The organism is Cupriavidus neocaledonicus, from assembly GCF_000372525.1.
In the GTDB taxonomy this organism is placed as follows: Bacteria; Pseudomonadota; Gammaproteobacteria; order Burkholderiales; family Burkholderiaceae; genus Cupriavidus; species Cupriavidus neocaledonicus.
The window spans coordinates 110902-152342 of the sequence record NZ_AQUR01000095.1 but is presented as its reverse complement, the minus strand read 5'-3'; the positions used below and the strand labels follow the sequence as shown (position 1 = coordinate 152342).

Genomic DNA, 41441 nt, shown 5'->3' with positions numbered 1-41441 from the left:
TCACCGGCGGCGAGGACGGGCTGCAGGGCATTCCGCGCGGCAAGCTGTTCGGCGTGCTGTCGTTGTCGGATGACCTGACGCTGTACTACGTGGCGCTGGTGATCATCGTCGCGGCGTTCGCGCTGATCGTGCGCACGGTGCATTCGCCGTTCGGCCAGATCCTGAAGGCGATCAAGGAGAACGAGCCGCGCGCGGTGTCGCTGGGCTATGACGTCGACCGCTTCAAGCTGACCGCGTTCGTGCTGTCGGCGGCGCTGTCGGGGCTGGCCGGCTCGATCAAGGCGCTGGTGCTCGGCTTCGAGACCCTGACCGACGTGCACTGGTCGATGTCGGGCTCGGTGATCCTGATGACGCTGGTCGGTGGCCTGGGCACGCTGTCGGGCCCGATCGTCGGCGCCTTCGTGATCGTCGCGCTCGAGAACAAGCTGGGCGACATCGGCAACTTCCTGGCGTCGGTGACCGGCATCTCGTGGTTCGGCACGCTGGGCGAGTCGGTGACGATGGTGACCGGCGTGATCTTCGTGATCTGCGTGCTGACCTTCCGCCGTGGCATCATGGGCGAATTGCTGGCGCGCTTCGGCGGCCACGCGGCGCGCAAGGAGTGACCGCGGGTCGACATGCCCGATTCTGGGGCTAGGGTTTTTTCTAGCTTGTCCTCCATGCACCGCTTCGTTACATTCCATATACGGTTTTCGCAGGTTAAATGGAGGCGGAAGCGAGGAGACGACAGGCGCGCACCCGGTGTCGGGTAGCAGCGTTATAAATAAAGGGCGTTGCCGGGTGATCCTCGGCAACGCTTTTTTCATTGGGCGTCCCGCGCGCATAGTGACGCTTTCGCACCATTCTGGGGCGTTCATGCCGCATCGGCATCACCTCGCCGCCCCACCCATGCGACAATGCGGGTGCTCCTTGCTGCCCGCCCATGTCTGCCACGGTCCCTCCTGATCCATCCCCCACTGTCCCGCAAGCGGGCGGCCATGTCGCGCCGCAGGTCCTGGTTCGCCTGGGGCAGGGCGCCGACGCGGCACCGGTGACGGACTGGCTGGACCGGATCCGGCCCTTGCCCGTGCCCGCCGCACGCGCGCGGCAACTGATGCTGGGCGAACTGCTGGCCCAGTCTGGGCGCGGCGTCTGCCTGCTGGCCAGCGACGCGCCGGACAGCGGTGGCCTGCTGGCCTGCCTGCCGGTGGCCTTGCTGCCCAGCCTCGAGCTGGCCGGCCTCGCCGCCTGCGCCAGCGAGTGGTGGGTAAGGCCAGAGCTGGACGCCGCCACCCGCCGCGCGTGCCTGGAAGCCTGCTGCGCCACGCTGGCCGACTGGGGCCGCGCGCACGGCATCCGCCACGCGCTGCTGGCGCCGGGGCTGGTTGCCGGCCACGGCGGCGCGCCGCCCGGCTTCCGCCTGCACGGCAACGGCATGTGGCACGCCAGCCTGGTGCCGGCGGCCAAGGTACTGGGCTGATCCGCTTTGCGCCGGCTGTACGCCGGCGCCGCTGTCGCGGCCATTGCTGGCCTTCCCTCCTTTCCTTTTCCCTTTTCGCTTTCCTGCAATGACGGAATTCGCATTCCTGGCGGTTGCCGCCTTTCTTGCCGGCCTGATCGACGCGGTCGCCGGCGGCGGCGGGCTGGTCCAGATCCCGGCGCTGTTCTCGGCCTATCCCAACCTGGCGCCGGCGACGCTGCTCGGCACCAACAAGGTCGGCTCGATCGCCGGCACCGCGAGCGCGGCGCTGCGCTACGGCCGCAGCGTGCGCATCTACTGGGGCGCGACCGCGCCGGCGGTGGTGGCGGCCTTTGCGTGCTCGATGGCCGGTGCCTGGGCGCTGACCATGATCCCGGCCGAGCCGCTGCGCAAGGCGCTGCCGTTCGTGCTGGTGGCGCTGCTGGTCTACACCGTCGCCAAGAAGGACCTGGGCGCCGAGCACGCGCCCACCCTGAGCCGCTGGGGCGAACGCGGTGCGGCGCTGCTGGCCGGCGCCGTGCTGGGCTTCTATGACGGCGTGTTCGGGCCGGGCACCGGCAGCTTCCTGATGATCGTGTTCGTGCGGGTGTTCGGCTATGACTTCCTGCACGCGGCGGCGTCGACCAAGCTGGTCAACCTGGCCACCAACCTGGCGGCGCTGCTGCTGCTCGCCAGCAAGGGCCATATCTGGTGGCAGCTGGGCCTGTTGATGGCGGTGGCCAACGTCGCCGGCAGCCAGGTCGGCAGCAAGCTGGCGCTGCGCCACGGCAGCGCCTTCGTGCGCAAGGTGTTTATCGTGGTGGTCAGCGCGTTGATCCTGAAGACCGCCTGGGACGCCTTCGTGCGCTGACCGCAAAGCCAGGCGGGGCGGGCGATGCGGGTTAATCCTCGCTGTTCGCGCCAGGGCCCTGTGATAGACTCGATCCGCATTCCCGACCGCACGGTCGGTGAATCACCGAAGCGCCTTTCCGGGGGAGTGGCGTGGACGGGAAATGGGGAGCGGCCTGGTGCCGTTCCTGGTTGTAGCGCAGGTGCCGGCGCTGTGCCTGCGTTGACCCGAGGGGTCGTCCAAAAAAATGGGGCATCCGCCGGCGGACGCCGGACGGATGCCTTTCCGTTTCAGGAACCGAAGGAGACAAGATGGATTTCAAGCGCGCCAGCCTGCTCGCAATCGCTGCGGCCAGCCTGGCTGCCGGGGCCGCCCAGGCGCAGGTCAAGGTCGGGGTGACGGTGTCGGCCACCGGTCCGGCGGCCTCGCTGGGCATTCCGGAAAAGAACACCTTCACGCTGATGCCCAAGGAGATCGCGGGCAAGAAGATCGAGTACATCGTGCTGGACGATGCCTCGGACACGACCACGGCGGTCAAGAACACGCGCAAGCTGATCAGCGAGGACAAGGTTGACGTGATGGTCGGCTCGACCGTGACGCCCAACTCGCTGGCGATGGTCGACGTGGTGGCCGAGAACGAGACGCCGATGATCACCATGGCCGCCTCGGCCCGCATCATCGAGCCGATGGACGCCAAGCGCGCCTGGGTCTTCAAGACCCCGCAGAACGACTCGCACATGGCCACCGCCATTGCCGAGCACATGAGCAACAACAACGTGAAGACGGTGGCGTTCATCGGCTTCGCGGATGCCTACGGCGACAGCTGGGCGCAGGAATTCGCCAAGGTGGCCGAGCTGCGCAAGATCAAGGTGGTCGCCAACGAGCGTTTCGCCCGTACCGATACCTCGGTCACCGGGCAAGTGCTGAAGATGATGGGCGCCAACGCCGACGCGGTGCTGATCGCCGGCTCGGGCACGCCGGCCGCGCTGCCGGCCAAGACGCTCAAGGAGCGCGGCTACAAGGGCAAGGTCTACCAGACCCATGGCGTAGCCAATGCCGACTTCCTGCGCGTGTGCGGCAAGGACTGCGAAGGCACCTTGCTGCCCGCCGGTCCGCTGCTGGTGGCCGAGCAGCTGCCCGACACCAATCCGGTGAAGAAGCCGGCGCTGACCTACAAGACCGCCTATGAGAAGGCCTTCGGCGGACAGGTCTCGACCTTCGGCGGCCACGCCTGGGACGCGGGCCTGATCCTGCAGCACGCCATCCCGGAAGCGCTGAAGAAGGGCCAGCCGGGCACCAAGGAGTTCCGCAAGGCACTGCGTGACGCCCTGGAGCAGACCAGGAACCTGCCGGTGTCGCACGGCATCATGAACATGAGCGCCACCGACCACCTCGGCTTCGACCAGCGCGCGCGCGTAATGGTGCAGATCGTCGACGGCAAGTGGAAGCTGCTGAAATAAGCGGCTGACCCCGGCGTCTGGCGCCGGCTGGCCAGGGCCAGCCGGAGTCGCAGTGAAGCAGGGCGCATGGCTGACCATGCGCCCTTTTTTCTGGCGCCGGCCCGGCGCCTGCGCGCCAACCTAGGGTTGCTCTGTATTTCCGCAATGCGCAACCCGTTTACTATTTCGTAACCCGAAGCGCACCACCCTGTCGGCCCGTCGGCGCCCCGCTGACCCCGTTCGATGCAGGCAGGTTTTCCAACAAGACGGGGAGACAATGGATCTATCTATCGCCGCCATCCTGGCGCAGGACGGCATCACCTCGGGCGCGATCTACGCGTTGCTGGCACTGGCGCTGGTGCTGGTGTTCTCGGTGACTCGCGTCATCTTCATTCCGCAGGGCGAATTCGTTGCCTATGGCGCGCTGACGCTGGCGGCGATGCAGGCCGGGCACGCGCCGCAAACCAGCTGGCTGCTGCTGGCGATGGGCGTGCTGACCTTTTTCTACGAGACCGTCACCGTGCTGCGCAGCGCCGAGCTGCGGCGCACGCTGGGCCAGCGCCTGGCGGTGCTGGCCGGCAAGTACCTGGTGTTCCCGCTGGCGGTGCACTGGGTGGTGCAGCAATATGGCGCGCAGCCGCTGCCGATGCTGGCGCAGGTCGCGCTGACGCTGCTGATCATCATCCCGCTGGGGCCGATGCTGTACCGGCTCGCCTACCAGCCGCTGGCCGAGGCCAGCACGCTGGTGCTGCTGATCGTCTCGGTGGGCGTGCACTTCGCGCTGGTGGGGCTGGGGCTGGTGATGTTCGGCGCCGAGGGCTCGCGCACCAGTCCGTTCTCGGATGCGCGCTTCGAGGTGGGCGCGCTCAGCATCTCGGGGCAGAGCCTGTGGGTGGTGGCGGTGTCGGCGCTGCTGATCGGCGCGCTGTACTTTTATTTCGAACGCACGCTGCAGGGCAAGGCGCTGCGCGCGACCGCGGTGAACCGGCTGGGCGCGCGCCTGGTCGGCATCGGCACCACGCAGGCAGGGCGCCTGTCGTTCACGCTGGCGGCGGCGATGGGCGCGCTGTGCGGCATCCTGATCGCGCCGCTGACCACGGTGTACTACGAGTCGGGTTTCCTGGTGGGCCTGAAGGGCTTTGTCGGCGCCATCGTCGGCGGGCTGGTGAGCTATCCGGTGGCGGCGCTGGGCGCGCTGCTGGTGGGGCTGCTGGAATCGTATTCGTCCTTCTGGGCCAGCGCGTTCAAGGAGGTCATCGTCTTCACACTGATCATTCCGGTGCTGCTGTGGCGCTCGCTGACGAGCAAGCATGTCGAGGAGGAGGAATAAGCCATGACCATGCTGACCGACAAGCACGCCGGCGTGGCCGGCGCCGAGGCCGGCAGCCGCGCGCGGCTGAACCGCAACCGGTTGCTGGTGCTGGCGCTGATCGTGGTGCTGGCGCTGTTGCCGGTGCTGCCGACGCCGGAGTTCTGGATCACGCTGGGCAACTACATCGGGCTCTACAGCATCGTCGCGATCGGGCTGGTGCTGCTCACCGGCGTGGGCGGCATGACCTCGTTCGGGCAGGCGGCGTTCGTGGGCCTGGGCGCGTACAGCACCGCGTACCTGACCACGCAGTTCGGGCTGTCGCCGTGGTTCGGCCTGCTGGTGGGGCTGGTGATCACGATGGCGTCGGCCTATGTGATCGGGCTGATCACGATGCGCATGTCCGGGCACTACCTGCCGCTGGCCACCATCGCCTGGGGCCTGTCGCTGTTCTTCCTGTTCGGCAACCTGGAGTTCCTGGGCAAGTATGACGGCCTCAACGGCATCCCGGTGCTGTCGTTCTTCGGCATCGAGCTGCAGTCCGGGCGTTCGATGTTCTACCTGATCTGGGCGGTGGTGCTGCTGGCGGTGCTGGCGATGCAGAACCTGCTGAACTCGCGCCCCGGGCGCGCCATCCGCGCGCTCAAGGGCGGCGGCGTGATGGCCGAGGCCATGGGCGTGAACACCGCGTGGATGAAGGTGGTGATCTTCGTGGTCGCGGCGATCCTCGCGTGCGTGTCGGGCTTCCTGTACGCACACCTGCAGCGCGCGGTGAACCCGACGCCGTTCGGGCTCAACTACGGCATCGAATACCTGTTCATGGCCGTGGTCGGCGGTGTCGGCCACGTGTGGGGCGCAGTATTGGGCGCGGGCATCCTGACCATCCTGAAGGATGTGCTGCAGGGCGTGCTGCCCAAGCTGCTCGGCGCCAACGGCAACTTCGAGATCATCGTCTTCGGCGTGCTGCTGGTGCTGCTGCTGCAGTACGCGCGCGATGGCATCTGGCCGTTCCTGCGGCGCCTGGTGCCGTCCGGCCCGCCGGTGCTGGCGCCGGGCCAGGCCGCGGGGCTGGCGGTGCGGCAGAAGCCCGAGGCGGGCGAGCTGATCCTGGACGTGCGTGCGGCACGCAAGCAGTTCGGCGGGCTGGTCGCGGTCAACGATGTCAGTTTCCAGGTGCGCGCCGGCGAAATCATCGGCCTGATCGGCCCCAATGGCGCGGGCAAGTCCACCACCTTCAATCTGGTGACCGGCGTGCTGCCGGTCTCGGGCGGCGAGGTGCGCTACCGCGGCGAGGTGATCTCGGGCCTGCCGTCGCGCGAGATCGTCAAGCGCGGCATCGGCCGCACCTTCCAGCACGTGCACCTGCTGCCGACCATGACGGTGCTCGAGAACGTCGCCATCGGCGCCCACCTGCGCGGCGACTTCCGCGCGCAGGGCGGCGTCTGCGCGGCGATCCTGCGCATGAACAAGGCCGAGGAAGAAAAGCTGCTGTTCGAGGCGAAGCGCCAGCTGGAGCGCGTCGGCCTGGCCGACTGCATGTACATGGAAGCCGGCAGCCTGGCGCTGGGGCAGCAGCGCATCCTGGAGATCGCGCGCGCGCTGTGCTGCGACCCGGCGCTGCTGCTGCTCGACGAGCCTGCCGCGGGCCTGCGCTACAAGGAAAAGCAGGCGCTGGCCGAACTGCTGCGCAAGCTGCGCGGCGAAGGCATGAGCGTGCTGCTGGTCGAGCACGACATGGACTTCGTGATGAACCTCACTGACCGGCTGGTGGTGATGGAGTTCGGCTCGCGCATCGCCGAGGGCGTGCCCGAGGAGGTGCAGAAGAACCCGGCGGTGCTGGAAGCCTACCTGGGCGGCGTGGAATGAATGTGGAGCAGGAACCCGACATGAGCCTGATTCTGGAAGTGAAGGACCTGCATGTGCGCTATGGCAAGGTCGAGGCGGTGCACGGTGCCAACCTGAAGGTCGAGGCCGGCCGCATCGTCACCGTGATCGGCCCGAATGGTGCCGGCAAGTCGACCATGCTCAATGCCATCATGGGCGCGCTGCCGGTGACGGGGTCGTCCAGCGGCACGGTCAGCTACCTGGGCCATGACCTGGCCGGCATCCCGGTGGAAGGGCGGGTTGCGCGCGGCATGTGCCTGGTGCCGGAAAAGCGCGAGCTATTCGCGTCGATGACGGTGGAGGACAACCTGCAGCTGGGTGCCTTTCGCCGCAAGCGCGCCGGCGACAAGCGTTACCTGGACCAGATGGAGGTGGTCTACGACCTGTTCCCGCGCCTGCGCGAGCGCGCACGCCAGGACGCCGGCACGCTCTCCGGCGGCGAGCGCCAGATGCTGGCGGTGGGCCGCGCGCTGATGGCCAAGCCGCAGTTGCTGATGCTGGACGAACCCAGCCTTGGCCTGGCCCCGCTGATCGTCAAGGAGATCTTCCATATCATCAGCAACCTGCGCCAGACCGGCGTGGCCACGTTGCTGATCGAGCAGAACGCGCGCGCGGCGCTGCAGGTGGCGGACTACGGTTACGTCATCGAGACCGGCGACATGGCGATGGAGGGGCCGGCCGATGAGCTGGCGGCCAACCCGAAGGTGATCGAAACCTACCTTGGGCTGGCTAAGAAAGCGGCTTGAAAAGCATTCTGTTCGCCGCAGGAATGAGGGCCCGCATTCGCGGGCCCTTTGTTATTGGTGCTGTGAATAACTTTGGGGATAACCGGATTTCACAAGGCTTTTTAACCCTGCCGCTGGATAGCCAGCATCAACGACGATTTTTATTCGTCGTATGGATGAAGTCGCAGATAGATGTGGCTTAAACATCCATTGTTCTGATACTGAGGTGTCACAGATTCATATGATGGATGGAGACTTTCATCTTCAGCATACAAATAGTCATGCAGCGAATAATTTGGCATTCTCCCTGGCGGTATCCGCGCTCGCGGTTTCCAGCAGCCATGCGCGAAAGCAATGCAACGCTGCATGATCGCGCCGTTCCCTTGGCACGCACAGGAAATAGCCGCGTTGCAGCGTAATCGGCAGGTCAAACGGTGCCGCCACGCGTCCCGCCGCAATTTCCTCGCGCACCAGGCAGCGCTGCAACACGGCCACGCCCATGTCGGCGCGCACTGCCTGGATCAGGATCGAGACCTGGTCGAACGCTGTGGATAACCGGGGCGCAGCGTTGGGTACGCCAGCCGCCTGGAGCCAGTTTTGCCAGTTCGCCGGCGCGGTGGTGTGGTAGAGCAGAGGCTCGTCGAGCAGCTCCGCGGGAGACTGCCAGCGGCCGGCCTCGCGCCGGGCGCGCGCGCGGTCCGGGTGGCAGACCGGCACCATTTCCCGACCGACCACGTAGTCGGCCTGCAGGCCGGGCCATTTGCCGGCTTCACCGGCCAGGATGGCGGCGTCGGGGGAGGGGCCGGACAAGTCTTCGTCACGCTGGTAGGGAACGAAGTCCAGCCGGATCTCCGGGTGGCGGCGGTGGAAATCCGGCAGCCGCGGCACCAGCCAGACACTGGCGAGGGTGGGCACCACCGACAGGGTGAGGTGGTGGCGGCGATCGCCGGCGCGCAAGGCGGCGCTGGCGTGCTCGATCGCGGCGAGGGGTTCGGCCACGGCATCGAGCAGTTGCCGCCCGGCGTCGGTCAGTCCCAGCCGGTGGGCATTTCGTTGCAGCAGCGGCTGGCCGAAATGCGCTTCCAGCCGGGCGATGGCGCGGCTGATCGCCCCCTGCGTCACGCACAGTTCCTCCGCAGCACGCGTGAAGCTGCCCAGCCGCGCCGCGGTGGCAAAGGCGTGTAACTCGGACATCGACGGGGAATGCAGCCGCATGGCGGAGGAGAGGGCGCGCAGAGCGGGCAGGGCGGTTTACCGCCCCCGGCGCAAGGATGATCTTTGGTAATGCAAAGGTGCAATATAGTCGTTTGCGCGCGGCCGGTAAACGGCTGACACTCGCCCGGTTCATGCACAAAACACCAACAGGAGAACCCCATGATCCGAGCCCGGATGTCCCGCCGCCAGCTGCTGCTGACCGGCACCGCCGCCACCGCCACGCTGGTCTTTGCCGGCAGCGCGCTGGCGCAGGCCAACTACCCGACTCGCCCGATCCGTCTGATCGTGCCGTTTGCCGCCGGCGGCTCCACCGACCTCTCGGCGCGCCTGGTGGCCGAGTTTGCCGGCCGTGAGCTGGGCCAGTCGATCGTCGTGGAGAACAAGGGCGGCGCCGGTGGTTCGCTGGGCATGGAGCAGGTCGCCAATGCCACGCCGGATGGCTACACCATCGGCATGGCCACGGTCAGCACGCATGGCTCCAACCCGGCCGTCTACCCCAAGCTCAAGTACGACCCGATCAAGGACTTTGCCCCGGTCACTAACGTGGTCGCGATCCCCAGCGTGTTCGCGGTGCACCCGAGCGTGCCGGCCAAGACCATGCAAGAGTTCATCGCCCTCGCCAAGGCCAACCCCGGCAAGTACAGCTTCGCCTCGCCTGGCGCCGGCTCGCTGGGCCACGTCAACATCGAGAACTTCATGATGCTGGCCAAGATCGACCTGCTGCATGTGCCGTACAAGGGCGCAGGGCTGGCGCTGAACGACGCCGTGGCCGGGCAGGTGAATGCCATCACCGACAACCTGTCGTCGACGCTGCCGCACGTGAAGGCGGGCCGGCTGCGCGCGCTGGCGGTGCTGGGTGCTGCCCGCTCCCCGCAGCTGCCCAACGTACCGACCTACGCCGAGCTGGGCTTCAAGGACATGGGTGAGGGCGGCTGGTTCGGCATTGTCGCGCCCGCCAATACGCCGCCTGCCATCGTCGCCAGGCTGAACCAGGCGATCCACAAGGCCATGCAGAACCCCGAGTTCAAGCGCAAGGTGGAAGAGTCCGGCGGCACCCTGGTGCCGACCACGCCGGAGCAGTTCAAGGCACAGATCCAGCAGGCCATGGCGCGCTACGCTCGCGTCGCCAAGGCCGCCGAGATCAAGCTGGACTAAGGCATGACGGAAGCAAGCAACCAGGCGGCCGCGCTGCCGCCGGTGATCGTGTGCCCGCCGCAAGGGCAGGCTCTGCCGCTGGTGTGCGATTCGCCGCACAGCGGGACCGTTTACCCGGCGGACTTCGGCGCCGCGGTGTCCGCCGCGCGCCTGCGCGGTGGCGAGGATACGCATGTGGACGCACTGTGGCAGGCCGTGCCCGCGGCGGGCGGCACGCTGATCGCGGCGACCTTTCCGCGCGTCTATATCGACCCCAACCGTATGGTCGATGACATCGATCCGGCGCAGGTCGACGGGACCTGGCCGACACCGCTGGCTCCGGGGCCGAAGACGCAGCTGGGCTACGGGCTGATCTGGAGCCGGATCGACGCGGCCACGCCGATCTACGATCGCCGGCTGTCCGTCGCGGAAGTGCAGGCCCGTATCGCGCGCTACTATCGGCCGTACCATGCGGCGCTGGCCGAGGCCGTAGAGGGCGCCTATGCCCGCTTTGGCGCACTCTGGCACCTGAACCTGCACTCCATGCCCAACAACGCGTATGAGCGCCTGAAGATCGCCAGCCCGCATCCTCTGGCGGACTTTGTGCTGGGCGATCGCGACGGCACGACGTGTGAGCCGGGAGTGGTGGATCTGGTCGAGCGCGAACTGCGCGGCATGGGCTACACCGTGGCGCGCAATGATCCGTATAAAGGCGTGCAGTTGATCGCGCAGATCGGGCGCCCGGCGGAGCGGCGCAACAGCCTGCAGATCGAGATCCGGCGACCGCTGTATATGGATGAGGTGACTCGAGAGCGCAATGCCGGCTTCGCCGTGCTGCAACGTGACCTGGGCAAGCTGACCGAGCAAGTGGCGGCCTATATCCGGTCCCAGCTCTGAGGCGCTTGTTCCACGTGAAACATACGGCCGGGCCTTGCGCCCGGCCTTTTCGTTTCACGTGAAACACAACGTCGTTTCCAGGCGACTGGCGACGTACCGAAAGCGCCATGTTTCACGTGAAACATGGTGTCCGCCGGAAAGTGATAACTCGAATGCCGCTATAATTTCGCATTCCCGTATTTTCCCGCCAGCCTCCCGGAGGAGGTGTCCCATGCTTTACCCGAAAGAATTCGATGTCATCGTCGTCGGCGGTGGCCATGCCGGCACTGAAGCCGCCCTTGCCGCGGCCCGCATGGGCTGCCAGACGCTGCTGCTGACCCATAACATCGAGACGCTTGGGCAGATGAGTTGCAACCCGTCGATCGGGGGCATTGGCAAGGGGCACCTGGTCAAGGAAGTCGACGCCATGGGCGGCGCCATGGCGGCGGCCACGGACGAGGCCGGCATCCAGTTCCGCATCCTGAATTCCAGCAAGGGACCGGCCGTGCGCGCCACGCGCGCGCAGGCGGACCGGGTGTTGTATCGCAAGGCGATCCGCACCCGGCTGGAAAACCAGCCGAACCTGATGCTGTTCCAGCAAGCCGTCGATGACCTGATGGTGGAGGGTGATCGTGTCGTGGGCGCCATGACGCAGGTCGGCATCGCCTTCCGCGCGCGTGCGGTCGTGCTGACCGCGGGTACCTTCCTCGACGGCAAGATCCATGTGGGGCTGGACAACTACACCGGCGGCCGCGCCGGCGACCCGGCCGCGGTGTCGCTGTCGGCACGCCTGAAGGACCTGAAGCTGCCGCAGGGCCGCCTGAAGACGGGTACGCCGCCGCGCATCGACGGTCGCACCATCGATTTTTCTGTGATGGAAGAGCAGCCTGGTGACCTGAATCCCGTGCCGGTGTTCTCCTTCCTGGGCCGGCCCGAACAGCACCCGCAGCAACTGCCGTGCTGGATCACCCATACCAATAGCCGTACCCACGACATTATCCGCGGCGGGCTGGACCGCTCGCCGATGTACACCGGCGTGATCGAGGGGGTAGGGCCGCGTTACTGCCCCAGCATCGAGGACAAGATCCATCGCTTTGCCAGCAAGGAAAGCCATCAGATCTTCCTGGAGCCGGAAGGCCTGACCACCAACGAGTTCTATCCCAACGGGATCTCGACCAGCCTGCCGTTCGATGTCCAGCTGGAGCTGGTGCACTCGATCCGTGGCCTGGAGAACGCCCATATCCTGCGTCCCGGCTATGCGATCGAATACGACTACTTCGATCCCCGCGGCCTGAAGGCATCGCTGGAGAGCAAGGCGATCCGGGGCCTGTTTTTCGCCGGCCAGATCAATGGCACGACCGGCTATGAAGAAGCCGCGGCGCAGGGCCTGCTGGCCGGTATCAATGCCGGTTGCTATGTGCGCGAGCGCGATCCGTGGACGCCGCGCCGCGACCAGGCTTACCTGGGTGTGCTGGTCGACGATCTGATCACGCGTGGTGTGACCGAGCCGTATCGGATGTTCACCAGCCGGGCGGAGTTCCGCCTGAGCCTGCGGGAAGACAACGCCGACATGCGGCTGACCGAGGCCGGCCGGGAACTGGGCGTGGTCGACGATGCGCGCTGGGACGCGTTCAACCGCAAGCGCGACGCTGTTTCACGTGAAACAGAACGCCTGAAGAGCACCTGGGTGAACCCGGCGATGCTGTCTGCCGAAGAGGCGGTGCCGTTGCTGGGCAAGCCGATCGAACGCGAGTACAGCCTGGCCGACCTGCTGCGTCGCCCGGAAGTCAGCTATGAGGCTCTGATGGCGCTGCAGGGCGGCCGCCATGCGCCGGAGGCCCCGCTGGATGCGGAGCCGATGCTGGCGGAGCAGATCCGCGAACAGATCGAAATCGGCATCAAGTACCACGGCTATATCGCCCGCCAGGCGGCCGAAGTCGACAAGCTGGAAGCCAACGAATCGACGCGCCTGCCGGAAGGGCTGGACTACACCGAAGTGCGCGGGCTGGGTTTTGAGGTCAGCCAGAAGCTGAACCAGCATCGACCGGAAACGCTGGGCCAGGCTTCGCGCATCTCGGGTGTGACGCCGGCGGCGGTCTCGCTGCTGTTGGTACACCTGAAGAAGAAGGGGCTCGGCCGCGGCCGTGCAGACGCCGGTGCTCCGTCCGGCAACGGTGAAGAGGCTGCCTGAGTGCCCGCTCCGCGACACACCATGACCGACGACGCCACGCAGCGTCGTCGCCTTGAAGCGGGTCTGGCCGAGATCGGGCTGGCCTTGGCGCCGGCCCGGATCGACACGCTGTTCGCGTACCTGGCCCTGCTGCGCAAATGGAATGGCGTCTACAACCTGACCGCCATCCGCCATCCCGATGAGATGCTTACGCATCACCTGCTGGATTCCCTTGCCGCGGTGCCCGCGCTAGCCGAAGCCGCCCGTGCTGACCAGGTGCAGGCGCCGGCGCGGGGCAGGGTGCTCGATGTGGGCTCGGGCGGCGGCATGCCCGGACTGCCCCTGGCCATCGCCTGTCCGGATGTGTCGGTGCTGATGGTCGACATCGTGCAGAAGAAGACCGCTTTCCTGACGCAGTGCCGCGCCCAACTCCGGCTGTCCAATGCCGCCGCGCATTGGGGCCCGGTGGAGAAGCTGGCCGATGCCGACGGCTTTGCCGTGATCACCTCGCGCGCGTTTGCCGAGCTGACGGATTTCGTCAGCCTGTCGGGCCAGTTGCTCGCGCCGCGCGGCAGGCTGATCGCGATGAAGGGGGTGTATCCGCAGGCCGAGCTGGACCGCATGGAAGCCGCCGGACTGATGGCGCAATGGCAGGTCGACGCCGTGCCGCGGCTGACCGTGCCCGGACTGGAGGCGGAGCGCCACCTGGTGGTGCTGTCGCGCCGCACGGTCACCCCCGCATGACCTATGCCGCGGCGCGCATGTGCGCCGCGAACTGCCAGCCGCGTGCTGGCCGGATGATTTGAAGCAGGAGCCGCAGGAGCTTATGGCCAAGGTATTCGTGATCGCAAACCAGAAGGGCGGGGTAGGCAAGACCACCACCACGGTGAACCTTGCCGCTGGCCTGGCGGCGCAGGGCCAGCGCGTGCTGCTGGTCGACCTGGACCCGCAGGGCAATGCCTCGATGGGCTCCGGCATCGACAAGCAGGCGCTGGAAACCAGCGTGTACCAGGTGCTGGTCGGACTGGCGGGCATCCCGCAGGCGCGCCAGCGCTCCGAAACGGGCAAGTATGACGTGCTGCCGGCCAACCGCGAGCTGGCCGGCGCGGAAGTGGAACTGGTCGAACTGGACCAGCGCGAGCGACGGCTGCGCCAGGCCATCGCGGAGGTCGACGGCGACTATGACTTCGTGCTGATCGATTGCCCGCCCTCGCTGTCGCTGCTGACGCTGAATGGCCTGTGCGCGGCGCACGGCGTGATCGTGCCGATGCAGTGTGAGTACTTTGCGCTGGAAGGGCTGTCGGACCTGGTCAATACCATCAAGCAGGTGCACGCCAACCTGAATCGCGACCTTCAGGTGATCGGCCTGCTGCGCGTGATGTTCGATCCGCGTGTGACGCTGCAGCAGCAGGTGTCGGCGCAACTGGAATCGCATTTCGGTGAGAAGGTCTTCAAGACCCTGATTCCACGCAATGTGCGGCTGGCCGAGGCACCGTCCTATGGCATGCCGGGCGTGGCGTTCGATCCGTCATCGAAGGGTGCCAAGGCGTACCTGGACTTCGGCGCCGAGATGATCGCGCGGGTCCGGCAGCTGGGCTGAACGAGAGGGCAAGAGCATGAGCACTGCAAAGAAGAAGGGCCTGGGCCGCGGCCTGGAAGCGCTGTTGGGCGGGCCCGCCGAAATCGTCGAGTCGGTCAAGCAGGAGGGTGCGCCCACCGTGCTGAACCTGAACCAGCTGCAGCCGGGCAAGTACCAGCCGCGAACGCGCATGGACGAGGGTGCGCTGCAGGAGCTAGCCGCGAGCATCCGCGCCCAGGGACTGATGCAGCCGATCCTGGTGCGGCGCGTGGCCGAGCCCGACCGCTACGAGATCATTGCCGGCGAGCGGCGCTTCCGCGCCTCTAAACTGGCCGGGCTGGACAAGGTGCCGGTGCTGGTCAAGGACGTGGCCGACGAAGCCGCGGCGGCGATGGCGCTGATCGAGAACATCCAGCGAGAGGACCTGAATCCGCTGGAAGAAGCGCAGGGCATCATGCGCCTGATCCGCGAGTTCAGTTTCACGCACGAGCAGGCGGCCGAGTCGGTGGGCCGCTCGCGCAGCGCGGTGTCGAACCTGCTGCGCCTGCTGAACCTGGCCGCGCCGGTGCAGACCATGCTGATGGCCGGCGACCTCGACATGGGCCACGCGCGCGCGCTGCTGGCGGTGGACGGTGCCAACCAGATCACGCTGGCCAACCAGATCGTCAACAAGCGGCTGTCGGTGCGCGAAACCGAGAAGCTGGTGGCCTCGACGCTCAAGCCGTTCGATCTGAAGTCGCTCAAGCAGAAGGGCACCAATAATGTGCGCGACGTCGCGCGGCTGGAAGAGGAGTTGTCGGATGCGCTCGGGCTGGCGGTGCAGATCAAGCTGTCGCCACGCGGCAAGGGCCAGCTGACGATCCACTTCAGCAACAACGATGCGCTCGAAGGGGTGCTGACGCGCTTGCGCGAATCGCGCGAAGGGCAGCAGGCTGCCTGATTTACTGCGCGATTAACGGCCATTGCTGCGGCGACTGTTGCGCGCACGCAGCACTGGTCGGGACGATCCGCGGTATACCTTGTGCCGGACCGGTAATCCCCCATCATGCGCAGGGTTCACTGCGCAATCCAATTACGTCAAACATCATTGCCACGCAATTTTCGCGCAGCCATCATGCCATCGTGATGGCAACCGTTGTGCGCAACGCACTGCAAGGTAAATGTAAGCAGATTGACGCGAATCAGTAGTTCCCCTTAAAATCGTGCGGTTTGAATTCTGGTCGGGCCGAAAAGTTCCGGCCCGGATAAGGCAGGCAGGTGGTGGTGCGAGACCGTCAGCAACGAGGCGCCGGGTCCCGTCAGGAAGATGACTGGGACGACTGGAAAGAAGGCGCGGACCGTGAGGAAGAGGCTGTCGATCCGCTGTCGCATGCCGAAGCGGTGACGCTGTTTGGCGAGCGCGCGCTGCGTCCTTCGCGCATGACCCCGGGCAAGGTTGTCCTGGCGCAGGTGGCGGTTTCCCTGCTGTCGGCACTGTGCTGGGCGCTGTTTGCGAAGGAGCCGGGGCCATATGGATGGTCGGCGCTGTTCGGCGGCATGGTGTGCTTCGTGCCGAGCGGGTTCTTCGCCTTCCGCCTGTGGCTGGCGCGCGATCGCGCTTCGGTAGGCGGACTGGTGTTGGGCGAGGCGATCAAGGTCTTTGCCACGGTGGCGCTGCTGGTGCTGGTCGTGGTGCTGTACCGCGATCTGCGCTGGGTGCCGATGCTGGTCACGTTCCTGCTGGCGCTGAAGACATACTGGGTGGTGGCCCTGGCCTTGCGCTAGGACCGCTGCTTGAAAACGGTGCTTCCTTTGCAAGTGGTGGCACCAAGACGGAATATCAAGAGTTTCCGTGACGGCTGCGGCGGGTTTCATGGCGCTGACACCGGGCACGGCCAAGGTTGGAAACCCGCTTGCATCGCGGTGACCGGCGAATCCGCCGAAGGCAATGCAAGACGCGTACCGGGCGCTGCACAAAACAGCGGCGCGCGGCCCGAAGATTTCGCAATATACCGTTCGATTCGACAATGGCAGAAGCTACCCAAAGCGCGGAACACGTGCTGACACCCTCCGGCTATATCGCCGAACACTTGCAGAACTTGAACTCGGTCGGCGGCAAGCAGGCGTCGGTGGTCGATTTCTCCGTGATCAACTATGACACGGTGTTCTGGTCGGTGCTGTGCGGCGCCATCGCCGTGCTGTTCCTGTATGCCGCCGCCCGCCGGGTCACCGCGGGCGTGCCGGGCCGCTTCCAGGCCTTCGTCGAGATGATCGTCGAGATGGTCGACGACCAGGCCAAGGGCATCATCCATGGCGACCGTTCGTGGATTGCCCCGCTGGCGCTGATGGTGTTCTGCTGGATCACCATGATGAACGCGATCGACCTGATCCCGGTGGACTGGGTCACCGGCCTGAACAAGGTCCTCGAGATTTTCCACATCCATATCCCCCACCACCGCGCGGTGGCCACGGCCGACCTGAACGGCACGCTGGGCATGTCGTGCGCCGTGCTGGTGCTGATGATCTACTACAGCTTCAAGATCAAGGGCGCGGGCGGCTTCATGCACGAGCTGTTCTCGGCCCCGTTCGGCGCCAAGTGGTACCTGGCCCCGTTCAACCTGGTCCTGAACATCATCGAATTCCTGGCCAAGGCCGTGTCGCTGGGCATGCGGTTGTTCGGCAACATGTACGCCGGCGAACTGGTGTTCCTGCTGATCGCTCTGCTGGGTTCGATCTGGACGTTCGGCGCGGACCTGTCGGCGCTGGGCTTTGTCGGCCATGTCGTGGCCGGTGCGGTCTGGGCGATCTTCCACATCCTGATCGTCCTGCTCCAGGCCTTCATTTTCATGATGCTGACGCTGGTGTACATCGGCCAGGCTCACGATCACCACTGATCACTGCAAGTTTCAGGTTTTTGGTTTTTTGGTTTTTTGGTTCTAAGTCTCTCTAAATTAAAGGAGTCATCATGCAAGCATTTCTCGCCAACATCCAGGGTCTGACCGCCATCGGTATCGGCATCATCATCGGCCTGGGCGCTATCGGCGCCTGCCTGGGCATCGCCCTGATGGGTGGCAAGTACATCGAAGCCTGCGCACGTCAGCCCGAGCTGATGAACCCGCTGCAAACCAAGATGTTCCTGCTGGCCGGCCTGATCGACGCGGCATTCCTGATCGGCGTGGGTGTTGCAATGCTGTTCGCGTTTGCCAACCCGCTGCTGGCTGTCATCCAGTAATTCTTTTCGGTCTGCATGATGCTGACGGGCGGCGCGGGCCACCAGCCTGGCCGCCTTTTGTGCATTTATCTGTAGTTTGATTACCGAAAGGAACACACCATGAATCTGAACGCAACGTTTTTTGCGCAGATGGTCGTGTTCTTCATCCTGTGGTGGGTTGTTGCCAAATTCATTTGGCCGCCGCTGGTGAAGGCGCTCGACGAACGCGCAAAGAAGATCGCCGATGGCCTCGCCGCTGCCGAGAAGGGCAAGGCCGAGCTTGAACTCGCCAACAAGCGTGTGGACCAGGCCCTGGCCGAAGCCCGCACCGAAGGCGCGCAACGTGTCGCTGACGCCGAGAAGCGCGCCCAGCTGACGGCCGACGAGATCAAGCAGAACGCCCAGGCAGAAGCCGCACGCATCATTGCCCAGGCCAAGGCCGAAGCCGAACAGCAAGCCACCCGCGCACGCGAAGCACTGCGTGACCAGGTTGCCGTGCTCGCCGTCAAGGGTGCCGAGCAGATCCTCAAGCGTGAAGTGAACGCGCAGGTCCACGCTGACCTGCTCAATCAACTCAAGGCTGAGCTCTAATCATGGCTGAAACCGCAACCATTGCCCGTCCCTACGCTGAGGCGCTGTTCCGCGTCGCCAGTGAATCGAGCGCAGGCAACCTGGGTGCATGGTCCGAGCTGGTGTCGGAGATGGGGCAGGTTGCCGCCAATCCCGACATGAAGGCGATCGCCGACGATCCGAACGTTCCCGGCGACAAGCTGGCCGAACTGTTCCTGTCGGTGCTGAAGTCCCCCGTCAGCGACGAAGCGCGCCGCTTCGTGCAGCTGCTGGTGGAAAACAATCGCCTGACGGTGATGCCTGACATCGCCGAACAGTTCCATGCGCTCAAGAACGCCCGCGAAGGGTCGTCCGACGTTGAAATCACCAGCGCTTTCCCGCTGGAAGATGGTCAGCTGAACGACCTCGTCGCCGCACTCGAACGCAAGTTCGGCCGCAAGCTGTACGCGCAGGTGGCGGTGGACCCGTCCCTGATCGGCGGCGTCAGCGTCAAGGTTGGCGACGAAGTGCTCGACACCTCCGTGCGCGCGCGCCTGGCAGCCATGCAAACCGCGCTGACCGCCGCCTGAGCGGCCGTCCGGCGGATTGAAGAATTAGGAGCATTGTGATGCAACTGAACCCCTCAGAAATCAGCGAGCTGATCAAGACCCGCATCTCGGGCCTTGGCGCCGAAGCTGAAGTGCGCAACACCGGCACGGTGATCTCCGTGACCGATGGTATCTGCCGCGTGCATGGCCTGTCTGGCGTGATGCAGGGCGAGATGCTGGAATTCCCCGGCAACACCTTCGGCCTCGCGCTGAACCTCGAGCGCGACTCGGTCGGCGCCGTGGTGCTGGGTGAGTACGAACACATTTCCGAAGGCGACACGGTCAAGTGCACCGGCCGCATTCTGGAAGTGCCGGTGGGCAAGGAACTGCTGGGCCGCGTGGTCAACACGCTGGGCCAGCCGATCGACGGCAAGGGCCCGATCAACGCCAAGGAAACGGACGTGATCGAGAAGGTCGCACCGGGCGTGATCGCGCGTCAGTCGGTGAGCCAGCCGGTGCAGACCGGCCTGAAGTCGATCGACGCGATGGTGCCGATCGGCCGTGGCCAGCGTGAGCTGATCATTGGCGACCGCCAGACCGGCAAGACCGCCGTCGCGGTCGACGCCATCATCAACCAGAAGGGCAAGGGCGTCTTCTGCGTGTACGTGGCAATCGGCCAGAAGGCTTCGACCATTGCCAACGTGGTGCGCAAGCTGGAAGAGCACGGCGCGATGGAATACACCGTCGTCGTCGCCGCCGCCGCCTCGGACTCGGCCGCCATGCAGTACCTGGCCGCCTACGCCGGCTGCACCATGGGCGAGTACTTCCGCGACCGCGGCGAAGACGCGCTGATCGTCTATGACGACCTGACCAAGCAAGCCTGGGCCTACCGCCAGGTGTCGCTGCTGCTGCGCCGCCCGCCGGGCCGCGAAGCCTACCCGGGCGACGTGTTCTACCTGCACTCGCGCCTGCTGGAGCGTGCCGCCCGCGTGAACGCCGACTACGTCGAGAAGTTCACCAACGGCGCCGTCAAGGGCAAGACCGGTTCGCTGACCGCGCTGCCGGTGATCGAAACGCAGGCCGGCGACGTGTCCGCGTTCGTGCCGACCAACGTGATCTCGATCACGGACGGCCAGATCTTCCTGGAAACCGACCTGTTCAACGCCGGTATCCGCCCCGCCATCAACGCCGGTATCTCGGTGTCGCGCGTCGGTGGTGCTGCGCAGACCAAGGTGGTGAAGAACCTGTCCGGCGGTATCCGTACCGACCTGGCCCAGTACCGTGAACTGGCTGCCTTCGCGCAGTTCGCCTCGGACCTGGACGATGCCACCCGCAAGCAGCTGGAGCGCGGCCGCCGCGTGACCGAACTGCTGAAGCAGCCGCAATACCAGCCGCTGCAGGTGTGGCAGCTGTCGGCTTCGCTGTTCGCCGCCAACAACGGCTTCCTCGACAACGTGGAAGTGAAGGACATCCTGCCGTTCGAGAAGGGCCTGCACGACCACCTGAAGACCAAGTACGCCGACCTCATCAACCGCATCGAAGAGACCAAGCAGCTCTCGAAGGAAGATGAAGCCGCCCTGCGTGCCGCTGTCGAGGATTTCAAGAAGTCCGCCGCGTTCTAACCGCGTAATTCCACGACATCGTCGCCGCGCCTGGCTCACGCCGGCGCGGCGATGGTTCGGATGGAGAGGAAGATATGGCCGGAACGAAAGAGATTCGAACCAAGATCAAGAGCGTGCAGAACACGCGCAAGATCACCAAGGCGATGGAGATGGTCGCCGCGTCCAAGATGCGCAAGGCGCAGGAGCGGATGCGCAACGCCCGTCCCTATGCCGAGAAGGTGCGCAACATCGCGGCGCACCTGGCTACGGCCAACCCCGAGTTCAAGCACCCGTTCATGCAGGAGCGCGAAGTCAAGCGCGTCGGCATGATCGTGGTCACGACCGACAAGGGGCTGTGCGGCGGCCTGAACACGAACGTGTTGCGCTCGGTGACCAATGAGCTGAAGGCCCTGCAAGGCCGTGGCGTGGATGTGCAAGTCACCGCCATCGGCACCAAGGGCATGCAGTTCCTGGGCCGGATCGGCGCCAAGGTGGTTTCGCACGTGGTGCACCTCGGTGACACCCCGCATCTGGAAAAGCTGATCGGCGCGATCAAGGTCCAGCTCGACGCTTTCACCAATGGTGAAGTCGACGCGGTGTACGTGGCGTACACCAAGTTCATCAATACGATGAAGCAGGAACCGATGGTTGAGCAGCTGCTGCCGCTCGCCGCCGACAAGCTGTCGCAGACCGAAGAAGAGAAGCGCGCCTACTCGTGGGACTACATCTACGAGCCTGACGCCCAGACCGTCGTGGAAGAGCTGCTGGTCCGCTACGTCGAGGCGCTGGTGTACCAGGCCGTGGCCGAGAACATGGCGTCCGAGCAGTCGGCGCGCATGGTGGCCATGAAGGCTGCGTCCGACAACGCCAAGAACGTGATCGGCGAACTGCAACTGGTCTACAACAAGACCCGTCAGGCCGCGATCACCAAGGAACTGTCGGAAATCGTCAGCGGTGCAGCTGCGGTCTAAGGTGTCACGAATTCAAGCTATCGGAGATACGAAATGAGTATCGGAAATATTGTGCAGTGTATTGGCGCCGTGGTGGACATCGAGTTCCCCCGCGACGCAATGCCGAAGGTGTACGACGCGCTCGTGCTGGAAGAATCCGGCGACGCCTCGTTCGCCGAGAAGGGCCTGACCTTCGAAGTCCAGCAACAGCTGGGCGACGGCGTGGTGCGTACCATTGCCCTGGGCTCGTCGGACGGCCTGCGCCGCGGCATGGCAGTGAAGAGCACCGGCGCCCCGATTTCGGTGCCGGTTGGCCACGGCACCCTGGGCCGCATCATGGACGTGCTGGGTCGCCCGATCGACGAAGCCGGCCCGATCGCCTCGGACGAACTGCGTGCGATTCACCAGAAGGCACCGAAGTTCGATGAACTGTCGCCTTCCGTTGACCTGCTCGAAACCGGCATCAAGGTGATCGACCTGGTCTGCCCGTTCGCCAAGGGCGGCAAGGTGGGCCTGTTCGGTGGCGCCGGCGTGGGCAAGACCGTCAACATGATGGAGCTCATCAACAACATCGCCAAGCAGCACAGCGGTCTGTCGGTGTTTGCCGGCGTGGGCGAGCGTACCCGTGAAGGGAACGACTTCTACCACGAAATGAAGGACTCGAACGTGCTCGACAAGGTGGCCATGGTGTTCGGCCAGATGAACGAGCCGCCGGGCAACCGCCTGCGCGTGGCGCTGACCGGCCTGACCATGGCCGAGCGCTTCCGCGACGAAGGCCGTGACATCCTGTTCTTCGTCGACAACATCTACCGCTACACCCTGGCCGGTACCGAAGTGTCGGCACTGCTGGGCCGTATGCCTTCCGCAGTGGGCTACCAGCCGACGCTGGCCGAAGAAATGGGCAAGCTGCAGGAGCGTATTACGTCGACCAAGACCGGCTCGATTACGTCGATCCAGGCCGTGTACGTGCCTGCGGATGACTTGACCGACCCGTCGCCGGCCACGACCTTCCTGCACCTGGACTCGACCGTGGTGCTGTCGCGTGACATCGCCGCGCTGGGTATCTACCCCGCCGTGGACCCGCTCGACTCGACCTCGCGCCAGCTGGACCCGCAAGTGGTCGGCACCGAGCACTACGAAGTCGCCCGCCGCGTGCAGCAGACCCTGCAGCGCTACAAGGAACTGCGCGACATCATCGCGATTCTGGGCATGGACGAACTGTCGCCGGAAGACAAGCTGGCCGTGTCCCGCGCCCGCAAGATCCAGCGTTTCCTGTCGCAGCCGTTCCACGTGGCCGAAGTGTTCACGGGTTCGCCGGGCAAGTACGTGCCGCTGAAGGAAACCATCCGCGGCTTCAAGATGCTGGTCGACGGCGAGTGCGATCACCTGCCCGAGCAGGCGTTCTACATGGTCGGCTCGATCGACGAGGCCTTCGAGAAGGCCAAGAAGCTCCAGTAAGCCTTGCTTGTCGTTCCCGCGCCAGCGGGAGCGAAGGCAGGCCCGGTTCGGTCCGGGCCTGCCGCCTGAGCGAAGCGATTGGAGAAAGGATCAGATATGGCAACCATTCTTGTAGACGTCGTCAGCGCGGAAGCGTCGATCTTCTCCGGCCAGGCGAAGTTCGTGGCGCTGCCGGGCGAGTCGGGTGAGCTGGGCATCCTGCCCGGCCACACGCCGCTGATCACGCGCATCCAGCCGGGTGCGGTGCGCATCGAGAAAGAAGACGGCAGCGAAGAGTTCGTGTTCGTTGCCGGCGGCATTCTCGAAGTGCAGCCCAAGCACGTCACCGTGCTGGCCGACACCGCGATCCGCGGTGGCGACCTGGACGAAGCCAAGGCCCAGGAAGCCAAGCGTGCCGCCGAGGAGCTGATGCAGAACCAGAGCAGCGACCTCGACCTGGCCCGCGCCCAGAGCGAACTGGCCGTGGCCGCCGCGCAACTGGCAGCGATTGCCCGTCTGCGGCGGAAGAAGTAAGTATCGGGCAGGACTGTCGCATTGTTGTTTTTTCGATGCGACATTTAAAAAAGGCAGCCGCGAGGCTGCCTTTTTTATGGGCGCGGCGATATGCTTTTGCCGCGCCTGGACAAAAAAAAAGCGCGCGGGCCGGGGAGGCTCCGCGCGGACGGGAAAATCCCTTCGAGGGGTCAATTCGAAGGAACGGGTTCGGTCCAGGTCGACAAGCAAGGCGCAACGGATATCCAAATATCCGCCCACAGGCCGCAAAGGCCACGCGCTGCAAGGCTCTTCCTGGTGCTCCGGTCCAGCGCGCTTTACGCTGGATCGGAAAATCGGGTTACTGCCGGAAACGCTACAAAAAGGCTTTCTTCACCACGCCCCTTTAGTCTGCACTGCCATATTCACCGGGGCGCCACGCCCGCAGCGCGGGTGTGTCAATGCATTGTGGGGGAAACTCCCTGGCATGGCAGTAACAAAATGTATCGTTTTGAAAGAAGTTGAAAGCCGGAGCGCTTAAAATCCGGCGTGATCGGCATATTTTCGCGCCTTGTCGTCACGTTTTGCGGCGCCAGGTGTTGCGGGATTATCTTTATATCCGTGGTTTCTATGTTCGTTTCCGCACCAAATCCTGCGTGACAATTGCGGTTACGATTGATCCGCCCGCGGGGTTACAAGTCTGCTCCATGCCTCCCCCCGTGCACTTCATAGCCCACTTCCACACATCCGGAGACGCCATGCAGCCTGAGATGCACCAAGCCATACCAGCCATGCTGGCGATGAAGACCGTCGCCGTGGTCGGCCTGTCCGACCGCCCGGAGCGGCCCAGCCATGAGGTCGCCGAATTCCTGCAGGGCCACGGCTTCCGCATCGTCCCGGTCAATCCGCGCCATGCCGGCGAACGCATCCTGGGCGAGATCTGCCACGCCACGTTGCGCGATGCGGCCGTTGCAGCCGCGGCGGCCGGCGCGCCCATCGCATGGGTCGATATCTTCCGCCGCGCCGAGGACACCCCGGGGGTGGTCGACGAAGCCATCGCCATCGGCGCGCGCGGGGTCTGGCTGCAGCTCGGCATCGTCAACGACCAGGCGGTGCGCCGCGCCACCGAGGCGGGGCTGCTGGCGGTGCAGGACTGTTGCAGCAAGATCGAGTTGACACGCCAGCTTGGCGGCGTCTGATTCCCGCTATCCTTCATCCCTCCCGATTTCCCGCCGCCGACCATGGCCATCGATCCGCAACTGCTCGCCTATTACCGCCGCCTGGCCGAACGCTACGCCACGGCGCCGGTGCCGGAGAACGTCGCGGCGCAGCGCGCCCGCTTCGCCGAGATTGCCGCCACCTCGTTGCGCCCCGATCCGGAGGGCTTGGTCGTGCAGCAGCTGGACCTCGCGCTGGCCGGCCGCACGCTCGGGGCACGGCTGTTCCGTCCGGCCGGCGTGGCCACGCCGCGGCTGATGGTGTACTTCCACGGCGGCGGCTGGGTGGTCGGCTCGACCCAGACGCACCATACCGTCGCGGCCTTGCTCGCGGCCGATACCGGCTGTGCCGTGGCCAGCGTCGATTACCGGCTGGCCCCTGAACACGCCTTCCCGGCGCCTTGCGACGACGCCGCCGAAGCCGTCCTGTGGCTCGCCGGCCAGCGCCAGGCGCTGGGGCTGGCGTCCGACTTCCTGGCGGTGGCCGGCGACAGCGCCGGCGGGCACCTTGCCGCGCAGGCAGCGCAGCGGCTCAACGCCGGCGACGGCTTGCGGGTCGACGCCCAGCTGCTGATTTATCCGGTCGTGGCACCGGTGCTCAGCACCGAAAGCTATCGCGCCTTCGCCGACGGCCCCGGGCTGACGCGTGACGAGATGGCCTGGTTCTGGACCCAGTTCATCGGCGCCGAGGCGCTGGCGCAGGGCGCTGCCCACGCCGATCCGCGCGTGCACCTGATGGCCGCGCCGCCGGTGCGGCCGCCGGCCACCGTGCTGATGGTGGCGGCGCACGATGTGCTGCGCGACGACGGCCTGGCCTATGCCGACTTCCTGGTGCGCCACGACGCCCCGGTCATCACCATCGAAGCCAGCGGCATGACCCATGGCTTCGCGCGGCTGCAGCCCGAGGCGGACCGCGCTCGGGAATGGATGCGTCGCGCCGCAGCGGCGTTCGCGGGGATGATCGACGACGCCTGAGCGGCATCCGCCTGCGGCCATCCCTTAGAATGGCGGTCTTACGAGGATGACCATGACCGCACTGCAGAACGATACCTTCCTGCGCGCGCTGCGCCGCCAGCCGACCGAATACACGCCGCTGTGGCTGATGCGCCAGGCAGGCCGCTACCTGCCCGAGTACAACGCCACGCGCGCGCGCGCCGGCAGCTTCCTCGGGCTGGCCAAGAACCCGGCCTACGCCACCGAAGTGACACTGCAGCCGCTGGACCGCTATCCGCTGGACGCGGCCATCCTGTTCTCGGACATCCTGACCGTGCCGGATGCGATGGGCCTGGGCCTGTCGTTCGCGCAGGGCGAAGGTCCGCGCTTCGCCCATCCGCTGCGCACCGAGGCCGACGTGCAGAAGCTGGCCGTGCCCGACATGGCGTCGCTGCAGTACGTATTTGACGCCGTGCGCGAGATCCGCCGCGCGCTGGTGCAGGACGGGCGCCAGCGCGTGCCGTTGATCGGCTTCTCCGGCAGCCCCTGGACGCTGGCCTGCTACATGGTCGAGGGCGGCGGCTCGGACGACTTCCGCACGGTCAAGGCGATGATGTACGGCCGCCCCGACCTGATGCACCGCATCCTCGACATCAATGCGCAGGCGGTCACGGCTTACCTGAACGCGCAGATCGAGGCGGGCGCGCAGGCCGTGATGATCTTCGACACCTGGGGCGGGGCGTTGGCGGACGGCATGTACCAGGCGTTCTCGCTGGCCTACATGCGCCGCGTGCTGGCCGGCCTGAAGCGCGAGCACGCCGGACAGCAAGTGCCGGCGATCGTCTTTACCAAGGGCGGCGGGCTGTGGCTCGAAGCGCTGGCCGACACCGGTGCCGATGCCATCGGGCTGGACTGGACCGTCAACCTGGCCGAGGCGCGCCGGCGCACCGGCGGGCGCGTGGCGTTGCAGGGCAATATCGACCCGACCGTGCTGTTTGCGCCCGAGGCCGCGATCCGCGAGCAGGTGCGTGGCGTACTGGACAGCTATGCCTCCGGCGGCGGCAGCGATGGCCATGTCTTCAACCTTGGCCACGGGATTTCGCAATTCACGCCGCCGGAAAGCGTCTCCGTGCTGGTCGACGAAGTGCACCGGCACAGCCGCCAGCTGCGCGCGACCGGGAAGTGACGGCGGCGGTATGCAGGCGGACGCGCCGATTCGGTGCTGCCCCGCGCTGCAGCGTTCCGGCCGCGCCGGTACCCAGTGCTGCGCGAGCCGCGCGGCCGTACCGTGTCAAGTTAACTTTTTCGCCAGGAACCGCCAAAAAGGTGCACAGAGTTGATTGGCGACCCTTGACTTATGCACACCGATAGGTTTGCCGCACTGCGGGACAGGGTTATTCCCTAACCTATCTGGGGGATGTTTGCAAGCCCTTGATTTTTAAGGCTTTGGAAGATTTGCAAAGAAGGGGTCGATACCAGTGGATCCCTTGTTTCTCGGGCCTTCCGAGCCGCGTCAAGCGACTTTTCAACAAAGTTATCCACAGGGGCGGTGGAATTAGTGGAAAACCAGTCATCTATCATCGACTTAGGGCCACATTTGAAGTTTTACTTTAAGTTGATGTTGCGCCGCACACTAACTTTCCGCCCAGGCATGGCACGCCGTCAGTGTCCCCATGCCTGCCCCACGGCGATGCGCTTTCCGGTTGTGCATGCTGCCCGATAACGGCGCGCTCCCTGCCGAACCTGCGGGGCCATCGTCCGGCCCCGCGGTGTCGACCGCATCGATATCCGTGATCCGGGTTGCGCTCGACACGCCCGCTGACGACTGCTTCGATTACCTCGCCATTGCCGACGTCGCGCCGGGAGACCTGGTGGTGGTGCCGTTCGGTCGCCGCAGCATGGTGGGCGTGGCGGTCGAAGTCGCACATGCATCCGAAGTGCCAGCGGACAAGCTGCGCCCGGTGGCGCAACGGCTGGACTGGCTGCCGCCGCTGCAGCCGGACTGGATCGGGCTGGCAGCCTTTGCCGCGCGCTACTACCAGCGCCGGCTCGGCGAAGTGATGTTGCCGGCCTTGCCGCCCGCGCTGCGCGAGGCGGAAAGCTGGCCCAACCTGGCCCAGCGTGCCCACACCGACGCATACCGCGTACTGCCGGGCCATGCAGAAACCTTGCTGGCAGCCGTGCCGCCCCGCGCCCGCAGCGTGCGTGCCCTTGCCCAGGCGCTGGCCGACCGCGCTGTCACGGGCGCGGCGCTGTCCCTGGCGCAGGCGCGTGCCCTCTGCGCCGCCGCGCCATCGCGGCTGGCCGAATGGCAGGCTGCCGGCTGGGTCGAGGCCAGCCGCACCGCGCGCACCTTGCTGCCGACCGACCCCGCCCGGCCGCCCTCGGCCGCGCCGCCGCTGCATGACGAGCAGCGCGCGGCGGTGCAAGCCATTGCCGACGCCGAAGGCTTCGCCCCGTTCCTGCTGCACGGCGTGACCGGCAGCGGCAAGACCGAGGTCTACCTGCATGCGATGCAGGCAGTGCTGGCGCGCGACCCGCAGGCGCAGGTGCTGATGCTGGTGCCCGAAATCAACCTGACCCCGCAGCTGCAGGCCCGCATTGCCGGGCGCTTCCCGCAGTTGCCGCTGGCGGTGCTGCACAGCGGCCTGGCCGACCAGGAGCGCAGCCTGCAGTGGCTGGCGGCGCACCGCGGCGAGGCCCGCATCGTGCTGGGCACGCGCATGGCGGTAATGGCGTCGCTGCCGGCGCTGGCGCTGATCGTGGTCGACGAAGAGCACGACACCTCCTACAAGCAGCAGGAAGGGCTGCGCTACTCTGCGCGCGACCTGGCCGTGTGGCGCGCCAAGCAGCGCGGCATCGCGGTGGTACTGGGCTCGGCCACGCCGTCGATGGAAACCTGGTGGCGGGCCGGGCAGGGCACCTACCGCAAGCTGGTGCTGCGCGAGCGCGCGCAGGCCGATGCGGCGCTGCCGACGGTACGGCTGGTCGACCTGAACCACGAGCGCCAGCGCCAGCGCGCCCTGTTCGAGGGCCTGTCGGTGCCGTTGCTGGAGGCTATCGACGCGCGCCTGGCGCGCGGCGAGCAGAGCCTGCTGTTCCTGAACCGGCGCGGCTACGCGCCGGTGATTGCCTGTGACAGCTGCGGCTGGCTGTCGGGCTGCCCGCGCTGCTCGGCGTACCTGGTGCTGCACCGGCCCGAACGGCGCCTGCGCTGCCACCACTGCGGCCTCGAGGCGCCGGTGCCGCACCATTGCCCGGACTGCGGCAACGTCGATATCGCGCCGCTCGGACGCGGCACGCAGCGCATCGAGGAAGCGCTGGCGGCACGCTTCCCGCAGGCCCGCATTGCCCGCATCGACGCGGATTCCACGCGCCGCAAGGGCAGCGCCCAGGCGATGTTCGACGAGGTCCACGCGGGCGAGGTCGACATCCTGGTGGGTACCCAGATGGTGGCCAAGGGCCACGACTTCCAGCGCGTGACGCTGGTCGGCATCGTCCATCCGGACGCGGCCATGTTCAGCCACGACTTCCGCGCCGCCGAACACCTGTTTGCGTCGCTGATGCAAGTGGCGGGGCGGGCAGGGCGGGCCGGTCTGCCAGGCGAGGTGCTGATCCAGACCCGCTATCCCGATACCCCGGCATTGCAGGCCCTGACGCGCCATGACTATGATGGATTCGCGGCCAGCCAGTTGCGCGAGCGGCGCCAGGCCGGGTTGCCCCCGTTCTGCTTCCAGGTGCTGGTGACGGCGGAACACGGGCAGCTGGAACGCGCGCTGCAGTTCCTGGAGGCCGCGCGCCGGCATGCCGGACACTGCACCCTGGCGGCCGAGGTGCAACTGCATGATCCGGTGCCGATGTCGATGGTGCGCGTGTTCAACCGCGAGCGTGCGCAGATGCTGGTCGAAGCCAGCGCACGCCCTGTGCTGCAACGGTTCGTGGCCGAGTGGGTACAGACTTTCGCAGAGGTTGGCACGGCGGTGAAGGGAGTGCGCTGGCAGCTGGAGATCGACCCGTTGCGGATCTAGCGGGCCAGCGATGTGGAGTCAGAGTGCAACCCGTGGATTAGGGTTTTCGATAGGGTTGCACAAGGTTGCACCTTGGTGATTTTCGGGAGTAAGATCGCGCCAGCTCACAGGCTGCGGCCGGTCGCGCGCCCCTGCCTGTCGGCTCGGACGAGGTAGCACCGGCGGCGGCTCCAGTCTTTCGGAGAATTGCCCGCAATGGCCACCACCACCCTTGGCGTCAAGCTCGACGACGCCTCGCGCGACCGCCTCAAGCGCGTTGCCCAATCGATCGACCGCACCCCGCACTGGCTGATCAAGCAGGCCATTTTCTGCTATCTCGAGCAGATCGAGCGCGGCCACCTGCCGTACGAAGCCGGCGCGGCCGGTGCCGAGGGCGAGACCAGCGACGGCGCGGACGGGCTCCATGGCGACGGCGCGCCGCAGCCCTTCCTGGAATTTGCGCAGAGCATCCAGCCGCAGTCGGTGCTGCGCGCCGCCATCACGTCGGCTTATCGCCGCCCGGAAACCGATTGCGTGCCGGTGCTGCTGGAGCAGGCGCGCCTGCCGCAACTGCAGGCCGAGGCCGCCATCAAGATGGCCAAGGCGCTGGCGACGCGCCTGCGCGAGCAGAAGGTGGGCACGGGGCGCGAGGGCCTGGTGCAGGGGCTGATCCAGGAATTCTCGCTGTCGTCGCAGGAAGGCGTGGCGCTGATGTGCCTGGCCGAGGCGCTGCTGCGCATTCCCGACAAGGCCACGCGCGATGCGCTGATCCGCGACAAGATCAGCGGCGCCAACTGGCAGTCGCACCTGGGCCAGAGCCCGTCGCTGTTCGTCAACGCCGCCACCTGGGGCCTGCTGCTGACCGGCAAGCTGGTCGCCACCCATACCGAATCGGGCCTGACCAAGGCGCTCACGCGCATCATCGGCAAGGGCGGCGAGCCGCTGATCCGCAAGGGCGTGGACATGGCGATGCGCCTGATGGGCGAGCAGTTCGTCACCGGCGAGACCATATCCGAGGCGCTCGCCAACGCGCGCAAGTACGAGGCGCAGGGCTTCCGCTACTCCTACGACATGCTGGGCGAAGCGGCCATGACCGAGGCCGATGCCGCGCGCTACCTGGCTTCGTACGAGCAGGCCATCCACGCCATCGGCCAGGCCTCGCGCGGCCGCGGCATCTACGAGGGTCCGGGCATTTCGATCAAGCTGTCGGCGCTGCACCCGCGCTACAGCCGCGCGCAGCACGAGCGCGTGGTGGGCGAGTTGTACGAGCGCCTGAAGTCGCTGACGCTGCTGGCGCGCCAGTACGACATCGGCATCAACATCGACGCAGAAGAAGCCGATCGCCTCGAAATCTCGCTGGACCTGCTCGAGCGCCTGTGTTTCGAGCCCGAGCTGGCCGGCTGGAACGGCATCGGCTTCGTCGTGCAGGGCTACCAGAAGCGCTGCCCGTTCGTGATCGACTACCTGATCGACCTGGCCCGCCGCAGCCGCCACCGCCTGATGATCCGCCTGGTCAAGGGCGCCTACTGGGACAGCGAGATCAAGCGCGCCCAAGTGGAAGGGCTGGAAGGCTATCCGGTCTATACGCGCAAGGTCTATACCGATGTGTCGTACATCGCCTGCGCGCGCAAGCTGCTGTCGGTGCCGGACGCGATCTACCCGCAGTTCGCCACGCACAACGCGCACACGCTGTCGGCCATCTACCAGATCGCCGGTCACAGTTACTACCCGGGCCAGTATGAGTTCCAGTGCCTGCACGGCATGGGCGAGCCGCTCTACGACCAGGTGGTGGGCCCCACCGCCGACGGCAAATACAACCGGCCGTGCCGCATCTACGCGCCGGTCGGCACCCATGAAACGCTGCTGGCCTACCTGGTGCGCCGGCTGCTGGAGAACGGCGCCAACACCTCGTTCGTCAACCGCATTGCCGACGACACCATCTCGCTCGACGAGCTGGTTGCCGATCCGGTGGCCGTGGTCGAGGCCATGCATCGCGACGAAGGTGTGCTGGGCCTGCCGCACCCGCGCATTCCGTCGCCGCGCACGCTGTATGGCAAGAGCCGGCCCAACTCGGCCGGCATCGACCTGGCCAACGAGCATCGGCTGGCGTCGCTGTCGTCGGCGCTGCTGGCCGGCACCGGCGAGCGCCTCGTTGCCGAGCCGATGCTGGGCGCCGAGGTGGCGCGCGCCGCCGATGCCATCACCACGCCGGTACTGAACCCGGCCGATCACCGCGACGTGGTCGGCCATGTCACCGAAGCCGGCAAGGCCGACGTCGACGCCGCGCTGCAGGCCGCGGTCAAGGCCGCGCCGATCTGGCAGGCGACGCCGCCGGACGTGCGCGCCGCCGCGCTGGAGCGCGCCGCCGACCTGATGGAAGCCCAGATGCAGTCGCTGATGGGCATCATCATGCGCGAAGCCGGCAAGACTTTCTCCAATGCCATCGCCGAAGTGCGCGAGGCGGTGGACTTCCTGCGCTACTACGCCGCCGAGGTGCGCCGCGGCTTCGACAACGAGACCCATCGCCCGCTCGGTCCGGTGGTCTGCATCAGCCCGTGGAACTTCCCGCTGGCGATCTTCACCGGCCAGGTCGCCGCCGCGCTGGCGGCCGGCAACCCGGTACTGGCCAAGCCCGCCGAGCAGACCCCGCTGATCGCCGCCGCCGCGGTAAGGCTGCTGCGCGAGGCCGGCGTGCCGGCCGGCGCGGTGCAGCTGCTGCCGGGCCGCGGCGAGACCGTCGGCGCCGCGCTGGTGGGCGACGCCCGCGTCAAGGGCGTGATGTTCACCGGCTCGACCGAGGTCGCGCGCATCCTGCAGCGCAATGTCGCCGGGCGCCTGGACGCCGCCGGCCGCCCGATTCCGCTGATTGCCGAAACCGGCGGCCAGAACGCGATGATCGTCGACTCGTCGGCGCTGGCCGAGCAGGTGGTCGGCGACGTGGTCAACTCCGCCTTCGACTCGGCCGGCCAGCGCTGCTCGGCGCTGCGCGTGCTGTGCCTGCAGGAGGACGTGGCCGAGCGCGTGCTGGAAATGCTCAAGGGCGCGATGCAGGAACTGCGCATGGGCAACCCGGACCGCCTGTCGACCGACGTCGGCCCGGTGATCGACGAAGAAGCGCGCGCCGGCATCGTGCGCCATATCGATGCGATGCGCGCCAAGGGCCGCCGCGTCCACCAGGCCGACCCCAACGCCGCGCAGGGCGCCAGCTGCCGCCATGGCACCTTCGTGCCGCCGACGCTGATCGAGCTGGACAGCATCGACGAGCTCAAGCGCGAAGTCTTCGGCCCGGTGCTGCACGTGGTGCGATTCCCGCGCGCGGCACTGGACACCATGGTCAGCCAGATCAACGGCACCGGCTATGGCCTGACGCTGGGCATCCATACCCGCATCGACGAGACCATCTCGTTCATCGTCAGCCGGGCCCGGGTGGGCAACCTGTATGTGAACCGCAATATCGTCGGCGCGGTGGTGGGAGTGCAGCCGTTCGGCGGCGAGGCGCTGTCGGGCACCGGTCCCAAGGCGGGCGGCCCGCTCTACCTGCACCGGCTGCTGTCGGTCTGTCCGCAGGACGCGGTGGCGCGCAGCGTGCGCGCGGCGGACGTCAATGCCGGCGCCGGCGGAGCCCAGACCGTGGGGCCGGACGACGAGGCCGTGCGCGCCACCGAGGCCTTCCGCGAGTGGGCGCGCCGCGAGCTGCCCGAAGTGGCGGCCGCGTGCGAGCGCTTCGCCGAGGCCTCGGCCGCGGGCCTGGCGGTCACGCTGGCGGGCCCGACCGGCGAGCGCAACACCTACACCCTGCTGGCGCGCGAGCGGGTGCTGTGCCTGGCCATGCAGGAGGCCGATCTGGCGCTGCAGCTGGGCGCAGTACTGACGGTCGGCGCCGAGGCGGTCTGGCTCGAAAACCCTGTCGGTCGGGGGCTGTTTGCGCGCCTGCCTAAGGGCGTACAATCGCGCGTCCGCATGGTGGCCGACTGGACCGCGGCGGACACGGCAATCGATGCGGTGCTGCACCACGGCGATTCGGACCAGCTGCGCACGGTGTGCGAGCAGGTCGCGGCGCGCCCCGGTCCGATCATCGGCGTGCAGGGCCTGGCGCAGGGGGAACGGAACATTGCGCTCGACCGCCTGCTGATCGAGCGCTCGCTTTCGGTCAACACCGCGGCCGCGGGCGGCAATGCCAGTTTGATGACGATCGGCTGAGGCAACCCTCGGACGGCGTCATGTCGAAGCGCGCGGCGGTGGCGGCGATCCTGCCCCGCCGCGCAGAGAAAGCACGGCGCGGCACTGCCAGGCCGCGCCGCAATACAACTGCCGGTAACGACACCACATCGGCACCACATCGGCACCATTTGGGACCCAAGGAGATCTGATGAGCTCGACTTTCCACAAGACGGCAATGACCGTTGCCCTGACCCTGGCCGGCCTGACCGCCGCCTCTGCCGCGTTCGCGCAGGTGCAGGAAATCAAGCTGGGTTACGCCGGCCCGATGACCGGCGGCCAGGCGCAGTATGGCAAGGACATGCAGAACGGCATCGTCCTCGCGATCGAGGACATGAACGCCACCAAGCCCAAGATCGGCGGCAAGGAAGTCAAGTTCGTGCTGGTCTCCGAAGACGACCAGGCCGATCCCAAGACCGGCTCGGTGGTGGCGCAGAAGCTGGTCGACAACGGCATCCAGGGCATGCTGGGCCATTTCAACTCGGGCACCACGATCCCGGCGTCGATGGTCTACAACCGCGCCGGCATTCCGCAGATCGCCATGGCGACCGCGCCGGAATACACCAGGCAGGGCTTCAAGACCACCTTCCGCATGATGACCTCCGACACCCAGCAGGGTTCGGTGATCGGCGCCTTCGTGGTGAAGAAGCTGGGCGCGAAGAACATCGCCATCGTCGATGACCGCACCGCCTACGGCCAGGGCCTGGCCGACGAGTTCGAGAAGGCCGCCAAGGCCGCCGGCGGCAAGATCGTGCGCCGCGAGTTCACCAACGACAAGGCGGTGGACTTCAAGGCCGTGCTGACCAACATCAAGCGCAGCAACCCGGACATCATCTTCTACGGCGGCGCCGAGACCCAGTCCGCGCCGATGGCCAAGCAGGTCAAGGAACTGGGCATCAAGGCCCCGCTGGTGTCGGGCGAAATGTCCAAGACCGACAACTTCCTCAAGCTCGCAGGCCCCGCCGCCGAAGGCACCGTGGTGTCGCTGGCCGGCCTGCCGCTGGACCAGATGCCCGGCGGCGCCGCCTACGAGAAGAAGTACGAGAAGCGCTTCGGCTCGAAGGTCCAGACCTATTCGCCGTACGCCTATGACGGCGCCACCGCGATGATGACGGCCATGGTCAAGGCCGGCTCGACCGATCCGGCGCGCTACCTGCCGGTGCTGGCCGCCACCAACATGCAGGGCGTGACCACCAAGACCCTGGCGTACGACGCGCGCGGCGACCTGAAGGACGGCGGCATCACGGTCTACAAGGTCGTGGGCGGCAAGTGGACGGTGCTGGAGACGGTGGGCGGCAAGTAAGCTGCCGGCCGCGCCTGGCGCATCGGAAGAACGCTGCCTGCGGGCGGCGTTTTTTCTTTTCCGGGCGCCGGCGCCGGGCCGGACCGAATCCCGATCCCCGCCATTGGCGCATAATCCCGCACTCGCACATTTTTCATCCATAGGAGCAGTACGTGTCCGAGCAGGAAGCCAGCTACGACCACGCCATCGGGCTAGCCAACCAGGGGCGCTTCGCCGAAGCGCTGCAGATTGCCGACCAGCTGTCGCTGGCGCGCCCCGAGGTGGTGGATTTCGTCACGCTGCGGGCGCGGCTGCACTTTGACAACGGCGATGCCGCCGCCGCGCTGGCGGTGCTGGACGAGGCGCTGGCGCGGCTCGACACGCTGCCGCTGCAGCCGCCGCACCGCTGGGTCTCGCGCGGGGTGATCGCGCACCGCTACGGCGCCATGCTGATGAGCCTGGGCCGCGATGCCGAGGCCCGCCCGTGGCTGCACGAGGCGGCGCAGCGCAGCGGCCTGCTGACGGGCGAATGGGCCGCGCATTTCCACGCCGGCCTGGCGGCGCTGCGGCTGGGCGACATGGCAGGCGCGGCGCGCTACTGGCACGACCTGATGGTGCGCAACCCCGACCTGGGCGCTGACGATATCGCGCCGCTGGTGTCGGACTACCTCGCCCGCACCGAAGCCGCCGGCGTGCCGGCGGAGCCGCTGATGCGCGTGTGCCTGGGCCGGGTCGCGCTGGACAACCCGCATTTGCTCGAACTCGATGCCGCGGCCGGCGACGCCGTCGCCGCCGACCAGGCCGCGCGCGTGCTGGCCGAGCACCCTGACCACCCCGAGGCGCGCCGGCTGCGCGCGCCGCTGCGCCATGGCGTCGGCGACCTGGAGGGCGCGCTCGACGACCTCGGCGTCTACCTGCGCCAGGTGCCCGACCCGCAGAGCCAGGTACGCGAGCTGGCCTGGCGCTACCAGCTGGCGCAGCGCGCGGTCAGTACCGGTGGCACCGGCGGCACCGACCCGGCCGGGCGCGAGCCGTGGCTGCGCTTCACGCTGACCGAGCACTCCGACGACGGCGCCGGCTACTACCGCGCCGCGATGGCGCTGGGCGAGTTCATCGACGATGTGCCCGCCGCCGAAGCCGCGCTGCGGCCGCTGCTGGTGCAGGCCGGGCGCGCCGGCGTGGCGCGCTTCGACCGGTATTTCGCCACGGGCGAGGGCGATGCCGCCGGCCATGGCGGCAATGCCGACCCCCATGTCTACTCGCTGCTGTGCCGGCTGCTGGCGCGCAGCCTGCCTGCCGACGCCGCGCATGCCGACGAACGCATCGCGCTGCACCGCCAGGGCATGGCCGCGAGCGAGTTCATCGAGCACTGGATCGACCTGCTCGATTGCCACGCCGACGCGGGCCAGCACCAGAAGGTGGCGGAGCTGGCGGGCGAGGTGCTCAACCGCTACCCGCTCGAGCGCAACCCGGCCGACGTGACGTGGGCCTTCAGCCGCATGATCGCCGCCTGGAAGGCCCTCGGCGGCGCCGAGCCGACCGAGGCCGCGCGCGCCGCGATGGCGCACATGGATGCGCGCCTGGACGCGCTGCCGGTGGAAGCCCGCAGCGAGGCCGCGCACCCGATGGCGCATGCGCGCGCCTACTATGCCGCGCTGTTGCAGGCCCGCATGGACGGCATGGACGAGCACGACCGCACCGATGCGCTGGCCGAGATCGAGACCCAGCAGCGGCGCGCGCTGCTGGTCGAGGATGCCTGGCTGTACAACCGTTTCGGCCAGGTCTGGCGCGACCGGGGCGAGCCCGAGCGCGCGCTGCCGCTGTTCGAGCGGGCGGTGGCGCTGACCGAGGGCGATCCGCAGGACCAGGCCGGCGCGCGCGTACAGCGTGGGCTGGTGCACAACGCGGCGGGCCGCCACGATGCCGCGCTGGCGGACTTCGTCGCCGCCTTTGCCGCGCGTGACGACTGGGACGCCGAGGTGTACCTGCGCGCGGTCCAGTCGGCGCTCGGGCAGGGGCAGCGCGAAGCCGCGCTCGGCTACTTCGATCAGGCCCGCGCCCGCGGTGCGGCGCAGGGCGCCACGCGCGCGCTGTACGGGCAGGTCGAGACCGCCTTGAAGGCCACCCGTCCGGTATGGAAGATGTGGGGCGTCTGAAACGTCTCTTGCGGCCAGCGAATCGTCCGAAGAAGTCAGCCATGTAAAAAACGCCATCCGCAGATGGCGTTTTTTACGGGAAGATGACCGAAATAAGGCGCGCGTTTGGTGCGGTGTCGGACAATCACTGACATGGATTGTGAAGTGCTTACATTACCATGTCGCCATGAATGGACTGAGCCAACTTTTTCCTAGCCTCCCGCTCGCGCCCGGCGGCCTCTTCTGGGTCGGACTGGCCCTGGTCGGTGCCGGCCTGGCGGGCGAGCTGAGCCGGCGCTGGCTGCGCTGCCCCCGCATCGTCGGCTACGCCGCGGCGGGGCTGTGCGCGGGCATGCTGGGCCGCGGCATCGTCGACGAGAACATGATCAACCAGACCCGTATCCTGATCGATATGGCGCTGGCGCTGGCCCTGTTCGAGCTCGGGCACCGGCTGTCGCTGAGCTGGCTGCGCGCCAACCGCTGGCTGCTGCTGACCAGCGCCTTCGAAAGCCTGCTGACCTGGGGCCTGGTGGCGGCGGTGCTGCAGTGGATCGGCGCCTCGCCCGGCGTGGCCATCCTGGCCGGGGGCATCGCGGTCAGCACTTCGCCCACTATCGTGCTGCAGCTCAAGAACGAGCTGCGCGCCGACGGGCAGGTGACGGAGCGGCTGCTGGCCATGGCCGCGCTCAACAGCATCTATGCCGCCGCCATCGTGCAGGTCGCCACCGGCTGGCTGCATTCGGAATACGGCAACCTGGGCGCGGCGCTGCTGCATCCGCTGTACCTGCTGCTGGGCTCGTGCCTGCTGGCCTGGGTGGTGGGCAAGCTCGGCCATGCCATCTACGGCCGCATGTCGGCCGACGACCACTACAGCTTCCTGGTGCTGGTGGGCCTGGTGCTGTTCACGCTGGCGCTGACCCGGGTACTAAAATTGTCGATGCCGCTGACGCTGATGCTGGCCGGCGTGGTGTTCAAGCACCAGGACGACCAGCCGCACGTGTGGCCGCCGCATTTCGGCAGCGCCGGCAGCCTGCTGATCATCGTCATGGTAGTGTCGCTGGGCCTGCCGCTGACGGCGCAGGACTGGGCCGTGGGCGGCGTCTACGCCGTCGCGCTGGTGGTGCTGCGCCACGTTGCCAAGTTCGCCGGGGTGGTGTCGCTGGGATCGTTCTCGGGCCTGAGCCTGCGCCAGTGCATGGCGCTGGGGCTGGCGCTGGCGCCGATGTCGGGCCTGGCCTACCTGCTGATGCATGACGTCGCGCGCCTGTACCCGGGCACCGGGCAGCCCCTCACGGCCATCATCCTGTGCGCGCTGGCCATCGAACAACTTTTCGGTCCCGTGATCGCGGCCTGGGCGCTGCGCTACGCCGGCGAAGTCCGCGTCGATATGCGGGCCAATGGAGGAGGGCGCTGATGTCGCTCGAACCGTTCAAGCAATCCGAGGCGCTGACCTTCGGCGTCGAGCTGGAGCTGCAGCTGGTCAACCGGCACGACTATGACCTGGCGCCGTTCGCGCCCGACCTGCTGCGCGCGCTCAAGGGCGCCGAGCATGCCGGCGACATCAAGCCAGAGATCAGCCCGTCGATGATCGAGATCAGCACCGGCATCTGCCACAGCTACCAGCAGGCGCTGGAAGAACTGACGGTGATGCGCGACCTGATGGTGGCGGCGTCGCACTCGCTGAACCTGGGCATTGCCGGCGGCGGCACGCATCCGTTCCAGCAATGGTCCGACCGCACCATCTCCGATTCGCCGCGCTACCAGTACATCTCCGAACTCTACGGCTACCTGGCCAAGCAGTTCACCGTGTTCGGCCAGCACGTGCACATCGGCTGCCCCAGTGCCGACGAATCGCTGTTCCTGCTGCATGCCATCGGCCGCTATGTGCCGCACTTCGTCGCGCTGGCGGCGTCGTCGCCCTATGTGCAGGGCGTCGATACCGGCTTTGCCTCGGCGCGGCTGAATTCGGTCGCGGCCTTTCCGATGAGCGGGCGCGCGCCGTTCCTGCTGACCTGGGACGCCTTCACCGCGTACTTCGAGAAGATGCGCAACACCGGCGTGATCGAAAGCATGAAGGACTTCTACTGGGATATCCGCCCCAAGCCGGAGTTCGGCACCATCGAGGTCCGCGTGATGGACACGCCGCTGACGGTGCAGCGCGCCTGCGATATCGCCGCGTATATCCAGATGCTGGCGCGCTACCTGCTGCTGTCGCGCCCGTTCATGCCGCAGGAAGACGACTACCTGGTGTACACCTTCAACCGCTTCCAGGCCTGCCGCTTCGGGCTGGAGGGCGAATACGTGCATCCCAACGAACTGACCCGCATGCCGATCGCGGACCATATCCTGTCGATCTGCGACGCGCTGGTGCCGCATGCCGAGGCGCTCGGCTCGCTCGAGGCGCTGGCCAATATCCGCGCGCTGGCCGCGCACCGCGACGGCGACGCGCACTGGCTGCGCCAGGTCGACGCCGAGGCGCGCAGCCAGCGCGAAACCGTGCGCAAGGCCTGCGAGCGCTGGGCGACGTAAGGCCACTCCGGCCAGGTCTCAGCGCTGCTGGCGCGGCAGCAGGAAGTCCAGCGCGTCGCGCCACCAGCCGGCGTCGACATGCGCGCTCCAGTCGTTGTGCCCGGCGCCGGCGATCACCGCCAGGCGACGCGGTTCGCCCAGCGACGCGTGTAGCGCCTCGCCGTAGCGCGCCGGCACGATGGTGTCGCGTTCCGCCACCGCCACCATTACCGGGCGGCCGAAGCCCGCGAGGTTGGCGACGCTGTCGTAGCGGTCACGCAGCACCCAGCCGGCCGGCAGCCAGGGATAGTGGTGCGAGGCCAGGTGCGCCAGCTTGTCCCACGGCGTGATCAGCAGGACCCCGGCAACGCTGTCGCGCTGGCGCGCCGCCGCGGCCGCCGCCACGCCAGCTCCCAGCGATTCGCCGATCAGCAGCAGCGGGCCGTCGAACTGGCGCCGCGCCAGCGCAATCGACTGTTCCGCGTCGGCGACAAAGCTGCGCTCGCCCAGCGCGCCGGGACGCGGCCCGTACCCCGGGTACTCCGCCAGGATCACGCGGATGCCCAGCGGCGCCAGCGCGCTGGCGTAGTAGTCGCGATGCCCGGCATGTCCGGCGTTGCCATGGAACACCATCACGGTGGCGCGCACCGGCCCGCGCGGCTCGGCCACCAGTCCGCGGAAGTCGTCCGGACCCGGCCACGCGCGCAGGCCGGGCGAAACCATGTCGTCGGCCGACGCGCGTTCGGGGAAATAAAGGAAGTGGTCCTGCAGCATGGCGATCGTGGCAAGGCCCGCCAGGGCCGCGGCGAGCCAGCACCACAGGCGCGTCCGCGCCGTCCGTGGCGGCGTCGACGGTGCCGTGGCGGCGGGCAGCACGCTGGCGGGCATGGCCGTGTGCCTGGCGGGGCTAGGCGCCGGCGTACACCGGTTCGCAGCGCACCTCGGTCCTGACCGAGTTGGCGATAAAGCAGGCCTCGTGCGCGGCGTGGTGCAGGGCGTCGAGCTGTTCGCGCGTCGGTTCGTGCTCGCCGCCGAACGTGACCTGCGGGCGCAGCGTCACCACCGTCATCGCCATGCGTCCGTCGGCGTTCTTTTCCATCACACCGGTGGCCGCGTCCAGGTAGCGGTCGACCACCAGGCGTTGCCTGGCCGCGAGCGACAGGAACCACAGCATGTGGCAGCTCGACAGCGAGGCGATGAACATCTCTTCCGGGTCGACCGCGCTGGCATCGGACATCGGCAGCGGCACCACATGCGGCGACGACGAGCCCGGCACTTCCGCGCCGCCGTCGAAGCGCAGCAGATGCCGGCGGCTGTAGCGGTTGCCGGCGAAATCCTGTCCGTCGCGTTGCCACAGGACTTCAGCGGTGTAGGTGGACATGCAGGGACTCCTCGGTGTGGGGAAAGAATTCAGGCGCCGTGCGGCACGCTCTCGCCATCGCGCAGGCCCAGGCGCTGGTTGGCTGGCACGGCGACATCGATCAGCTTGGGGCGCGGCAGGTTCAGGTTGCGCATCATCTCGATGAACTGCTCGCGCGTGCGGCCGGCGACGCGGCTGTTGTGCGCGCGTTCATGGCCGATGGTGGACACCGTGCAGCCCTTGTAGTCATGGGCCGGATAGACCAGCGTGTCGTCGGGCAGCGCGAACAGCTTGCGGGTCAGGCTGTCGTACAGCGTGCCGGCGTCGCCGGACTGGAAATCGGTGCGGCCGCAGCCGTCGATCAGCAGCGCATCACCGGTGAAGACGCGGCGCAC

At 67.1% G+C, this 41441-nt stretch carries 36 protein-coding genes (1 of these 36 running past the window's edge); 32 read left to right on the top strand and 4 right to left on the bottom strand.

Annotation, left to right across the window (positions count from 1 at the left end):
• The 8 genes from A3AG_RS31665 to A3AG_RS33985 all read left to right on the top strand — a co-directional run.
• Window positions 1–605: branched-chain amino acid ABC transporter permease (locus A3AG_RS31665; protein ID WP_018006215.1), on the top strand; the 605-nt coding region annotated here is incomplete at its 5' end.
• A 317-nt stretch (window positions 606–922) separates the two neighbouring features.
• The gene (locus A3AG_RS0115085) at window positions 923–1459 is read left to right on the top strand and encodes a hypothetical protein (RefSeq protein WP_018006214.1); all 537 of its coding nucleotides are present in this window, start codon (window positions 923–925) and stop codon (window positions 1457–1459) included.
• Between the two features lie 88 nt (window positions 1460–1547).
• Window positions 1548–2309 (top strand): sulfite exporter TauE/SafE family protein, encoded by a 762-nt coding sequence (locus tag A3AG_RS0115080; protein ID WP_018006213.1) that lies wholly within the window; start codon window positions 1548–1550, stop codon window positions 2307–2309.
• A gap of 290 nt (window positions 2310–2599) precedes the next feature.
• A complete protein-coding gene (locus A3AG_RS0115075; protein WP_018006212.1) occupies window positions 2600–3748 on the top strand; it encodes an ABC transporter substrate-binding protein in 1149 nt (382 codons plus the stop codon).
• 256 nt (window positions 3749–4004) lie between these two features.
• The gene (locus A3AG_RS0115070; RefSeq protein WP_018006211.1) at window positions 4005–5057 is read left to right on the top strand and encodes a branched-chain amino acid ABC transporter permease; all 1053 of its coding nucleotides are present in this window, start codon (window positions 4005–4007) and stop codon (window positions 5055–5057) included.
• 3 nt (window positions 5058–5060) lie between these two features.
• The gene (locus A3AG_RS0115065) at window positions 5061–6902 is read left to right on the top strand and encodes a branched-chain amino acid ABC transporter ATP-binding protein/permease (protein WP_018006210.1); all 1842 of its coding nucleotides are present in this window, start codon (window positions 5061–5063) and stop codon (window positions 6900–6902) included.
• A gap of 20 nt (window positions 6903–6922) precedes the next feature.
• Window positions 6923–7666: an ABC transporter ATP-binding protein gene (locus tag A3AG_RS0115060; RefSeq protein WP_026164206.1), complete on the top strand. Its 744-nt coding sequence runs from the start codon at window positions 6923–6925 to the stop codon at window positions 7664–7666.
• Window positions 7663–7848, top strand: a complete 186-nt coding sequence (locus A3AG_RS33985; RefSeq protein WP_145987514.1) for a hypothetical protein — start codon at window positions 7663–7665, stop codon at window positions 7846–7848. Before A3AG_RS0115060 ends, A3AG_RS33985 begins: the two co-directional genes overlap by 4 nt.
• Before the next feature lie 76 nt (window positions 7849–7924).
• Here the strand turns inward: A3AG_RS33985 and A3AG_RS0115055 are convergent, their stop codons facing one another.
• The gene (locus tag A3AG_RS0115055) at window positions 7925–8860 is read right to left on the bottom strand and encodes a LysR substrate-binding domain-containing protein (RefSeq protein ID WP_018006208.1); all 936 of its coding nucleotides are present in this window, start codon (window positions 8858–8860) and stop codon (window positions 7925–7927) included.
• Between the two features lie 159 nt (window positions 8861–9019).
• On the opposite strand from A3AG_RS0115055, the gene A3AG_RS0115050 reads away from it, so the two are divergent.
• The 24 genes from A3AG_RS0115050 to A3AG_RS0114935 all read left to right on the top strand — a co-directional run bounded on the left by A3AG_RS0115050 (window position 9020) and on the right by A3AG_RS0114935 (window position 39707).
• Window positions 9020–10015 carry a Bug family tripartite tricarboxylate transporter substrate binding protein gene (locus A3AG_RS0115050; RefSeq protein ID WP_018006207.1) on the top strand — a complete coding sequence of 332 codons (996 nt, stop codon included), beginning with the start codon at window positions 9020–9022 and terminating at the stop codon, window positions 10013–10015.
• Between the two features lie 3 nt (window positions 10016–10018).
• Entirely contained in the window at window positions 10019–10891 is an 873-nt protein-coding gene (locus A3AG_RS0115045; protein WP_018006206.1) for an N-formylglutamate amidohydrolase, read from the top strand.
• A 211-nt stretch (window positions 10892–11102) separates the two neighbouring features.
• Window positions 11103–13061, top strand: coding sequence for a tRNA uridine-5-carboxymethylaminomethyl(34) synthesis enzyme MnmG (gene mnmG / locus A3AG_RS0115040; RefSeq protein WP_018006205.1), 1959 nt, complete (start codon window positions 11103–11105; stop codon window positions 13059–13061).
• 21 nt (window positions 13062–13082) lie between these two features.
• Window positions 13083–13784 (top strand): 16S rRNA (guanine(527)-N(7))-methyltransferase RsmG, encoded by a 702-nt coding sequence (gene rsmG / locus A3AG_RS0115035; RefSeq protein WP_018006204.1) that lies wholly within the window; start codon window positions 13083–13085, stop codon window positions 13782–13784.
• A gap of 82 nt (window positions 13785–13866) precedes the next feature.
• Entirely contained in the window at window positions 13867–14640 is a 774-nt protein-coding gene (locus A3AG_RS0115030) for a ParA family protein (RefSeq protein WP_012354286.1), read from the top strand.
• Between the two features lie 16 nt (window positions 14641–14656).
• A complete protein-coding gene (locus tag A3AG_RS0115025) occupies window positions 14657–15559 on the top strand; it encodes a ParB/RepB/Spo0J family partition protein (RefSeq protein WP_018006203.1) in 903 nt (300 codons plus the stop codon).
• Window positions 15560–15876: 317 nt separating this feature from the next.
• A complete protein-coding gene (locus A3AG_RS0115020) occupies window positions 15877–16383 on the top strand; it encodes an ATP synthase subunit I (RefSeq protein ID WP_012354284.1) in 507 nt (168 codons plus the stop codon).
• Window positions 16384–16625: 242 nt separating this feature from the next.
• The gene (gene atpB / locus A3AG_RS0115015; RefSeq protein WP_035848827.1) at window positions 16626–17492 is read left to right on the top strand and encodes a F0F1 ATP synthase subunit A; all 867 of its coding nucleotides are present in this window, start codon (window positions 16626–16628) and stop codon (window positions 17490–17492) included.
• A gap of 71 nt (window positions 17493–17563) precedes the next feature.
• On the top strand, window positions 17564–17830 hold the full coding sequence (gene atpE, locus A3AG_RS0115010; protein ID WP_011299478.1) for a F0F1 ATP synthase subunit C: 267 nt from the start codon (window positions 17564–17566) through the stop codon (window positions 17828–17830).
• 99 nt (window positions 17831–17929) lie between these two features.
• Window positions 17930–18400, top strand: coding sequence for a F0F1 ATP synthase subunit B (locus tag A3AG_RS0115005; RefSeq protein ID WP_018006202.1), 471 nt, complete (start codon window positions 17930–17932; stop codon window positions 18398–18400).
• 2 nt (window positions 18401–18402) lie between these two features.
• Entirely contained in the window at window positions 18403–18948 is a 546-nt protein-coding gene (locus A3AG_RS0115000; protein WP_018006201.1) for a F0F1 ATP synthase subunit delta, read from the top strand.
• A 38-nt stretch (window positions 18949–18986) separates the two neighbouring features.
• Window positions 18987–20528, top strand: a complete 1542-nt coding sequence (atpA, locus tag A3AG_RS0114995) for a F0F1 ATP synthase subunit alpha (RefSeq protein ID WP_018006200.1) — start codon at window positions 18987–18989, stop codon at window positions 20526–20528.
• 74 nt (window positions 20529–20602) lie between these two features.
• Complete coding sequence (gene atpG / locus A3AG_RS0114990) at window positions 20603–21478, top strand: F0F1 ATP synthase subunit gamma (RefSeq protein ID WP_018006199.1); 876 nt, start codon at window positions 20603–20605, stop codon at window positions 21476–21478.
• A 33-nt stretch (window positions 21479–21511) separates the two neighbouring features.
• A complete protein-coding gene (gene atpD, locus A3AG_RS0114985; RefSeq protein ID WP_018006198.1) occupies window positions 21512–22915 on the top strand; it encodes a F0F1 ATP synthase subunit beta in 1404 nt (467 codons plus the stop codon).
• A 96-nt stretch (window positions 22916–23011) separates the two neighbouring features.
• Entirely contained in the window at window positions 23012–23428 is a 417-nt protein-coding gene (locus tag A3AG_RS0114980) for a F0F1 ATP synthase subunit epsilon (RefSeq protein ID WP_010811262.1), read from the top strand.
• Between the two features lie 716 nt (window positions 23429–24144).
• Complete coding sequence (locus tag A3AG_RS0114975) at window positions 24145–24585, top strand: CoA-binding protein (RefSeq protein ID WP_018006197.1); 441 nt, start codon at window positions 24145–24147, stop codon at window positions 24583–24585.
• A gap of 42 nt (window positions 24586–24627) precedes the next feature.
• Window positions 24628–25578 (top strand): alpha/beta hydrolase, encoded by a 951-nt coding sequence (locus A3AG_RS0114970; RefSeq protein WP_018006196.1) that lies wholly within the window; start codon window positions 24628–24630, stop codon window positions 25576–25578.
• Window positions 25579–25630: 52 nt separating this feature from the next.
• Entirely contained in the window at window positions 25631–26722 is a 1092-nt protein-coding gene (gene hemE, locus A3AG_RS0114965; RefSeq protein WP_026164204.1) for a uroporphyrinogen decarboxylase, read from the top strand.
• Between the two features lie 523 nt (window positions 26723–27245).
• Complete coding sequence (locus A3AG_RS0114960; RefSeq protein ID WP_018006194.1) at window positions 27246–29564, top strand: primosomal protein N'; 2319 nt, start codon at window positions 27246–27248, stop codon at window positions 29562–29564.
• A 195-nt stretch (window positions 29565–29759) separates the two neighbouring features.
• Window positions 29760–33743, top strand: coding sequence for a trifunctional transcriptional regulator/proline dehydrogenase/L-glutamate gamma-semialdehyde dehydrogenase (gene putA, locus A3AG_RS0114955; RefSeq protein ID WP_018006193.1), 3984 nt, complete (start codon window positions 29760–29762; stop codon window positions 33741–33743).
• 169 nt (window positions 33744–33912) lie between these two features.
• Entirely contained in the window at window positions 33913–35064 is a 1152-nt protein-coding gene (locus tag A3AG_RS0114950) for a branched-chain amino acid ABC transporter substrate-binding protein (protein ID WP_018006192.1), read from the top strand.
• 152 nt (window positions 35065–35216) lie between these two features.
• Window positions 35217–37199 carry a tetratricopeptide repeat protein gene (locus A3AG_RS0114945; RefSeq protein ID WP_018006191.1) on the top strand — a complete coding sequence of 661 codons (1983 nt, stop codon included), beginning with the start codon at window positions 35217–35219 and terminating at the stop codon, window positions 37197–37199.
• Between the two features lie 166 nt (window positions 37200–37365).
• Window positions 37366–38592, top strand: coding sequence for a cation:proton antiporter (locus A3AG_RS0114940; protein WP_018006190.1), 1227 nt, complete (start codon window positions 37366–37368; stop codon window positions 38590–38592).
• Entirely contained in the window at window positions 38592–39707 is a 1116-nt protein-coding gene (locus tag A3AG_RS0114935; RefSeq protein WP_018006189.1) for a YbdK family carboxylate-amine ligase, read from the top strand. The genes A3AG_RS0114940 and A3AG_RS0114935 overlap by 1 nt, the downstream gene beginning before the upstream one ends.
• A gap of 18 nt (window positions 39708–39725) precedes the next feature.
• Here A3AG_RS0114935 and A3AG_RS0114930 read toward each other — a convergent pair whose 3' ends face one another.
• The 3 genes in view from A3AG_RS0114930 to A3AG_RS0114920 are tightly spaced (at most 29 nt apart) and all read right to left on the bottom strand, a layout consistent with a single transcriptional unit that may run on beyond the window.
• A complete protein-coding gene (locus A3AG_RS0114930; RefSeq protein ID WP_018006188.1) occupies window positions 39726–40574 on the bottom strand; it encodes an alpha/beta hydrolase in 849 nt (282 codons plus the stop codon).
• 19 nt (window positions 40575–40593) lie between these two features.
• Entirely contained in the window at window positions 40594–41067 is a 474-nt protein-coding gene (locus A3AG_RS0114925) for an OsmC family protein (protein WP_018006187.1), read from the bottom strand.
• A 29-nt stretch (window positions 41068–41096) separates the two neighbouring features.
• Window positions 41097–41441: the 3' end of an MBL fold metallo-hydrolase gene (locus A3AG_RS0114920; protein WP_018006186.1), read on the bottom strand. 393 nt of this gene lie beyond the right edge of the window; only the last 345 of its 738 coding nucleotides appear in the window; its start codon lies beyond the right edge, outside the window; its stop codon occupies window positions 41097–41099.

Coding starts and splice junctions, on each gene's coding strand:
- A3AG_RS0115045 (WP_018006206.1), top strand. CDS start 10,019: ATGACGGAAGCAAGCAACCAGGCGGCCGCGCTGCCGCCGGTGATCGTG.
- atpD (WP_018006198.1), top strand. CDS start 21,512: ATGAGTATCGGAAATATTGTGCAGTGTATTGGCGCCGTGGTGGACATC.
- hemE (WP_026164204.1), top strand. CDS start 25,631: ATGACCGCACTGCAGAACGATACCTTCCTGCGCGCGCTGCGCCGCCAG.
- A3AG_RS0114925 (WP_018006187.1), bottom strand. CDS start 41,067: ATGTCCACCTACACCGCTGAAGTCCTGTGGCAACGCGACGGACAGGAT.
- rsmG (WP_018006204.1), top strand. CDS start 13,083: ATGACCGACGACGCCACGCAGCGTCGTCGCCTTGAAGCGGGTCTGGCC.
- A3AG_RS0115055 (WP_018006208.1), bottom strand. CDS start 8,860: ATGCGGCTGCATTCCCCGTCGATGTCCGAGTTACACGCCTTTGCCACC.
- A3AG_RS0114960 (WP_018006194.1), top strand. CDS start 27,246: ATGCTGCCCGATAACGGCGCGCTCCCTGCCGAACCTGCGGGGCCATCG.
- A3AG_RS0115050 (WP_018006207.1), top strand. CDS start 9,020: ATGATCCGAGCCCGGATGTCCCGCCGCCAGCTGCTGCTGACCGGCACC.
- atpE (WP_011299478.1), top strand. CDS start 17,564: ATGCAAGCATTTCTCGCCAACATCCAGGGTCTGACCGCCATCGGTATC.
- mnmG (WP_018006205.1), top strand. CDS start 11,103: ATGCTTTACCCGAAAGAATTCGATGTCATCGTCGTCGGCGGTGGCCAT.
- A3AG_RS0114975 (WP_018006197.1), top strand. CDS start 24,145: ATGCAGCCTGAGATGCACCAAGCCATACCAGCCATGCTGGCGATGAAG.
- A3AG_RS0114980 (WP_010811262.1), top strand. CDS start 23,012: ATGGCAACCATTCTTGTAGACGTCGTCAGCGCGGAAGCGTCGATCTTC.
- A3AG_RS0115075 (WP_018006212.1), top strand. CDS start 2,600: ATGGATTTCAAGCGCGCCAGCCTGCTCGCAATCGCTGCGGCCAGCCTG.
- A3AG_RS0115025 (WP_018006203.1), top strand. CDS start 14,657: ATGAGCACTGCAAAGAAGAAGGGCCTGGGCCGCGGCCTGGAAGCGCTG.
- atpG (WP_018006199.1), top strand. CDS start 20,603: ATGGCCGGAACGAAAGAGATTCGAACCAAGATCAAGAGCGTGCAGAAC.
- A3AG_RS0114935 (WP_018006189.1), top strand. CDS start 38,592: ATGTCGCTCGAACCGTTCAAGCAATCCGAGGCGCTGACCTTCGGCGTC.
- A3AG_RS0114930 (WP_018006188.1), bottom strand. CDS start 40,574: ATGCCCGCCAGCGTGCTGCCCGCCGCCACGGCACCGTCGACGCCGCCA.
- A3AG_RS0115030 (WP_012354286.1), top strand. CDS start 13,867: ATGGCCAAGGTATTCGTGATCGCAAACCAGAAGGGCGGGGTAGGCAAG.
- A3AG_RS0115060 (WP_026164206.1), top strand. CDS start 6,923: ATGAGCCTGATTCTGGAAGTGAAGGACCTGCATGTGCGCTATGGCAAG.
- putA (WP_018006193.1), top strand. CDS start 29,760: ATGGCCACCACCACCCTTGGCGTCAAGCTCGACGACGCCTCGCGCGAC.
- A3AG_RS0115005 (WP_018006202.1), top strand. CDS start 17,930: ATGAATCTGAACGCAACGTTTTTTGCGCAGATGGTCGTGTTCTTCATC.
- A3AG_RS0114970 (WP_018006196.1), top strand. CDS start 24,628: ATGGCCATCGATCCGCAACTGCTCGCCTATTACCGCCGCCTGGCCGAA.
- atpB (WP_035848827.1), top strand. CDS start 16,626: ATGGCAGAAGCTACCCAAAGCGCGGAACACGTGCTGACACCCTCCGGC.
- A3AG_RS0115065 (WP_018006210.1), top strand. CDS start 5,061: ATGACCATGCTGACCGACAAGCACGCCGGCGTGGCCGGCGCCGAGGCC.
- A3AG_RS0115085 (WP_018006214.1), top strand. CDS start 923: ATGTCTGCCACGGTCCCTCCTGATCCATCCCCCACTGTCCCGCAAGCG.
- A3AG_RS0114940 (WP_018006190.1), top strand. CDS start 37,366: ATGAATGGACTGAGCCAACTTTTTCCTAGCCTCCCGCTCGCGCCCGGC.
- A3AG_RS0115000 (WP_018006201.1), top strand. CDS start 18,403: ATGGCTGAAACCGCAACCATTGCCCGTCCCTACGCTGAGGCGCTGTTC.
- A3AG_RS0114950 (WP_018006192.1), top strand. CDS start 33,913: ATGAGCTCGACTTTCCACAAGACGGCAATGACCGTTGCCCTGACCCTG.
- atpA (WP_018006200.1), top strand. CDS start 18,987: ATGCAACTGAACCCCTCAGAAATCAGCGAGCTGATCAAGACCCGCATC.
- A3AG_RS0115070 (WP_018006211.1), top strand. CDS start 4,005: ATGGATCTATCTATCGCCGCCATCCTGGCGCAGGACGGCATCACCTCG.
- A3AG_RS0115080 (WP_018006213.1), top strand. CDS start 1,548: ATGACGGAATTCGCATTCCTGGCGGTTGCCGCCTTTCTTGCCGGCCTG.